The sequence below is a fragment of the Pseudomonas sp. SDO5215_S409 genome (assembly GCF_054071325.1).
Genome location: NZ_JBSVWN010000004.1, coordinates 1 through 57,304, shown reverse-complemented (window position 1 = coordinate 57,304; position 57,304 = coordinate 1). Strand labels below are relative to the sequence as shown.

Here is a 57,304-nt window from a genome sequence, read left to right as displayed (position 1 = left end):
GCCGCCCGCGCTGTTCAAGCTGTGCCTGTGGACATCGCAGTATTACCAGCACAGCCTGGGCGACACCCTGAGCTGGGCGCTGCCGGTGCTGTTGCGCCAGGGCGAGTTGGCCGAGGCGCGCCAGGAGCGTTTCTGGTCGGTGACGCCCGGCGCGCGCCTGGACGACCCGCGTGTGGCCCGCGCGCCGCGCCAGCGCGATGCCTTGGCGACGCTGGCCCAACACCCTCACGGCGTTGCCCACCCGCTGTTGAGCAAGCTGATGCTGAGCAAGGACAGCCTGGATTTGCTGCTGGCCAAAGACCTCGTGCAGGTCGAAGTGCGCCGTCACAAACCCGTCCAACGCCATGAACACTGGCTGGCCCAGCCCGAGCTGCCGCTCAACAGCGAACAACGCGCCGCCTTCGAGGCCATCCGCGCAGGCTTCGATGCCTTCCATGCGTTCCTGCTGGCGGGCGTCACCGGCAGCGGCAAGACCGAAGTCTATTTACAGCTGATCCGCGAAACCCTCGAAGCCGGCAAACAGGCGCTGGTGCTGATCCCCGAAATCAACCTGGGCCCGCAGACCCTGGCGCGCTTCGAACAGCGCTTCAATGCCCGTATCGCCCTGGTGCATTCGGCGGTCAACGACCGCGAGCGCCTGGAGTCCTGGCTGGCCGCCCGGGACGGCGAGGCCGACATTATTATCGGCACCCGCTCGGCCCTGTTCACGCCGATGAAAAACCCCGGCCTGATCATCATCGACGAAGAACACGACGGCTCTTATAAACAGCAGGAAGGCCTGCGCTACCACGCCCGCGACCTGGCGCTGGTGCGCGCTCGCCAGGAAAACATCCCGATTGTGCTGGGCTCGGCCACGCCCTCCCTGGAAAGCCTGCACAACGCCTACACCGGGCGCTACGGCCTCCTACGCTTGAATGAGCGCGCAGGCGGCGCCAAACAGCCGCGTTTCCTGCGCCTGGATGTCAAAAGCCGTCCGCTGGACAGCGGCATTTCCGGCCCCATGCAACAAGCCATCGGCCAGACCCTGGCAGCCGGCCAGCAAGTGCTGGTGTTCCTCAACCGCCGGGGTTTTGCGCCCACCCTGCTGTGCCACGATTGCGGCTGGATGTCGGAGTGCGAGCGCTGCGACGCACGCATGACCGTGCACCAGCGCTACGGCGAGCTGCGGTGCCATCACTGCGGCCATGTGGAGCGGGTGCCGCGCCATTGCCCGCAATGCGGCAAGGTCGACCTGCGCCCCGTCGGCGCTGGCACCGAACGGGCTGAAGAGCGCCTGGGCATCCTGTTTCCGGACTACCCGGTGCTGCGGGTCGACCGCGACAGCACCTCGCGCAAAGACGCCATGAACCAGTTGTTCGCCACCATCCACAAAGGCCACCCGTGCATCCTGGTGGGCACGCAAATGCTCGCCAAGGGGCACCACTTTCCGCGGGTGACGCTGGTGTCGATCCTGGACGCCGACGGCGGGCTGTTTTCCGGGGATTTTCGCGCCAGTGAGCGCATGGCGCAGTTGATCGTGCAGGTGGCAGGCCGCGCCGGGCGCGCCGAAGAGCCGGGCAAAGTGATCATCCAGACGCACCTGGCCGACCACCCGCTGCTCATCCAGCTCACCGAGCAAGGCTACTTTGCGTTTGCCGAACAAGCCCTGAGCGAACGCCGCGCCGCGGGCTTGCCGCCGTTTGCGCACCTGGCCCTGTTGCGCGCCGAAGCCCACAAACCCGGGCAAGCCGAGGGTTTTCTGGACGAGGCCTGCAGCGAGGCCGAACGTTTGCTGGCCGAGTCGGGCCTGACCGGCATCGAATTGCTCGGCCCGGTGCCCGCCCCCATGGAGCGCCGCGCCGGGCGTTATCGGGCTCAGCTACTCTTGCAGGCAACGGCGCGTGCGCCATTGCATCGTCTATTAAGCAGCTGGTTGCTTGCCCTGGAACACATGCCCAGCGGACGACAAGTGCGCTGGTCGCTGGATGTGGACCCGGTCGATCTGTACTGATGAGCCCGCCCGCCGCCACATGGAAATCTCTTCACAAATCAAAAATACGGGAGCGGGCCTGCCCGCGATGAGGCCCGCAGGTCCGTCAACCGGTCTGAACGGTTGGCAAGCCTGCCCTCGCCACGGATAATGCCCAGTTTTTCCACCCGCGCATCCGCGCCGCCGCTTGCGGTCGAAAGAGAACAGCATGAAAGACACCATTCGCCAGTTGATCCAACAAGCCCTCACCCAACTCGTCAACGAAGGTGTGTTGCCTGAAGGCCTGACGCCGGCGATCCAGGTGGAAAACACCCGCGACAAGACACACGGCGACTTCGCCAGCAACATCGCCATGATGCTGGCCAAGCCTGCGGGCATGAAGCCGCGCGACCTGGCCGAAAAAATCATCGCCGCCCTGCCGGCCGACCCGCAGGTGAGCAAAGCCGATATTGCAGGCCCAGGTTTTATCAACTTCTTCCAGAACACCCAGGCCCTGGCGCAGCGCCTGGACGCTGCCCTGGCCGACGCACACATTGGCGTGCGCAAGGCAGGCGCCGCCGAGCGCGTGGCCATCGACCTGTCGGCCCCCAACCTGGCCAAGGAAATGCACGTAGGCCACTTGCGCTCCACCATCATCGGTGACGGCGTGGCGCGGGTGCTGGAGTTTCTCGGCGACACCGTGATCCGCCAGAACCACGTGGGCGACTGGGGCACCCAGTTCGGCATGTTGATGGCGTACCTGCAGGAAAACCCGATCACCAGCAACGAGCTCTCGGACCTGGAAAACTTCTACCGCGCCGCCAAGAAGCGCTTCGACGAGTCCGAAGCCTTCGCCGACCGCGCCCGGGGCCTGGTGGTCAAGTTGCAAGCGGGCGACCCGGAATGCCTGGAACTGTGGACGCGTTTTCGTGACATTTCGCTGTCCCACTGCCAGGAAATCTACGACCTGCTCAACGTCAAGCTGACCCCGGCCGACGTCATGGGCGAAAGCGCCTACAACGATGACCTGATCAACGTGGTCAATGACCTGCGGGCCAAGGGCCTGCTGGTAGAGAGCAACGGCGCCCAGTGCGTGTTCCTCGAAGAGTTCAAGACCGCCGATGGCGAGCCGTTGCCGGTGATCATCGTCAAGGCCGACGGCGGCTACCTGTACGCCACCACTGACCTTGCCGCCGTGCGTTACCGCAGTGGCGTGCTCAAGGCCGACCGTGCGCTGTACTTCGTCGACCAGCGCCAGGCGCTGCACTTTCAGCAAGTGTTTGAAGTGGCGCGCCGTGCCGGTTTTATCACGCACCCCATGCACATGGAACACATGGGCTTTGGCACCATGAACGGCGCCGATGGCCGCCCGTTCAAGACGCGGGACGGTGGCACCGTCAAACTGATCGACCTGCTGACCGAAGCCCAGGAACGCGCCTACGCCCTGGTGAAGGAAAAGAACCCGGAACTGGCCGAGGCCGACCTGCGCAACATCGCCCGCGTGGTGGGCATTGGCGCGGTGAAATACGCCGACCTGTCCAAGCACCGCACCAGCGACTACAGCTTCAACTTTGAACTGATGCTGAACTTTGAAGGCAACACCGCACCCTACCTGCTTTACGCCTACACTCGGGCGGCCGGTGTGTTTCGCAAGCTGGGCAAGGACTTCAGCGAAATCGACGGCCAGATCGACCTTCAAGCACCGCACGAGCAAGACCTGGCGGCCAAACTCGCGCAGTTCGGCGAAGTGCTCAACAGCGTGGGCGAGAAGGGCACGCCGCACATTTTGTGCACCTACCTGTACGAAGTCGCGGGCTTGTTCTCCAGCTTCTACGAGAACTGCCCGATCCTGAGCGCGCAAGACGAAGCGCAAAAGCAAAGTCGCCTGCGCCTTGCCGCGCTGGCTGGACGGACCCTCAAGCAAGGCCTGGAACTGTTGGGCCTGGAAACTCTGGAGCGTATGTAAGTTGGCCGCGAAGAAAAAACCTGCACCCAAGCGCGGCGCCAGCCGCTACCAGGCCCCGGCGAAAAAACCGATCCCGGGCTGGTTGTGGCTGGCCATCGGGCTGAGCGTCGGCGCCTTTGTGGTGTTCCTGATGGGGCTCAACCCGGGCAAGGGTGATGACATCAAGCGGGTCAAGCAGGAACAGGCCAAGGCCACCAAGATCGCCGAGGCGAACAAGACCCCGCCCAGCCCGACCCAGCCTGTGAAGCCCAAATATGACTTCTACACGTTGCTGCCCGAGTCAGAAGTGATCGTGCCGCCGGACGCCGTGCCCGAGAAGACCTTGCCGACGCCGCAGGTGCCGACCACGCCGGTAACGCCAGCAGAAGCGGCCAAGATCGACACGGCCCGGGCCCAGGCGGCGCTGGCCGGGATTACCCCGCCGCCACCGCCGCCAGTGGCGGCGACCAAAGCCGCGCCGGTGACCAAGTTCTTCCTGCAGGCCGGTTCGTTCCCCAAACAGGCTGACGCGGACCGGGTACGTGCGCAGATCATCCTGCTGGGGCAGGCGGTGAACGTGGAGTCGGGCACCGTCAAGGACGCCACCTGGTATCGCGTGCTGGTGGGGCCGTTCAGCAACCGTGAGCAACTCACCGCGGCGCAAAAACAGCTGGCAGCGGCGGGCTTTAGCAACCTGTTGTTACAACAACGCCAAAGTCGCTAAAGCCGCGTTCACCCCAGCCAGCGCACTTGCTGGGGTGAACGGGCTCGCCCGGCGCCGTGGGGGCTGCACAGCAGCCTCCCTCCCCACCGCCACCTTCCTACAGTTGAAAATCCCCTCACCACCCCCATATGAGTTTCCATCAGGGCATTTTCGCCCCGCAGCGTGGAGACTCTCCCCTTGACCACCATCGTTTCAGTTCGCCGCCACGGCAAAGTCGTCATGGGCGGCGACGGCCAGGTTTCCCTCGGCAATACCGTGATGAAAGGCAACGCAAAAAAAGTGCGCCGCCTGTACCACGGCCAGGTCCTGGCCGGCTTCGCGGGTGCCACCGCTGACGCCTTTACCCTTTTTGAACGCTTTGAAGGCCAACTTGAAAAACACCAGGGCCACCTGGTGCGCGCCGCTGTGGAACTTGCCAAAGAATGGCGCACCGACCGCACCCTGAGCCGCCTGGAAGCCATGTTAGCAGTGGCCAACAAAGACGCCTCCCTGATCATTACCGGCAACGGCGACGTGGTTGAACCCGAGCACGGCCTGATCGCCATGGGTTCGGGCGGCAATTTCGCCCAGGCCGCCGCCAGTGCCCTGCTGAAGAAAACCGACCTGTCGGCGCGGGAAATCGTCGAAACCGCCCTGGGTATCGCCGCCGACATCTGCGTGATGACCAACCACAACTTCACCATTGAGGAGCAGGACCTCGCCGAATAAGCCCCCGGGCCTATTCTCGCTTGAGGACCGCCAAACACTATGTCCATGACTCCCCGCGAAATCGTCCACGAACTCGATCGCCATATCATCGGCCAGGACGATGCCAAGCGCGCCGTTGCCATCGCGCTGCGTAACCGCTGGCGCCGGATGCAACTGCCCGAAGAACTGCGCGTTGAAGTGACGCCCAAAAACATCCTGATGATCGGCCCGACCGGCGTCGGCAAAACCGAGATCGCCCGGCGCCTGGCCAAATTGGCCAATGCTCCGTTCATCAAGGTGGAAGCCACCAAGTTCACCGAAGTCGGCTACGTGGGCCGCGACGTCGAATCGATCATTCGCGACCTGGCCGACGCCGCCCTGAAGCTGCTGCGCGAACAGGAAATGACCAAGGTCAGCCACCGCGCCGAAGACGCCGCCGAAGACCGCATCCTCGATGCCTTGCTGCCACCGGCGCGCACGTTTGGCGAAGAGGCCGCCCCGGCGTCCGATACCAACACCCGCCAGTTGTTCCGCAAGCGCCTGCGTGAAGGCCAGCTGGACGACAAGGAAATCGAGATCGAAGTGGCCGAAGTGGCTGGCGTCGACATTTCCGCCCCGCCGGGCATGGAAGAAATGACCAGCCAGTTGCAGAACCTGTTTGCCAACATGGGCAAGGGCAAGAAGAAAAGCCGCAAGCTCAAGGTCAAGGACGCGCTCAAACTGGTGCGCGACGAAGAGGCCGGGCGCCTGGTCAACGAGGAAGAACTCAAGGCCAAGGCCCTGGTGGCGGTCGAGCAGCACGGTATCGTGTTTATCGACGAAATCGACAAGGTGGCCAAGCGCGGTAACGCAGGCGGCGTGGACGTGTCCCGCGAAGGCGTCCAGCGCGACCTGCTGCCGCTGATCGAAGGCTGCACCGTGAACACCAAGCTGGGCATGGTCAAGACCGACCACATCCTGTTCATCGCCTCCGGCGCATTCCACCTGAGCAAGCCAAGCGACCTGGTGCCGGAGCTGCAAGGCCGCCTGCCGATTCGCGTGGAACTCAAGGCGCTGACCCCGGGCGACTTCGAGCGCATCCTCAGCGAGCCACACGCCTCGCTGACCGAGCAATACCGCGAGCTGCTGAAAACCGAAGGCCTGGGCATAGAGTTCCAGGCGGACGGTATCAAGCGCCTGGCCGAGATTGCCTGGCAGGTCAACGAGAAGACCGAAAACATCGGCGCCCGTCGCCTGCATACCTTGCTGGAGCGCTTGCTGGAGGAAGTGTCCTTCAGTGCGGGTGACATGGCTGGCGCGCAGAATGGCGAGTCGATCAAGATCGACGCGGCCTACGTCAACAGCCACCTGGGCGAGCTGGCGCAGAACGAAGATCTGTCGAGATACATTTTGTAAGCTTTGAGCGGCACGCTATAAGCTGCAAGTTGATTGTGTTCAACTTGCGGCTTATAGCTTGAAGCTTGCCGCCCGAGGCGCCCCCCATGACCAAACTTCCCACCGCCATTAACCTGCACAAAGCCTCCAAGACCCTCGGCCTTACCTACGGGCCTGACGAGTCCTACCAGTTGCCTGCCGAATTTCTGCGGGTGCACTCACCTTCCGCTGAAGTCCAGGGCCACGGCAAACCGATCCTGCAATTTGGCAAGCTCAATGTGGGTTTGAGCAAGATCGAACCTGCGGGCCAGTACGCGTTGAAACTGACCTTTGACGACGGCCATGACAGCGGCCTGTTCACGTGGGACTACCTCTACCAACTGGCCGTACGTCAGGACGCGCTGTGGGCCGATTACCTGGACGAACTCAAGGCCGCCGGCAAAACCCGCGACCCGGCCGAATCGGTCGTGCGCTTGATGCTCTAAGTCAGGCCTCTTGCTCATTAGTGGGCATTTTCTAATTCCATCTGCTTGAATGCCTCCTCCTGTGGCCAATGATTGGCCGGCTTGCGAAAAATTTTAAACTCGGGTAACCAATGGGGCTGGCAAGTTCCCTGCATTTGACGATGCGGTATCAACGGTCACCCGAGTCGCAGTACCTGGTGTGCACGGTGTAGCGAGAACATGGACACTGCGTCAGCCGGTACTCGTCTTCCGGACAATGGAGCGTCGTAGATGAGTAACAAGACCACCGATGAGTTGAAACGCCAGGCCTCGGAAAACACCCTGGGGCTGAACCCGATCATCGCGTTACGCAAAAAGGATTTACTGGCTTCTGCGCGGATGGTGCTCACCCAGGCCATCAAGCAACCGTTGCACAGCGTCAAACACGTGGCCCACTTTGGCGTGGAACTCAAGAATGTGGTGCTGGGCAAATCCCGGCTCACGCCCGAACAGGACGACCGCCGCTTCTGCGACCCGGCGTGGAGCCAGAACCCGCTCTACCGGCGCTATCTGCAAACGTACCTGGCGTGGCGCAAGGAACTGCACGACTGGATCGGCGACAGCAACCTGTCGGAACAGGACATCAGCCGTGGCCATTTCGTGATCAACCTGATGACCGAAGCCATGGCCCCCACCAACACCGCGGCCAACCCGGCGGCGGTCAAGCGCTTCTTTGAAACCGGCGGCAAAAGCCTGCTCGACGGCCTGTCGCACCTGGCCAAAGACCTGGTGCACAACGGCGGCATGCCAAGCCAGGTCAACATGGGCGCCTTTGAAGTGGGCAAGACCCTGGGCACCAGCGAAGGCGCCGTGGTGTTTCGCAACGACGTGCTGGAGCTGATCCAGTACAAACCCACCACTGAACAGGTGCACGAACGCCCGCTGCTGGTGGTGCCGCCGCAGATCAACAAGTTCTACGTGTTCGACCTGAGCCCGGAAAAAAGCCTGGCGCGCTTCTGCCTGCGCAATAACCAGCAGACCTTTATCGTGAGTTGGCGCAACCCCACCAAGGCCCAGCGCGAGTGGGGGCTGTCGACCTACATCGAGGCGCTCAAAGAGGCCGTGGACGTGGTCACCGCGATCACCGGCAGCAAAGACGTGAACATGCTGGGTGCCTGCTCCGGCGGCATCACCTGCACCGCCCTGCTGGGCCATTACGCGGCGCTGGGCGAGAAAAAAGTCAACGCCCTGACCCTGCTGGTGAGCGTGCTCGACACTACGCTGGACACCCAGGTGGCGCTGTTCGTCGATGAACAGACCCTGGAGACGGCCAAGCGCCACTCCTACCAGGCCGGTGTACTGGAAGGCCGCGACATGGCCAAAGTGTTCGCCTGGATGCGCCCCAACGACCTGATCTGGAACTACTGGGTCAACAACTACCTGCTGGGCAACGAGCCGCCGGTGTTCGACATCCTGTTCTGGAACAACGACACCACCCGCCTGCCCGCGGCGTTTCACGGCGACCTGATCGAGTTGTTCAAGAACAACCCGCTGGTACGCCCCAACGCGCTGGAAGTGTGCGGTACGCCGATCGACCTCAAGCAAGTGACCGCCGACATCTACTGCCTGGCTGGCACCAACGACCACATCACCCCGTGGCAGTCCTGCTACAAATCGGCGCAGCTGTTTGGTGGCAAGGTGGAGTTCGTGCTGTCCAGCAGCGGGCATATCCAGAGCATCCTCAACCCGCCGGGCAACCCCAAGGCGCGCTACCAGACCAGCGAGTCGATGACCGAAAACGCGCTGAACTGGCAGGAAAACGCGACCAAGCACACCGATTCCTGGTGGCTGCACTGGCAGGCCTGGCAGGCAGAACGGGCGGGCAAGTTGAAGAAAGCACCCGCGAACCTGGGGAACAAAACCTACGTGGCAGGGGAAGCGGCGCCCGGGACTTATGTGCATGAGAGGTAGTGGTGAGCGTCACGCCACACGCGGCAAGCCGATCGGGTTCCACTGATGGCTCGCCGCCTGGCACGTGAAGCTTAAAACGTGAAGCTTGAAGCTGCTCCCCTTCCCCAAAGGTAGGCCAATGCCACATCCGTTCATCTTTCGTACTATCGACCTGGATGGCCAGACTATCCGCACGGCGGTGCGCCCGGGCAAGCCGAACATGACGCCGTTGCTGATCTTCAACGGCATCGGCGCCAACCTGGAGTTGGTGTTTCCGTTTGTCCAGGCGCTGGACCCGGACCTGGAAGTGATCGCCTTTGACGTGCCAGGCGTAGGCGGCTCGTCGACGCCGGGCCGTCCCTACCGCTTTCCCGGCCTGGCCAAACTCACCGCGCGCATGCTCGATTACCTCGACTATGGCCAGGTCAACGCCGTAGGGGTGTCGTGGGGGGGCGCGCTGGCGCAGCAGTTCGCCTATGACTACCCGGAGCGCTGCAAAAAACTCATCCTGGCGGCCACGGCGGCGGGCGCGTTCATGGTGCCGGGCAAACCCAAGGTGTTGTGGTTGATGGCCAGCCCCCGGCGCTATATCCAGCCGTCTCACGTGGTGCGCATCGCACCGATGATCTACGGCGGCTCGTTTCGCCGCGACCTGAACCTGGCCGCCGACCACGCCAGCAAAGTGCGCTCGGCCGGCAAGCTGGGCTACTACTGGCAGCTGTTTGCCGGGCTTGGCTGGACCAGCATTCACTGGCTGCACAAGATCCGCCAGCCCACCCTGGTGCTGGCGGGTGACGACGACCCGCTGATCCCTTTGATCAACATGCGCATGCTGGCCTGGCGCATTCCCAATGCGCAGTTGCACATCATCGATGACGGTCACCTGTTTCTGATCACGCGGGCCGAGGCGGTGGCGCCGATCATCATGAAGTTTTTGCAAGAGGAACGTCAGCGCGCCGTGATCCACCCGCGCCCCGCGGTTTAGAGACGTCCAGGAGAGGACACCCCCACCGGGCAAGTTGGGCAAAACCGTCTATGGTTCTCACTTGGCGTGCCTGCCGGTGGTTTGACGAAGGAGTGTTGGCTCATGCGCGAAAGACCCGCTACAGACCCGGCGCCCACCCCCGCCGCGTTTATCAATGCGCACAGCGCGATCACCGGCCTGCGCGGTCGCGATTTGTTGTCGACCCTGCGCAGCGTGGCGGCCCACGGGTTGCGCAACCCGCTGCACAGCGCCCGGCACGCCTTGGCCCTGGGCGGGCAATTGGGCCGGGTGTTGCTCGGTGAAACCGTGCATGTGCCCAACCCCCATGACAGCCGCTTTCGCGACCCCACGTGGGCGCTGAACCCGCTGTACCGGCGCAGCCTGCAAGCCTACTTGAGTTGGCAAAAACAGACGCAGCAGTGGATCAACGACAGCCACCTGAGTGCCGACGACCGTGCGCGGGCGCATTTCGCGTTTTCCCTGCTCAATGATGCGGTGGCGCCGTCCAACACCCTGCTCAACCCGCTGGCGATCAAGGAGCTGCTCAACTCCGGCGGCCACAGCCTGGTGCGCGGCGTCAGCAACCTGTTGGACGACGTGCTGCACAACAACGGCCTGCCGCGCCAAGTGACCAAACAGGCATTCGAGGTGGGCAAGACGGTGGCCACCACGCCAGGCTCGGTGGTGTTTCGCAACGAGCTGCTGGAGCTGATCCAGTACCGGCCCATGAGCGAAAAACAGTACGCCAAGCCGCTGCTGGTGGTGCCGCCACAAATCAACAAGTACTACATTTTTGACCTGAGCCCGGCCAACAGCTTTGTGCAGTACGCGCTGAAAAACAGCCTGCAGGTGTTTATGGTCAGCTGGCGCAACCCGGACGTGCGGCACCGCGAGTGGGGCCTGTCCACTTACGTCGCCGCCCTGGAAGAAGCGCTGAACGTGTGCCGGGCCATCACCGGCGCCCGCGACGTGAACCTGGTCGGCGCCTGCGCGGGCGGGCTCACCAGCGCCGCCCTGCAAGGCCACCTGCACGCCAAGCGCCAGCTGCGGCGCGTGTCCAGCGCCACCTACCTGGTGAGCCTGCTCGACAGCGAACTGGACAGCCCCGCCACGCTGTTTGCCGACGAGCAAACCCTTGAGGCGGCCAAGCGCCGCTCCTATCAACAGGGCGTGCTCGACGGGCGCGACATGGCCCGCGTGTTCGCCTGGATGCGCCCCAACGACCTGATCTGGAATTACTGGGTCAACAACTACCTGTTGGGCAAAGAGCCGCCGGCCTTCGACATCCTGTACTGGAACAACGACAACACCCGCCTGCCCGCCGCCCTGCACGGCGACCTGCTGGACTTTTTCAAGCACAACCCGCTGAGCCGCCCCGGTGCCCTGGAGGTGTGCGGCACGCCCATCGACCTGCAAAAGGTCACGGTGGACAGCTTCAGCGTGGCCGGGATCAACGACCACATCACGCCGTGGGATGCGGTGTACCGGTCCTCGTTGCGGCTGGGCGGCGACAAGCGCTTTGTGCTGTCCAACAGCGGGCACGTGCAAAGCATCCTCAACCCGCCGGGCAACCCCAAGGCCAACTTCGTCGAAAACACCCGCATGAGCAGCGACCCGCGCGCCTGGTACTACGACGCCAACCACGTCGAAGGCAGTTGGTGGCCGCAATGGCTGACGTGGGTGCAGCAACGCTCCGGCAGCCAGCGAGACACCCTCACCGCCCTGGGCAACCAGAATTACCCACCGCAGGAAGCAGCGCCCGGCACCTATGTGCGGGTGCGCTGAGCTCGACGCCCACGTTAAGAAGACTGCATGAAGACCCGCGACCGTATCCTTGAATGTGCCCTGCAGTTGTTCAACGAAAAGGGCGAACCGAACGTATCGACCATGGAGGTGGCCAATGAAATGGGGATCAGCCCGGGCAACCTCTACTACCACTTTCATGGCAAGGAGCCCCTGGTGCTCGGCCTGTTCGAGCGCTTCCAGAGCGAGCTGACCCCGCTGCTCGACCCACCGGAAGACGCCCAACTGGCCGCCGAGGATTACTGGCTGTTCCTGCACCTGATCGTGGAGCGCATGGCCCATTACCGCTTTCTGTTCCAGGACCTGTCGAACCTGGCCGGACGCTTGCCAAAGCTGGCCAAGGGCATTCGCAGCCTGCTGACGGCGCTCAAGCGCACGCTGGCCTCATTGCTGGCGCGACTCATGGCCCAAGGGCATGTGGTGAGCGACACGCAGGCACTGGGGCAACTGGTGGAGCAGATCACCCTGACCCTGCTGTTTTCACTCGATTACCAACGGATCCTGGACCGTGACGGCCAAGTGCGGGTGGTGGTGTACCAGATCATGATGCTGGTGGCGCCGCACCTGGTGATACCGGTCAGGTCTGCCACCGAGCGGTTTGCGCTGCGTTACCTGGACGACACCGATTAACCCGTCAAAAGCTTTTTAACCGCCCACAAAAACGCCCGACCTTCGCAGGCCGGGCGTTTTTGGGTGCCCTGAAAAAATCAGGACTGACTGGAGGCCGGGGTCGCCGGAGTTGCAGTCGGGGTGGTTGCGGCGGGCGTCGGTGCGGACACCGAGTTGGTCGCAGGTGCCGGGGTGGCAGGCTTGGCTGCGGCGGCGGGCTTGGGTGCAGCAGGCTTTTTCGCGCCAGCCGGTTTTTTCACCGCCGCAGGTTTGGCAGCGGGTTTTGCTGCTGCCTTGGCAACCGGCTTGGCGGCGGGTTTCGCAGCGGCAGGTTTAGCAGCGGCGGGTTTGGCAGCAGGCTTGGCGGCGGCCGTTTTAGCCGCAGGCTTGGCAGCCGGTTTTGCCGCGGGCTTGGCCGCAGGTTTGGCAGCCGCTTTTTTAGCCGCGACCGGTTTAGCAGCAGGCTTGGCAGCCGGTTTCGCCGCAGCGGTTTTAGCCGCGGGTTTAGCGGCAGGTTTAGCTGCTGCTTTGGCCGCAGGCCTGGCGGCAGCCTTGACCAATGGCTTGGCGGCCGTTTTTGCCGCCGGTTTGGCCGCTGCCGTTTTAGCCGCAGGCTTGGCAGCCGGTTTTGCCGCCGCAGCCTTTGGCGCCACTTTGGCACCGGTGAGTTTTTCGATTTGCTTGGTCAGGCTGTCGACCTTGCTGTGCAGCGCCTTCACTTCGGTTCGGCTGGGCACGCCCAGTCGTGAAATGGCGCTGTTGAGGCGCTTGTCAAAAGCCCCTTCCAGGTCGTTCCAGGTTTCGCTGATACGCGACTTTGCAGAACCGGCGGTGGCTTTTGCAGCCGTGAGTTGTTTGCCAACTGTGCTCTTGGTCAACTTCTCGGCTTTCTCGCCGTCTTTAACCAATGTCTCGAAGTATTTGCCGCCGTCACCGCTCACCTTCGAGTACACGCCTAAACCGGCCAGCCAGATCTTGCGGGAATATTTTTCAACTTCCCCGATCCACGAGCTGCCTTCTTTATCAGTAGTTTTTTTACCAGCCATCCCGTTGTCTCCTTAGTGTTTACGCGCGACACGTTCGAGCAATGCCGTTAGCTCATCGAGCTTAGCAGAGAGTGTCTCCACGTCATGTTTAGACGCAATGCCGATCCGATTCAAGGCACTTCCAACACGACGGTCAAACGCGCTTTCAACTTTATCCAGTTGCACTTCAACGTACCCTTTCACGCCGAAGACTTCGCGCTTGACTTGTTCAATCTGACTGTTGGCAGCATCGAGTTGTTCAATCACAACTTTTTTGCCTTTGCTTTCAACATGTTGACCGGTCTTAACAAGCTCCCTGAAGTACTCGGAGCCCTCACTGCCGACCTTGGAATACGCCCCCAGACCGGCCAGCCAGATCTTGCGCGCATAGGATTTAACGTCGCTCAGGCTGTGAGTACCGTTCGCGATTTTTTTCTTCAAAATAACTTTGGCCATGGTGCACCTCACACATAAAAGGGGGAGCCATTGCCCGCAGAAGTTGAGGGCCTGGGCACAAAGTAGGTAGAAAAATTAGAATCGGCACCCTAAGAAGCCCGCCCTCAGGCCAAGGCTTTATCCAGCGCTTTTTCGATTTCGGACTTGAGCGTGCCACTCATGGCCGACATTAACAGGCCCAAGTGCACCTCGATACGCAACGCGTCTTCAGTGACATTTACCGTGCCGTTTACCCCCGAGCGTTTCAGGCTCAAGGTATCGCCCGACCATGAAGATTCCAGGCCATAGTGCTCCTTGAGTTTATTGGCCAACTTGTCGGCCTTCTCCCGGGCAACGGCCTTGCCCAATGTATGTGTGCGTTCAACGATAATGCGGGCCATGGCAATGGCTCCTCTTTTAATAACGACGGGACACCCTTGCGTGCGGCAAAAGGTCTGGAGGGTCGCCCATCTTACCTTCACCCTTGCCAAGACAAAGCATGCCTTGGGGATTAGAATGCCCCCATTCTATTTTGGTGAGCGATATGACTGATCAGCGCAAAGGCAGCGATGCCGAACCCACCACTCACTTCGGCTACAAGAACGTCCCGGAAAGCCAGAAAGCGGAAAAAGTCGCCGAGGTGTTCCACTCCGTAGCCGCCAAATATGACCTGATGAACGACGTGCTCTCCGGCGGCATGCACCGCCTGTGGAAGCGTTTCACCATCGAACTGTCGGGTGTGCGCGTCGGCAACCGCGTGCTGGACATCGCCGGCGGCACGGGCGACCTGGCGGCCAAGTTCTCCAAACTCGTGGGCCCCACCGGCCAAGTGGTGCTGGCCGACATCAACGGCTCCATGCTCAAGGTCGGTCGCGACCGCCTGCTGGACAAAGGCGTGGCGGGAAATATCGAGTTCGTGCAGGCCGACGCCGAAAAGCTGCCGTTCCCCGATAACCACTTCGACTGCGTCACCATCGCCTTTGGCCTGCGCAACGTCACCCACAAAGAAGACGCGATCCGCTCCATGCTGCGCGTCCTCAAGCCGGGCGGGCGCCTGTTGGTGCTGGAGTTCTCCAAGCCCACCAACGCCTTGATGTCCAAGGTCTACGACACCTACTCGTTCGCCTTCATGCCGTTGATGGGCAAGCTGATCACCAATGACGCCGAGAGCTACCGCTACCTGGCCGAATCGATCCGCATGCACCCCGACCAGGAAACCCTCAAGTCGATGATGGTCGAGGCCGGTTTCGACCGCGTGACCTACCACAACATGACCTCCGGCATCGTCGCCCTGCACCGCGGCATCAAGCCCTGATGGTGCTCCAGGGCCTGCTCGCCAGCGTCGAACACGGCCTCAACCGTGTACTGCGCCTGGACAGCACCGCACTGGCGCGGCTCGCGCACTTGAACGGCAAAGTGATTGCCGTCGATTGCACCCGCCCCGCCCTGCAGCTGTTCATCCTGCCCAGCGATGAAGGCCTGACGCTCGCGGCTAACTGGGCCGCCGACGCTGACTGCACCTTGCGGGCACCGGGTGCAAGCCTGCTGCGCCTGGCCTTGAGCCGTGACAAGACCGCCATCCTCCACGGCCCCGACGTGGCGCTTGAAGGCGACAGCGGCGTACTCATGGACCTGGCCGCCGTGCTGCAAGACCTGGAGCTGGACTGGGAGTTCGAGCTGTCGCGCTGGATCGGCCCCGTGGCCACGCAACTGATCAGCGGTCACCTGCGCAGCCGCACCCGTTGGTATCAGCAGGGATTTGCCAGCCTTAACCAGAACCTGGCCGAATACCTGAGCGAAGAATCGCGCACCCTGGTAGGACAACGCGAAGCCGAAGCGCGCTTTCGTGAAATCGACCAGGCCAAACTCGACCTGGAACGCCTCGAGGCCCGCCTTGAGCGCCTCAAGCGTTCCCTTGATTCAAGCGATAACGCATGAAGCTGCTCGCCGTCCGCCGTCTGTTCCGTATCCAGCGCGTCGTCATTCGCTACCGCCTCGATGACCTGCTGTTCGCCCTGCCCCTGCCATGGTTCCTGCTGGCGGTGCGCTACGTGCTGCCGTGGCGCTGGTTCCCGCGCAAACAGCTGGAACTGAGCCGTGGCGCACGCCTGCGCCTGGCCTTGCAGGACCTGGGCCCGATCTTCATCAAGTTCGGCCAGATCCTCTCGACCCGCCGCGACCTGCTGCCCGAAGACATCGCCGACGAGCTGATGCTGCTGCAAGACCGCGTGCCGCCGTTCGACTCCAAACAATCGGTGAAGCTGATCGAAGAACAGTTGGGCAAGACCGTCGGCGAGGTGTTTCGCCGCTTCGACGTCGAGCCCCTGGCCTCCGCCTCCGTCGCGCAGGTGCACGCCGCGCAGCTCAAGAGCGGCGAAGAAGTGGTGGTCAAGGTGATCCGCCCCGGCCTCAAGCCGATCATCGGCCAGGACCTGGCGTGGCTGTTCATCCTGGCCCGCGCCGCCGAGCGCTTCTCTGCGGACGCGCGCCTGTTGCACCCGGTGGACGTGGTGGCCGACTACGAAAAAACCATCTACGACGAACTCGACCTGCTGCGCGAAGCCGCCAACGCCAGCCAGCTCAAGCGCAACTTCGAAGGCTCGCCGCTGCTGTACGTGCCCCAAGTGTATTGGGACCTGTGCCGCCCCAAAGTGCTGGTGATGGAGCGCATCTACGGCGTGCAGGTCACCGACCTCGCCACCCTGGCCGACCAGCGCACCGACATGAAAATGCTCGCCGAGCGCGGCGTCGAGATCTTCTTCACCCAGGTGTTTCGCGACAGCTTCTTCCACGCCGACATGCACCCCGGCAACATCTTTGTCAGCACGGTCAGCCCCTGGAGCCCGCAATACATCGCGATCGACTGCGGTATCGTCGGCAGCCTGACCCCCGAAGACCAGGACTACCTGGCCCGCAACCTGTTCGCCTTTTTCAAGCGTGACTACCGTCGCGTGGCGCAGTTGCACATCGACTCGGGCTGGGTGCCGGCCGAAACCAAACTCAACGAATTCGAAGCGGCCATCCGCACCGTCTGCGAGCCGATCTTTGAAAAACCGTTAAAGGATATTTCCTTCGGCCAGGTGCTGATGCGCCTGTTCCAGACCGCCCGACGCTTCAACATGGAAGTGCAGCCGCAACTGGTGCTGTTGCAAAAAACCCTGTTGAACATCGAAGGCCTGGGCCGCCAGCTTTACCCGGACCTGGACCTGTGGAACACCGCCCAGCCGTTCCTGGAACGTTGGATGCGCGAGCGCGTGAGCCCCAAAACCTTGCTGGGCAACCTGCACAGCCAGGTCGAGCAACTGCCGCACCTGGCCAACATGACCCGCGATCTGCTGGAACGCATGTCCCAGCCCCACGCCAACGACCCGCCGCCGCCCTGGCAGCGGCGCAAGGACGACTGGTTCCTGCGCCTGCTGGGCGCCGCGCACCTGTGCGGCGGCGTGATTCTGGCGACCGGCGGTCCGTTGCCCGGGCTGGCTTACTGGCCAGCTGGCATCATGGTGGCCGTGGGTGTTTATCTGATCGTGCGTCGATAACCCATCCGGTTATACACTGTCACACATTGCCGTGGCTGACCGGGCCCGGTTGTCGGAGTCGAACATGAAAGACTGGCTGGACGAAATCAAATGGGACAGTGACGGCCTCGTGCCGGCCATTGCCCAGGACTACAAGACCGGGCGCGTGCTGATGATGGCCTGGATGAATCGCGAGGCGCTGAGCCTGACTGCGGCCGAGAACCGCGCCATTTACTGGTCGCGCTCGCGGGCCAAGCTGTGGCGCAAGGGTGAAGAGTCCGGCCACGTACAAACGCTGCACGAGATGCGCATCGACTGCGACGCCGATGTGGTCATCCTCAAGGTCGAGCAGATCGGCGACATCGCCTGCCACACTGGCCGCCACAGCTGCTTTTACCGCGTGTTCGAGAACGGCGCGTGGAAAACCGTGGAGCCGGTGCTCAAAGACCCGCACGCCATCTATTCGCCAGGACACTGACATGAGCGATACCCTCAACCGCGTGGCCCAGGTGCTGGAAGACCGCAAAGGTGCGGATGCCGACACCTCCTACGTCGCCAGCCTGTATCACAAAGGGCTGAACAAAATTCTGGAGAAACTGGGCGAGGAGTCGGTGGAAACCATCATCGCCGCCAAGGATGCGCAACTCAGCGGGGATTACAGCGATGTAATCTATGAAACCGCCGACTTGTGGTTCCATAGCCTGGTCATGCTGGCCCAACTGGGGCAGCATCCACAGGCCGTGCTGGATGAACTGGACCGTCGCTTCGGCTTGTCCGGGCATGCCGAAAAGGCCTCGCGCCCGTCCGCCTGAATAACTTTTACAGAGGAATTGCAGCATGGGCATTTTTGACTGGAAACACTGGATCGTCATTCTGGTGGTGGTTGTCCTGGTGTTCGGCACCAAGAAACTCAAAAACCTGGGCACCGACGTGGGCGAGTCGATCAAAGGCTTTCGCAAGGCCATGAACGACGACGAAAAACCCGCCGACCCTGCCGCCAACCCGGTGCCACCGGCTCAGCCCGTGCACCCTCAGGCCGCTCAGCCGATCACCGAGCGTCGCACCTTCGACGTGCAGGCCGAGCACGTCAAAGAGCAGAACCACAAAGACTCGTGAGTACTGACTAATGTTTGGTATCAGTTTTTCTGAACTGCTGCTCGTAGGCCTCGTGGCCCTGCTGGTACTGGGGCCGGAGCGCCTGCCCGGCGCCGCGCGCACGGCGGGCCTGTGGATCGGGCGCCTCAAACGCAGCTTCAATGCCATCAAACAGGAAGTTGAACGGGAAATTGGCGCCGACGAGATCCGTCGGCAACTGCACAACGAGCACATTCTGTCGCTGGAGCAAGAGACGCGCAAACTGCTCACGCCCAACGAGCCGGTCACGCCTGCGCAGCCAGTAGCGGAGCAGTCCATCGCGCCGCCTGCCGCCGCGGAGCCTGCGCCCCAGGCCCCGACAGAACCCGCGCCGACGCCCGCTGCGGCGCCTGCTCCCCACGACCCTACATTGCCGCCGCGAGCCCCATGAGCGCTGATAAACCGGAAAACGACCAGCACATGCCGCTGGTTTCGCACCTCACCGAGCTGCGCACCCGCCTGCTGCGTTGTGTCGCGGCCATTTTCATCATCTTTGCCGGGTTGTTCGCCTTTACCCAGCAGATCTACACGTTTGTCTCCACGCCGCTGCGCCAGTACCTGCCAGCGGGCGCGACGATGATCGCCACCGACGTGTCGTCGCCGTTCCTCACCCCGCTCAAGCTCACCATGATGGTGTCGCTGTTCCTGGCGATCCCGGTGATCCTGCACCAGATCTGGGGCTTTATCGCACCGGGCCTGTACAAGCACGAAAAGCGCATCGCCGTGCCGCTGCTGGTGTCGAGCATCCTGCTGTTCTACACCGGCATGGCGTTCGCGTACTTCCTGGTGTTCCCGCTGATCTTCAAGTTCTTCGCCGCCGCCACCCCGGCCGGGGTGGAGATGATGACCGACATCACCAGCTACCTCGATTTTGTGATGACGCTGTTCTTCGCCTTTGGCGTGGCCTTCGAGATCCCCGTGGCCGTGGTGCTGCTGGTGTGGATCGGCGTGGTCGACGTCAAATACCTGAAGAAAATCCGCCCGTACGTGATCATCGGCTGCTTTGTGGTCGGCATGATCCTGACCCCGCCGGACATCTTCTCCCAGACCCTGCTGGCCGTGCCGATGTGGCTGTTGTTCGAGATCGGCATCCTGTTCGGTAGCCTGGTGAGCAAACGCGGCGAGCACCCCGACGACCGGCCTGCCGACGACGACCAGCCACCAGCGACCCAGCCGTGAACCTGCTGCTGCTAGAAGAGGCCGACTTTATCGCGGCCGACCGGGTGGTGCTGCGTGATCGGCGCCTGGTGCACATGCAGCAGGTGCACCAGTGCGAGGTGGGCGACCGCCTGCGCGTTGGCCGCATCAATGGGTTGATGGGCAGCGCCCAACTGCTGCGCCTGGAAGCCCGCGAAGCCGAGCTGCACGTGACGCTGGACCAGCCGCCACCGGCCAAACTGCCGCTGACCCTGCTGCTGGCCCTGCCCCGTCCGAAAATGTTGCGCCGGGTGCTGCAAACCGTGGCCGCCATGGGCGTACCCAAGGTGATACTGCTCAACAGCTATCGGGTCGAAAAAAGCTTCTGGCAAACCCCGTTCCTGCAACCCGGGGCGATTCGCGAGCAACTGATCCTCGGCCTGGAACAGGCCCGCGACACGGTGCTGCCCGAGATCATCATCGAAAAACGCTTCAAACCGTTCGTCGAAGACCGCCTGCCCGCCCTGGCCCACGGCACCCTCGGCCTGATCGGCCATCCCGGCGACTACCCGGCCTGCCCGCGCGGGCTGGACGAGCCGGTGACCCTGGCCATCGGCCCGGAGGGTGGCTGGATTCCGTATGAAGTGGACCTGCTGACCAACGCAGGCTTGCAGCCTGTGCAACTGGGCGTGCGCATCCTGCGCGTGGAAACCGCCGTCACCGCCCTGCTCGCCCGCCTTTTTTAAAGCGCAACGGGCGCGCCTCTGGCCTACAGAAGCGCGCCCGCCTGCCGATACCCTCCGTATAAGTCCAAGCCTTGGTCCAGGGGAGTTCGCAGCATGCATGGTTGGTTAGCCGAAAAACTGGGAAATGTCAGCGTCAATCGCAAGCTGGGCACCGGTTTCAGCCTGGTGTTGATCCTGACGCTGCTGATCACCTTTACCGGCTGGACCGGCTTGAGCGAAGTGATCAACCGGGGCGATAAGCTGGGCTACCTCTCCAGCCTCAACGCACTGACCAAAGACCTGCGCCTGGCCCGCCTGGACTTTGAAATGCGCCGTGGCGAGCAAGGCACAGGCGCGGTCGACGCGCTGATCGAACAACTGAGCAGCGGCCTCAAAACCGCCGAAACCCTGATCGAACAGCCCGCCGACAACGCCCTGGTCGAGCAACAACTGGAGGCCCTGAACCTGTACAAGCGGGCCTTTGCCGCCATGGTCCAGTCCGGCCTCAAGCGTGAAGGCGCGCGCAGCAAACTGGGCGACACCGCCGACAACGCGGTGGACAAAATCAACGAGATCGAAAAATCCCTGCTGCAAGGCGACAGCGTGACCCGGTTCAACAGCGTGGTCGAGCTGAGCAAGCTGGTCCAGCAAGCGCGCTTCCAGGTGCGCGGCTACACCTACAGCGCCAAGGTCGAGGCCGAGCAGCCCGCGCTGGACGCCATCGACAACGCCCTGAAGAAAATCACCGAACTCACAGGCCAGTTGCCCGAGCAGTATCAAGCCAACCTGCAACAGGCCGGCACCTCGTTGCAGGCCTACCGCGCCGCTGTCAGCCAGTACCGCGACTCCCAGACCGCTGCCGCCGCCGCCCTGAAAACCATGGCCGCCCAAGGCGATGTGCTGCTCGAACACAGCAACCAGCTCACCGTCTCACAAACCGCCGTGCGCGACGCCGACGCCGCGCAGGCGCGCTACCAACTGCTGCTGGCCACCGGCCTTGCACTGCTCTTTGGCGTGATCGCGGCCTGGGCCATCACCCGTCAGATCGTCATCCCGCTGAACCAGACCCTCAAGGTCGCCGAACGCGTGGCGGGCGGCGACTTGAGCCACAACCTCAACTCCACCCGCCGGGACGAACTCGGCCAACTGCAACGCGCCATGCAAAGCATGACCGTGGGCCTGCGCGAGTTGATCGGCGGCATCAGTGACGGCGTCACCCAGATCGCCAGCGCCGCCGAGCAGTTGTCCGCCGTGACCGAACAGACCAGCGCCGGGGTCAACAGCCAGAAAGTGGAAACCGACCAGGTGGCCACCGCCATGAACGAAATGGCGGCCACCGTGCAGGAAGTGGCGCGCAATGCCGAGGAAGCCTCCGAAGCCGCCGTGGCCGCCGACCAGCAAGCGCGCGAAGGCGACAAAGTGGTCAGCGAAGCCATCGCGCAGATCGAACGCCTGGCCAGCGAAGTGGGGCACTCCACCGAGGCCATGGGCCACCTGCAACGCGAAAGCGACAAGATCGGCAGCGTGCTCGACGTGATCAAGTCCGTGGCCCAGCAAACCAACCTGCTGGCCCTCAACGCCGCCATCGAGGCGGCCCGTGCCGGGGAAGCCGGGCGCGGGTTTGCGGTGGTCGCCGATGAAGTCCGCAGCCTGGCCCAACGCACCCAGAAGTCCACCGAAGAGATCGAAGCGCTGATCGCCAGCCTGCAAAGCGGCACCCAGCAAGTGGCGGGCATCATGGACAACAGCCGCACCCTCACCGGCAGCAGCGTCGAACTGACCCGCCGCGCTGGCAGCGCCCTGGAAAACATCAACCGCACGGTGTCGGCGATCCAAGCGATGAACCTGCAAATCGCCACGGCGGCCGAGCAGCAGACTGCGGTGGCCGAAGAAATCAACCGCAGCGTGTTGAATGTGCGGGATGTGTCTGAACAGACCTCGGCCGCCAGCGAGGAAACCGCCGCGTCCAGCGCCGAACTGGCGCGATTGGGGGTGTACCTGCAATCGTTGGTCGGACGTTTCCGTATTTGACCTTCCCCCGGGTGGCGGCCAATTACAGCCGTCGCCCTGCGCAACTTGTGAAATCTCCTACACGTTTTTCAGGCCCCCACAGCCCCCGCCGCGCGCCGAATCGTTTTAGCGTGCCAGCTGTCTTCGACCTGCTGGAGGTTCACTATGTTTCGTCGGCTCACCCATGCGCTGGGTAACGCCAGTGTCCGGCTCAAGCTTGCCCTGGGTTTTGGCCAGGTCCTGGTCCTCAGCCTGGTGATTGCACTGACCGGCTGGCAATCCTTGAACGCCGTGCTGTACCGCTCGGAAACCCTGAGCACCCTGTCGCAACTGGCCGTGACCGGCGAAGAACTGCGCGCCGACCACCTGCTGTACCAGGCCCTGGGCGACCCCAAGCGCCTGGACAACATCAGCCTGCACACCGAAAAACTCGACCTGCACCTGGCCACCCTTTCCACCCGCCTCAAAGACCCCGACGACCTCAAGCACGTGCAGGAGGCCAGCCGCCTGACCGCTGGTTTCAAGGCCGCCTCGGGCAGTGAGCTCCAGGCCGGGCTGGAGCAGTTGCTGGCGCACAGCGACCAGCTGAGCCAGGGCCAGACCCGCAAGCGCAACCAGGAAGCCAGTCAGACGCGCACCCTACTGCTGGCCGTGACCAGCATCGCTTTGTTGCTGGGAACGCTGGCAGCCTGGGTGATCGCCCGGCAAATTGCCCTGCCGCTGCGCGAAGCCCTGGCCACGGCCAACCGCATTGCCGAGGGCGACTTGAGCCAGCGCCCGCAGGCCAGGCGCCAGGATGAGCTGGGCCAGTTGCAACGGAGCATGGCGCAGATGAGCGCCAACCTGCGCGAGTTGATCAGCGGGATTGGCGACAACGCCCGGGAGATCGCCAGCGCCGCCGAACAGCTGTCGGCCGTGACCGAACAGACCCGCACCGGAGTGAAAAACCAACAAGAGGAAACCGACCTGGTCGCGACTGCCATGGACCAAATGCTCGTCAACGCCCTGGAGGTGGCGCGCCACGCCGAGGCCGCCGCAGTGGCCGCGACCGAAGCCGACCAGCAGACCCACCTCGGTGACCGGGTGGTGGCGCAGGCCATTACCCAGGTCGAACAACTCGCCCGGGAAATGGCGCGCTCAAGCCAGGCGATGCAACAGTTTCACCAGGACGGCCAGAGGATCGGCGGCGTGCTGGAGGTGATCAAGTCGGTGTCGCAACAAACCAACTTGCTGGCCCTCAACGCCGCCATCGAGGCCGCCCGTGCAGGCCCAGCAGGCCAGGGGTTTGCCGTGGTCGCCGACGAAGTGCGCAGCCTGGCCCTGCGCACCCAGGCCTCGGCCGAGGAAATCGAAACGCTGATTGCCGGGCTGCACAGCGGCACCCGGCACGTGGTCGACATCATGGACAGCAGCAGCGCCCTGACCGACAACAGCGTGACCCTGAGCTGCGACGTCGGCGCCGCGCTCGCAGCCATCGCGCGCACCGTGGCGGTGATTCAGGACATGAACCCGCAGATCGCCGCGGCCGCCCAGCAACAAAGCGCGGTGGCCGAAGAGATCAACCGCAGCGTGCTGAACGTGCGCGACGTGGCACAACAGACGGCCGCCGCCACCGAGCAGACGGCGGCGGCGAGCCTTCAACTGGCGCGACTGGGCGTGAGCCTGCAGGCGTGGGTCGGCAAGTTCAGGCTGTGATCACAACACCTGGCGCAGGAACGCCTGGGCGCGGGGGTCTTGGGGCGCGTCGAAGAACGCGGCGGGGGCGGCATCTTCCAGCAGCTTGCCATGGTCGAAGAACAGCACCCGGTCGGCCACCTCACGGGCAAAACCCATCTCGTGGGTGACGCAGACCATGGTCATGCCTTCCAGCGCCAGGGTCTTCATCACGTCCAGCACTTCGCCGACCATCTCGGGGTCGAGCGCCGACGTGGGTTCGTCAAACAGCATCACCTTGGGCTCCATCGCCAGCGCCCGGGCGATGGCGACGCGCTGCTGCTGGCCGCCGGACAGCCGCGACGGGAATTCGTGGGCCTTCTGGGCGATACCGACCTTTTCCAGCAAGGCCAGCGCCTTGGCTTCGCGCTCTTTCTTGCCGCGCTTGCGCACCACCTTTTGGGCCAGGCAGAGGTTTTCCAGCACGGTCATGTGCGGGAACAGATTGAAGTGCTGGAACACCATGCCGACTTCGCGGCGGTAGGCGTTCACGTCGGTCCTGGGGTCGGCCAGTTGCAGGCCGTCGATGCTCACCGAGCCCGAATCGAATGCTTCAAGGCCGTTGAGGCAACGCAAAAAGGTGGACTTGCCCGAGCCCGACGGGCCGATCACCACCAGCACTTCACCCCTGGCCACCTGGGTGCTCACGTTGTCCACCGCGCGCACCACCTGCCCACGGGTGTCGAAGACTTTTACCAGATCGCGGACTTCAATCACTTTGCGCGAGCCTCCGCTCAAGCCGGCTGGCGATTTTCGACAGCGGCAGGTTGATCAACAGGTACAGGCCTGCGACGCAGAACAGGATTTCAAATGGCGAAAACGACGTGGTGATTACCTCGCGACCGCTCTTGAGCAGTTCGGTAATGGCGATCACCGACACCAGGGACGTGTCCTTGACCAGGCTGATAAATTGCCCGGCCAGCGGCGGCAGCACGCGCTTGAGCGCCTGCGGCAACACCACATGGCGCATCGACTGGCCCGCGCTCAAGCCCAGCGAGCGGGCGGCTTCGTTCTGGCCACGGGCGATGGACTGCACGCCCGCGCGGATGATTTCCGCCACGTAGGCGCCGGTGAACAGCGACAGCGCGGCGATACCGGCAATTTCCCGCGACAGGTTGAGCACGGTGCCGATAAAGAAATAGAAAATGAAGATCTGCACCAACAGCGGCGTACCACGCACCAGTTCGACGTAGATCGTCGACAAATCGCGCAAGGTCGGGTTGTTGGACAGCCGACACAACCCCGTCGCCAGGCCGATCAACAGCCCCAGCACGCCAGACACCAGCGACAGCCACAAGGTGGTCCACAAGCCAAACACCAGCGGCCCTGCCGCCCAGTGACGGGTCACGCCCACCACGTCGCCCTCGGCCAGGTCATCGCCGCGGGCAACCTGCACGCTGTTGTCTGCCACGCTCAAATGCTGCTCGGCGCCCGCCTCGTTGCGCAGGGTGACTTCAGCGGTATCGCCATTGCGCACCAGTTCCACCACGGTGGAGATATCCGCCGCCCGCTGGGAGGTTTCCGCCTGGTAGGCGAAGTATTGCGGCACACGGTTCCAGCGCCATTCATAAGACATCAGCGACGTGGCGTAATACAACGCGCCAGCCACGCCGATCAGCACCAGCACGGTGAGCACGTGCCAGGGCCATTGGGCTTTTTTCTGTTTCATTTAAGGTTCCGCAAGGGGTGTCGCCTGTCAGGCCGCCACCGCAGGCAAGCCCGCGCTCACAGAGGAGCCGGGCTTGATGCGATGAGGCCGACGCGGTGTGCGCTGTTATTCCATGTCCTTGAGCCACTCGGAGCTCTTGAACCACTTGTCATGGATGCGATCGTAGGTGCCGTCGTTGCGGATCTGGTGCAGGAAGTTGTTGATGAAGTTGATGCTGTCGTAGTCGCCCTTTTTCAGGCCAAACGCCAGGGGCTCGTAGGTGAAGGGTTCGTCCAGGAACACCAGCTTGCCGTTGCCGACTTTTTTCTCGGCGACCACGTTGTACGGGGCGTCATACACAAATGCGTCGGCCTTGCCGTTGACCACGTCGAGCACGCCTTCCTGCTCGTTGTCGTAGCCGTGATACTTGGCCTTGGAGATCAGCTTTTTGGCCACCATCTCGCCGGTAGTGCCCAGCTTGGAGGTAAGGCGGTATTGCTCGTCGTTCAGGTCTTTGTAGGACTTGATGGTGCCTTCCAGGTCCTTGCGAATCAGCAGGGTCTGGCCCACCACGATAAAGGGTTCGCTGAAGTTCAGGCGCAGGTTGCGTTCCTGGGTGAGGGTCATGCCGCTGCCGATCATGTCGAACTTGCCGGTGAGGAACGCCGGGATGATCCCGTCGTAACCGGTGGACACCAGTTCCAGCTTGACGCCCATGGACTTGGCCATGGCCTTGAGCAGGTCGACTTCAAACCCGATGATTTCGCCGCGTTTGTTGGTCATCTCGAACGGCATGTAGGTCGGGTCCATGCCGACTTTCAGCGTTCCGCGCTTGACCGCATCATCGATGGCGCCAGCCTGCGCCGTATTGGCTGCCACCAGTGCGGTGACGCCCAACAGCAGCATCGACAGATACTTTTTCATCATCAAGTCCCCTGAACTCATTTTGGTGTGAGGCTGGCGCGCAACGGGCTGCACCATTTCGGGGTGCGATGCTAACCCACTCACCGCCCGGGACAAAGGTTTCGCCCCTAATTGTTGCCAGGAGATGACAGAAAAGCCCCACGACGGTGCAACGAACCCTTCTGGTAGACAGCAACGCCGTCAATCCACTGAAATGTAAGAAGTTATGACTCAGGTGCCATTTCGGCCCACCACGCCGTGTCCCGAAACCACTTGTCGTGCAGCCGGTCGTAGGTGCCGTCCTGGGCGATCTGATTGAGGAAATGGTTGATCCAGTTGAGGCTGTCGTAGTCACCCTTCCTCAGGCCGAACGCCAGGGGCTCATAGGTGAAGGGTTGTTCCAGAAACAGCAGCTTTTCGTGCTCCGGCCGGGCCATGGCGAGCAGGTTGTACGGCGCATCGTGGATAAACGCATCGGCCTTGCCCAGCAGCACCTCACGCACGCCCTCTTCGGGGGTGGGGAAACTGCGCAACTGCGCGGCGCCCAGAAAACGCTCGGCAGCCGCTTCGCCGGTGGTGCCTTCGGTGGCAACGATGCGGTAGCCGGATTCGTTGAGGTCTTCGATGCTGCTCACCTGGCCCACCAGGCGCGGGTGCAGGATGGCGGTCTGGCCGACGATGATGAACGCGTCGCTGAAATTGAGCTTGAGGTTGCGCTGCGCGGTGACGGTCATGCCGCTGCCGATCAGGTCGAAGCGGTCGGCCGCAAGGCTTGGGATCAGTTCGGTGTAGGGCACGCTCACCAGTTCCAGGCGTACGCCCAATGCGCGGCTCATTTCCCGCAGCAGGTCAATTTCAAAGCCGACGATACGCCCGCGTTTGTCGGTCATTTCAAACGGCACATAACTGGGGTGGGTGCCCACTTTGAGCGTGCCGCGCCGCACCGCCTCGTCGATGGCCCCCGCGCTGGCAGCCTGCCCGTGCAAAAACACGACGATGCCCCACAGCAGCATCGACCCATATCGCTTGATCATGAAAAACCCCAATGTCGTGACTGCGCCCGAGGGTATCCAGGCGAATTGGGGCGCGATCCTAGCGCACTCGCGAGCACGCCAATACGCCGCGAAGGCGGGTCTTTTGTATCCAAATAACTGGCTGGGGAAGACCGATAAAACGCCGTAGGACCGGCGTTTCAAACGCCCCCGGGCAGGTCGCTCGGGGGCGTCGGAATCAGGCGGGTTGCGCCTGGGACATCAGCGGTTGCAAGGGCAGCAACGGCGCGTGCGGGTCGGCTTTGATCGAGTCACGCCAGGCACTCAGCCACTCGCCGTGGGACTCGCTCCACACCAGCTCATGCAGGCGGGCCAGGGCCACCGGGTCGCTGAGCAGGGCCAGACGCTCGCCGTTATTGAGGCCGGCCGGGCCGACTTTCAATGCGTGGCGAACCCGCTCGGTACGCAGCCACTCGATCGGCTCGGCCTGACCGTGACGCGATGTTGCCAAGGCGCACGCCAGGGCGTTTTGCTGCGGGTCGACCACCGACCGCACAAAACCGTCATTGAGCGCATGCCAACGGTTTTCGTGGGTGTACTGCTCGGTCGACAGCAACGCCTGGGGCGGGTTGTATTCCTCGGGGATCAAAAACAGGCTCTCATCGCGAGACTTGAGGCCCAGCTTGACCCGGCTCGAGATCACCGACACCGGAATAGACAGCATCAGCGAACCCACGATCGGCACCAGCCACCACAGGAAGCTTGGGTTCAACCACACCACCAGCAGCGCCCACAGAAAGCCCAGCACGGTTTGCGGGCCGTGGCGCTTGGCCGCTTCGCTCCAGGGGGTGGAGTCGTCGTCACGCTGGGGCGAGTTCCAGGTGGCCGCCCACCCCAGGAACGCCGCCAGCACGAAGCGGGTGTGGAAGATCATGCGCACCGGCGCCAGCAGCATGGAGAACAGCATCTCCAGCAGCATCGACACCGTTACCTTGAACTTGCCGCCGAACTCTTTGGCGCCCTTGGCCCAGATCAGGATGATGCTGAGCAATTTAGGCAGGAACAGCAGCACGATGGTAGTGGAGAACAGCGCCACTGCCTTGTCCGGATGCCACTGCGGCCACAGCGGGTACAACTGGCGCGGCGCCATGAAGTACTGGGGCTCCATCAAGGTGTTCACCGCCAGCAACGCGGTGGACAACACCAGGAACAGGAACCACAACGGCGCCGACAGGTACGACATCACGCCGGTGAGGAACACCGCACGGTGCACCGGGTGCATGCCCTTGACCAGGAACAGGCGGAAGTTCATCAGGTTGCCGTGGCACCAGCGGCGGTCACGCTTGAGTTCGTCCAAAAGGTTAGGCGGCAACTCTTCGTAGCTGCCCGGCAGGTCGTAGGCAATCCACACGCCCCAACCGGCGCGGCGCATCAGCGCGGCTTCAACGAAGTCGTGGGACAGGATCGAACCTGCAAACGCGCCTTTGCCCGGCAACGGCGCCAGGGCGCAGTGCTCGATGAACGGCTTCATGCGGATGATCGCGTTGTGGCCCCAGTAGTGGGATTCGCCCAACTGCCAGAAGTGCAGACCGGCGGTGAACAACGGGCCGTACACCCGGGTGGCGAACTGCTGCATGCGCGCATACAGCGTGTCCATGCCCGAGGCACGCGGCGCGGTCTGGATGATCCCGGCGTCTGGCGTGGCTTCCATCAGGCGCACCAGGCTGGTCAGGCATTCGCCGCTCATGACGCTGTCAGCGTCGAGGACCACCATGTATTTGTATTCGCCGCCCCAGCGACGGCAGAAGTCGTCGAGGTTGCCGCTCTTGCGCTTGACGCGGCGACGGCGGCGGCGATAGAAAATCTTGCCGAAGCCCCCGGCTTCACGGCACACATCGAGCCAGGCCTGCTGTTCGGCGATGCAGATGTCGGCGTCGTTACTGTCGCTGAGCACAAAAAAGTCGAAGCGGTCCAGGTCGCCCGTGGCGGCCACCGACTCGAAGGTGGCGCGCAAACCGGCAAACACCCGTGGCACGTCTTCGTTGCAGATCGGCATCACCAGGGCGGTGCGCGCGTCTTTTGGAATGGGCTCGTTACCGGCACTTTTACCGGAGATGCGGTATTTATCGTGACCGGTCAGCAGTTCCAGAAAGCCCATCAGCGCGGTCCAGAAACCGGCGGACACCCAGCAGAACAAAATCCCGAACATGATCAGGATGCTGGTTTGCAAGGCGTAAGGCAGTACCTGAGTGGCGGTTTGCAGCAAGGTCTGGTTGCGGATCTCGTCAAAGGAAACGAGCGACCAGCCCTGATACGGCATGATGCCTTTCATGTACCAGCCCGCCACGATGGTCTGGCCGAGCATCAATACCAGCAGGATATAGCGACGGATCGAACCCACGGTGCGCCAGCGCGCGGCCGGCAGGACGCGTTCGTCCTTGGGCGGGGCCGGCGGGTTGGTGCGGCCGGTCAGGCGGCGCCAGCCACGCACCAGGATATTGGTGCGCCACGGCTCCGGCACCACCCGAGTGCGGTGGATCGGCGGGGTGGCCTTGAGGCACACCCGACCGCTGGCGTCGAGCGCCAGCATTTCGGCATCTTGCAGTTCCTGGGCCGTGTTGAGCGTCAACCGGCGGCCCACCGACGCCTGGGCGGCGTCGGCAGGCGCATCGAACGTGCTGGAAGACAGCCGCTCGTGCAGTTCGCTGAAAGACTGGCAGCCCGCCAATTCGGCGCGCTGCTCGGCGGTCATCGGCAGGTGGGCCAGGTACTCGGCCAGCGTCTCTGGCTGAACGTGTGAATTACTCATCGGCAGGCAACTGATAGCTCCAGGTTTCGGTCAGGACCTGCTCGGTCTTGTCCGGCTCCGGTGTGGCAGGGGCAGCGGCTTCAGGCTGCTTGGCGTCCTTGTCCTTGGCTTCCTTGGCGTCTTTCTTGGCCTGTTTCTCGTGCTGCTTGGCCAAGAGCTTGTCTGCCTTGAGTACCTGGGTAGAGACTTTTTCGGGCTCGGTCTTGACGATGTCCTGGACCAGGGCGGCGCGCATTTCGGTGGGTTTGCCCGCGTCCTTCATCTTCAGGCGCAGGGTCAGGCGCCAGCCTTGGGTGTGCGGGTTGTAGCGCACGCTGTTCTCGACGACTTCGGCGTTGTCGCCGACGCTGACCTGGCTGCGCACGGGCGCATCGGTCGGCAGGGCCTTGAGGGACGGGCCCTCGAAGTCCACCAGATACGCCACGCTGCCATCGGGCTGGCGGATCAGGTTCGACTGCTTCACGTCGCCAGTCGAACGCAGGGTCTGCATGACCCAGGCGCTGTCCTTGCCGTGCAGGGAAGCCTCGTCCATGGTCCAGTGCAAGCGGTAGCTGACATCCAGGGGTTCACCGGGCTTGGGCAGTTGGGCCGGGCTCCAGAACGCCACGATGTTGTCGTTGGTTTCGTCAGCCGTCGGGATCTCTACGAGGTCCACCGACCCTTTGCCCCAGTCGCCGTCCGGCTCGATCCAGGCGCTTGGGCGCTTGTCGTAGTTGTCGTCCAGGTCTTCGTAGTGGCTGAAGTCGCGGCCACGTTGCAGCAGGCCGAAACCACGCGGGTTTTCCACCGAGAAGTTGCTGACCGACAGGTGTTTGGGGTTGTTCAGCGGGCGCCAGATCCACTCGTCGTTGCCGGCATGAATCGACAAACCACTGGAGTCATGCAGTTCACGACGGTAGTTGAGGACCTTGGACGGCTGGTTGGCGCCGAACAGGTACATGCTGGTCAGCGGGGCCACGCCCAGTTTGCTGACCTTGTCGCGCAGGAACATCTGGGACTTGACGTCCACGACGGTGTCGGTGCCCGGGCGCAGAATCAGGCGATAAGCGCCGGTGGCACGCGGCGAGTCCAGCAGGGCAAAAATCACGAGGTGCTTGTCACCCGGTTTTGGACGCTCGATCCAGAACTCGGTGAAACGCGGGAATTCTTCGCCAGACGGCAGCGCGGTGTCGATGGCCATGCCGCGGGCGGACAGGCCGTAGACCTGGTCCTTGCCGATCACGCGGAAATAGCTCGCGCCCAGCATGGTCATGATTTCGTCTTGCTTGTCTTCCTTGTTGATCGGATACAAGACGCGGAAACCGGCGTAACCGAGCTGCTCGGTGGCCTTGGGGTCGAACTTGACGTCGCCGAAATCGAAACGACTCGGGTCGTACTTGATTTCCTGCACGCTGTCGGCGGTGACTTCGTTGATCTTCACCGGCGTGTCGAAATGCATGCCCTGGTGATAGAAGGACAGCTTGAACGGGGTTTTCTGATCGGCCCACTCGGCTTTTTCGTTACGGAAACGAATTTTCTGGTAGTCGGCGAATTTCATTTCGCGAAATTCGTTCGGCAGATTGCTGCGCGGAGCTTCGTATTTCTGCCCGGCCAGCTCTTTTGCCTTGGCCGACACATCATCCAGACTGAATGCCCACAACTGACCCGCGCCGAACAAGCAAAACAGGGCGGAGCCCGTTACCAGTGCGTTTCGCAACCGTTTGGCAGACAATTTTGGTGCATTAATGGGACTAACAATCACGAGCAACCCTCGCCGAAAACAGATCATAAAACCAACGGCCAGCTATCTATATGCCAGGTTGGCGAGCATTGTTCCGACTGCCACAGGGCTAAATGATTCCCCAAAAGCTGTCGGACAAGTCTCTACCTAAGTCAAAAACGGACCAAACTACGCTGATCTCTGTAGCGCGCGATTATCTAGCAGCCCGCGAGACAACGCATCAGGGGCAACCAAGTATTTGTAGCGAAATCCGGTGTTTTTAGGCATTGGAAGTCGTTTTTAATACATTCAGGTCTGCAACAGGAGTGTCACAGGGCCATCATTGACCAAATGGACCTGCATGTCCGCCCCAAAACGCCCCGCCGCTACCTTGTCATGCAATTGTTGCGCTTGTAACAACAGGTAATGGAAAAGCGCCTCACCCAAGGCTGGCGGTGCCGCCTTGGAGAAGCTGGGACGCAAGCCACTGCGCGTATCCGCCGCCAGCGTAAACTGCGACACCAGCAGCAAACCGCCGCCAATGTCCTTCAAGGACAGGTTCATCTTGCCCTCATCATCGCTGAACACCCGATAGTTAAGCAGCTTATGCAGCAGCTTGTCGGCGCTCGCCTGTGTGTCACCCGGCTCGACCGCTACCAGCACCAGCAAACCCTGCTCGATGGCCCCGACCTGTTCGCCCGCGACTTCGACCCGGGCGCCACGCACCCGCTGCAAAAGCCCTTTCATGCTTCTTCAGGCGGCAAATCAAGCAGGCGCCGTGCCAGTTGGCTCGCCGCGCGCACCAGGGCGTCGGTAATACCGGGTTCAGAGGCCGCATGCCCGGCCTCGCGGATGATCTGCAGCTCACTGTTGGGCCATGCCTGGTGCAGCGCCCAGGCGTTGTCCAGCGGGCAGATCATATCGTAGCGGCCATGCACGATTACGCCAGGCAAGTGGGCGATCTTGTGCATGTCGCGAATCAGCTGGTCGGGCTCAAGGAATGCATTGTTGGTGAAGTAGTGGCACTCGATACGCGCAATCGACAACGCCCGCTGTGGCTCGCTGAAGCGGTCCACCACCAACGGGTTGGGGCGCAGGGTGGCGGTGCGGCCTTCCCAGATCGACCAGGCCTTGGCCGCATGCATCTGGGCAATCTGGTCGGTGCCGGTCAGGCGTTTGTGAAAGGCGCCCAACAGGTCGTGGCGCTCGTCCTGCGGGATCGGCGCGATGTAGTCCTGCCAGTAATCCGGGAACAGGCGGCTGGCGCCCGCCTGGTAGAACCATTCGATTTCCTGCGGGCGCGCCAGGAAGATGCCGCGCACGATCAGGCCATGGACGCGCTCGGGGTGGGTTTGTGCGTAGGCCAGCGCCAGGGTCGAGCCCCAGGAGCCGCCGAACACCACCCATTTGTCGATGCCCAGGTGCTGGCGAATGCGTTCGAGGTCGGCGACCAGGTCCCAGGTGGTGTTGTTTTCAAGGCTGGCATGCGGGGTGGAGCGCCCGCACCCGCGCTGATCGAACGTCACGATGCGGTACAGGCTTGGATCAAAGTAGCGACGGCTCTGGGCATCGCACCCGGCACCCGGGCCGCCGTGAATGAACACCACGGGCAAGCCTTCCGGGGAACCGCTTTCGTCGACATACAGGACGTGGGTGTCATCGACGGCCAGATCGTGCCGGGCGTAGGGTTTGATCTGCGGGTACAAAGTCTGCATTGCGCGCTCCGTAAGGGTTCGAGTCCATCCCTGGGGGGACGTCGGTAATTATGCCGTCAGGCATCATAAACCCGAATTGTGCAATGAGTATGCCCCCCGCGATTCAGCCCCCGGTCAACAGAACTTCACTCAGGTAGCCCAGCAGGTAGTCGTACAAATGATCGACCTCCACCGCCTGCCCGCGTGCCCGCAGGCAGCCGTGCACCAGCCCTTTGCCGGGGTACAGCGTGGCGGGCACACCGGCGGCGTTCAGGCGTTCGGCGTACAGCAGGCCGTCGTCGCGCAGCGGGTCGAACTGGGCGACGGCGATCAGCGCGGGCGCCAGGCCGCTGAAGTCGCCTGCCAGCAGCGGCATGGCATACGGCGACGGGGCGCCCGGCCCGCGCAGGTACAGCGCCCGGTAGCACTCGGTGTCAGCGGTACTGAGCAGCGGCGCATCCGCGCAGTCGCGGCGCGAGGGCAAGTCGTGCGGGCCGCCGAGGCCGGGGTAAATCAGCACCTGGGCGCGGGGCTGGGTGTGGCCGTCGTCCCTCAGGCCCAGGCACAGGGCGGCGGCCAGGTTGCCGCCCGCGCTGTCGCCTGCCACCACCACGCGCTCAAGGTTGATCGGCAGCGGCGCATCGCCCGCCTGGATGGCCTGCCACACGGCGCGGCAATCCTGATAAGCCGCCGGGAAGGGGTGCTCGGGCGCCAGCCGGTAGTCGATGGCGATCACCAGTACGCTCAGGGCAGCGGCCAGTTCAAAGCACATGAAATCGTGAGAATCCAGCCCGCCCACCACCCAACCGCCGCCGTGCATATAAAGGATGCACGGCCAGCCGCCCTGGGGGGCTGGCCCGGCCGGTTGGTAGCTGCGTACGCCTACGCCTGCCAGCGCAACATCCGACACCTGTACGCCTTGGGGCGTTGGCGGGGTGAACGCGCGGCACATGCGGTTGTAGTTTTCACGCAGCCCGGCCAGCGAGCTGTCGCCGCTGGTGAAGGATTCGGTGTGCTCGACAAAGGCCGCCAGGGGCCGCGAGATCGGATAGTGCGACATACACAAAGGGCCCCGACGGTTAAAAACGCTTACTTGAGGCTGGCCTGCACGGCCGCTACGCCGTCCTTGCCATCAAAGGTGGTGACGCCCGCCAGCCAGCGCTGCAGGTCGGCGGGGTTGTCGCGCAGCCATTGCCGGGCGACGTCCTGGGGCGTCTTGCGCTCGATGATCGGCACCATCAACTGGCTTTCCTGCGCCGCGCTGAACCTCAGGTTTTCCAGCAGGCGTTTCACGTTCGGGCAGCGCTCGGCGTAATCCGGCGCGGTGACGGTGGACACGGTCGCCCGGCCCTCGTCCGGCCCGAACACGTCTTCGCTGCCGGTCAGGTAGGCCATCTTCATGTTGATGTTCATGGGGTGTGGGGTCCACCCGACAAACACCACGAACTCCTTGCGGTTCACTGCCCGCTGCACCGCCGCGAGCATGCCCGCCTCGCCCGACGCCACCAGCTTGAAGCCGCCGAGGCCAAAGCGGTTGGTGTCGATCATGTTCTGGATATCGGTGTTGGCGCCACTGCCGGGCTCGATGCCGTAGAGCTTGCCGCCTAGCTGGTCCTTGAAGCGGGCAATGTCGGCAAAGGTCTTGAGGCCCGCGTCGGCCACGTATTGCGGCACGGCCAGGGTGGCCTGGGCGTCGGAAAGGCTGGGGGTGTCGAAGACTTTGACCTGCTTGGCCGCCAGGAACGGTGCGATGTTGTTGTCCATCGCAGGCTTCCAGTAGCCCAGGAAGATGTCCAGGCGCTTGTCGCGGATGCCGGCAAAGATGATTTGCTGCACGGCGCTGGTCTGCTTGCTGTCATAGCCAAGCCCGGTGAGTAACACATCGGCCATGCCCGAGGTGGCCACCACGTCGGTCCAACTGACCACGCCCATGCGCACCGCCTTGCAGGAAGCGGGGTCGGCGGCCAGGGCGTTGGCGCTCAACAGCGCAGCGCAGGTGAGGGTTAACAGTCTTTTCATCGAAGGGATCTCACTCGGCAGTTGTTATTGTCGGCGTGGTGTCTGACGCACCGTACCCACAACCTTACCCAGCGAGCCCCCGATAAACACGAACTGTGGCGACAGGCTTTTGCACAGCGGCGACTGTAGAGTCGCCGTGCACTCAGGCGTGGTGCCGCGCGCCCCAGCCTATAAACGCCTCCAGCAATTGCTTCAACACCTCCCGCGTCGGCTCGGCCAGGTCCGGGCGATAGCGGAACGGCTCGAACTCTTCCATATAGGTGCACTGCCCCAGCTCCAGTTGCACCGCGTGGATGTTCTGCGCCGGGTTGCCGTAATGCCGGGTGATGTGGCCACCCTTGAACCGCCCGTTCAGCACATGGGTGTACTGCGGGTGCTGTGCACAGATGGCTTCCAGTTGGCTGGCCAGTTGCGGGTCGCAGGCGGCGCCGTTAAAGGTGCCGAGGTTGAAGTCCGGCAGCTTGCCGTCGAACAGGTGCGGGATCACCGAGCGAATCGAGTGCGCATCAAACAGCAACGCGTAACCGAATTGGGCCTTGAGCCGTGCCAGTTCGTTTTGCAGGGTCTGGTGATACGGCATCCACACCTGTTCCAGGTACGTCGCACGCTCGGCCTTCGACGGCTCCAGCCCTTCGCGAAACAGCGGCACGCCGTCGAATAACGTGGCCGGGTACAGGCCGGTGGTCGCGCCCACATACAGCGGTTTGTCGTCGGACGGGCGGTTCAGGTCGATCACAAAGCGCGAGTACTCGGCCGCCAGCGTGCTGGCGCCCAGCGCCTCGGCAAAGTCATACAGGGTGGGGATATGCCAGTCGGTGTCTGGCAGGCCCTGGGCCTCGGGGATCAAGCCCGCCTGCACCGCAGGCGTCAGCCGCAGGCCCGCGTGGGGCATGCTGATCAGCAGTGGCACGCGGCCTTGTTTGAATGTCAGAACCTTATCCACAACGCTACTCCTCACACAGTGACATCGGCGCCATGGCGCACGACGCGTTTATCCAGCTCGCCACCCAGCCAGTAGGCCAGGTCGGCGGGGCGATCGATCTGCCAGGCGACAAAGTCCGCCACCTTGCCCACTTCCAGCGAACCGTGGCTGTCGCCCAGGCCCAATGCCGTGGCGGCGTGTTGAGTGGCGCCGGCCAGGGCTTCTTCCGGGGTCATGCGAAACAGCGTGCAGGCCATGTTCAGCATCAGCCGCACCGAGAGCGCTGGCGACGTACCGGGGTTGAGGTCGCTGGCAATGGCGATTTTCACGCCGTGCTTGCGCAGCGCTTCCATCGGCGGCAACTGGGTTTCGCGCAAAAAGTAGAACGCGCCCGGCAGCAAGACCGCGACGGTGCCGGAAGCGGCCATGGCGATGGCGTCTTCTTCGGTCATGAACTCCAGGTGGTCCGCCGACAACGCCTGGTAGCGCGCCGCCAGGCTAGAGCCATGCAGCGATGACAGCTGCTCGGCGTGCAGCTTCACCGGCAAACCAAGCTGCTGCGCGGCGACGAACACCCGCTCCACCTGCGCCGGCGAAAACGCCAGGTATTCGCAAAAGGCGTCCACCGCGTCCACCAGCCCTTCTTGCGCCAGGGCGGGCAGCATCTGGGTGCAGATGTGGTCGATGTAGGCGTCGGCCTGGTCCGCGTATTCCGGCGGCAAGGCGTGCGCGGCCAGGCAGGTGCTGCGCACGCTTACCGGCAACTCGGCGCCGAGGCGGCGGATCACCCGCAGGATCTTGCGCTCGCTGGCCAAGTCCAGGCCGTAGCCGGACTTGATCTCCACGGTGGTCACGCCGTCACGCAGCAAACTGCGCAGGCGTTTGTGGGCGCTGGCGAACAGCTCGTCTTCGCTGGCCGCACGCGTGGCGCGCACGGTGCTGGCGATCCCGCCGCCCTTGGCCGCGATCTCGGCGTAGCTCACGCCTTCCAGGCGCTGCTCGAACTCGCCGCTGCGGTTGCCACCGAACACCGTGTGGGTGTGGCAGTCGATCAGGCCCGGGGTGACCCACGCGCCTTGCAGGTCGTGGGTGGCCGCGTAGTCCGCCTGCGGCAGCTCGGCGCGGGGGCCGATCCACTCGATCAGCGTGCCGGCCGTGACGAGGGCGGCGTCCTCGATGATCGAGTATTTGCCCTGGGCCATGGTTGCGACGTGGCAGTGTTGCCAAAGCGTTTTCATCAACGCCTCCGTTGGGTTATCGATGAGACAAAGCCGGGTCGTGATGCACCTTGGCTGCTTGCCCGGCGGCGGGTTTGACCCACAGCAGGTAGGCGATGATCAGCAGCACGATCCACACGGCACCGACCACAAGGGCGGCCTGGGTGTCGGGGAAATACCCCAGCACGCCAAATACAAACAACATGAACACGATGGCGGCCGCCGGGGCATAGGGCCAGAACGGCACCGGGAATTTCAGCTCGGCCACCTGCTCACGGGTCATCGAGCGGCGCATCGCAACCTGCGTGATCAGGATCATCAGCCACACCCACACGGTGGCGAAGGTGGCAATGGAGGCGATCAGCAAAAACACGTTTTCCGGGATCAGGTAATTGAGCACCACCCCGCCCAGCAACGCGGCGCCCATCACCACCACCGTCATCCAGGGCACGCCGTGCCGGGACAACTGCGCAAACCCCTTGGGCGCCTGCCCTTGCTGGGCCAGGCCGTACATCATGCGGCCCGCGCCGAAGATGTCGCTGTTGATCGCCGAGACAGCGGCCGAGATCACCACGATGTTCAGCACGGTGGCCGCCGAGCCGATGCCCAGGTTGTTGAAAATCTGCACGAACGGGCTGCCCTGGCTGCCGATCTGCGGCCACGGGTAGAGGGCCATCAGCACAAACAGGGTCAGCACGTAAAACAGCAGGATGCGCAGCGGCACCGCGTTGATCGCTTTGGGGATTACCCGGTGCGGGTCCTTGGCTTCACCGGCGGTGATGCCGATGATTTCGATGCCGCCAAACGCAAACATCACCACCGCAAGCGAAGCGATCAGCCCCCCCACGCCATTGGGCATGAAGCCGCCATGGGCCCACAGGTTGCTGAGGCTGGAGGCCGGTGCGTCGCCCGCCGAATGAATGCCGAACAGCAAAATGCCCAGCCCGCCGAGGATCATCGCAACGATGGCGCCGACCTTGAGCAACGACAGCCAGAACTCCATCTCGCCAAACACTTTGACGTTGCACAGGTTCAGCCCGCCGATCAGCAGCACGATGCCCAGCACCCATACCCAACGTGCCACTTCGGGAAACCAGAAGCCCATGTAAATGCCAAAGGCGGTGACGTCGGCCAGGCAGACGATGATCATTTCAAATGCGTAGGTCCAGCCCAGGATAAAACCGGCCAAGGGGCCCAGGTAGGTGCTGGCGTAGTGGCCAAAGGAGCCGGACACCGGGTTGTGCACGGCCATTTCACCCAGGGCGCGCATCACCATGAACACCGCGGCGCCACCGATCAGGTACGCCAGCAGCACAGCCGGCCCGGCCATCTGAATGGCCGAGGCAGAACCATAAAACAGCCCGGTGCCGATCGCCGACCCCAGTGCCATGAAGCGAATATGGCGGGCGGTGAGCCCGCGTTTCAAACCTTGTTCTTCCTGATGCATGTCTCGTCCCTAATTATTGTTATGAGGAAGATGCGTTCCCGCGCCGGGCGCGGGAACGCCCATGGCTCAGAGGCTCGGCAGCAGTTGCGCGGGCAACAGCGCGTTCAGGCAACGGCTGGCGAGCAGGTCGCTGGCGGCGTTGATGTCGGGGGCAAAGAAGCGGTCCTTCTCATAAAACGCCACTTTGCTGCGCAGCAGGCTGCGGGCTTGTTCCAGCTTGGGCGAGGTCTTCAGGCCGTCGCGCAGGTCCAGGCCCTGGCACGCGGCCAGCCACTCGACCGCGAGAATCCCACGGGTGTTCTCGGCCATTTCCCACAGGCGCTTGCCCGCCGCCGGTGCCATCGACACGTGGTCTTCCTGGTTGGCCGAGGTCGGCAGGCTGTCCACGCTATGGGGATGGGCCAGTGCCTTGTTCTCGCTGGCCAGGGCTGCCGCCGTCACCTGGGCGATCATGAAGCCGGAGTTCACGCCGCCATTGCCCACCAGAAACGGCGGCAATTGCGACATGTGCTTGTCCATCATCAACGAGATGCGGCGTTCGCTCAGGGAACCGATTTCGGCAATGCCCAGCGCGATGTTGTCGGCGGCCATGGCCACCGGTTCTGCGTGGAAGTTGCCGCCGGAAATCACGTCGCCTTGCGCGGCGAATACCAGCGGGTTGTCCGACACGGCGTTGGCTTCGATCACCAGCACCTCGGCGGCCTGGCGGAACTGGGTCAGGCAGGCGCCCATGACTTGCGGCTGGCAGCGCAGGGAGTACGGATCCTGGACCTTGTCGCAGTTCTGGTGCGACTGCGACACCTGGCTGCTGTCGCCCAGCAAATCGCGGTACGCGGCGGCGGCGTCGATCTGGCCACGCTGGCCACGGGCGGCGTGAATACGGGCGTCGAAAGGCGAGCGCGACCCCAGCACGGCTTCCACCGTCAGGCCGCCACAGGCCAGGGCACCGGCGAACAAATCTTCGGCTTCAAACAAGCCACGCAAGGCAAATGCGGTGGACACCTGCGTGCCGTTGAGCAGCGCCAGGCCTTCTTTGGCGGCCAGGGTCAGCGGCGTCAGCCCGGCGATTTTCAGCGCCTCGGTGGCCTCCAGCCATTCACCCTTGTAGCGCGCCTTGCCTTCGCCCAGCAGCACCAGCGACATGTGCGCCAAAGGGGCCAGGTCACCCGAGGCGCCTACCGAACCCTTGAGCGGAATGTGCGGGTACACCTGGGCGTTGATCAGGGCGATCAGCGCGTCGATCACCTGCCGACGGATCCCGGAGAACCCACGGCTCAGGCTGTTGACCTTGAGCACCATGACCAGCCGCACCAGCTCGTCGCTGATCGGCACGCCCACGCCTGCGGCATGGGACAACACCAGCGAACGCTGGAGGTTTTCCAGGTCTTCGCTGGCGATGCGGGTGGAAGCCAGCAGGCCAAAACCGGTGTTGATGCCGTAGGCGGTGCGGTTCTCGGCGAGAATCTGCTCCACACAGGCCACACTGGCTTCGATCTGCGCCGAGGCGCTGTCATCCAGGCTGAGGGTTACCGGCTGCTGGTAGATGGCTCGCAGTTGGGCAAGGCTCAGTTGGCCCGGGATCAGGTTTAGCGCAGTCACATTCATGCTCCTTTTGAGAGTGTTGTTAACTACCAGTCGCTCCGGATGCTTCCGTTATCCGCCGCTGGCCCCTTTTAAGGGCGCAGACGGCTTGGCACGCTGGTTATCGTTGGGAAAATTTCAGTGCAAATCCGGCAGCACGCGGCTCAGCAACGCCGTGTCTTTGAGCAATGCTGCGGTGGTGGCGATGTCGGGCGCCAGCCAGCGGTCCTGGTCGTACGCCGTGACGTGTTCACGCAGCAGGCGCCAGGCGGCGTCGGTGCCGGTGCCAAAGCGCTGCGCCTTGAGGAACTCGAAGGCCTGGGCCGCCAGCAGGTACTCGATGGCGAGGATCTGCGTGACGTTGTCCAGCACCTGGTACAGCTTGAGCGCGGCATTGGTGCCCATGCTCAGGTGGTCTTCCTGCAGGCCCGAGGTGACAAAATTGTCGAGCACCGCCGGTTGTGCCAACTGGCGGTTTTGCCCGCACAGCGACGCGGCGACGTACTGCACGATCATCATTCCCGAGTTGACGCCCGGGTTGCTCACCAAAAATGCGGGCAGGCCACTGACGTGCGGGTTGATCAAGCGGTCCAGGCGGCGCTCGGCCACCGAGCCGATTTCGGCCATGGCAATGGCCAACACATCGGCCGCCATCGCCACCGACTGCCCGTGCGGGTTGGCCTGGGACACCACGCGGTAGCTCTCTGGCGTGCCCAGCAGCAGCGGGTTGTCGGTGGCGCCGTTCAGTTCGGTTTCGATCTGGCGCGTGGCGTGTTCCAGCTGGTCACGGGCGGCGCCGTGGATCTGCGGGATCGAGCGGATGCTCAGCGCGTCCTGGGTGCGGATGCCCTTGCTGCTGGCGATTACTTCGCTGCCGTCGAGCAACGCACGCAGGTTGATGCCCACGTGTTGCATGCCCGGGTGCGACTTGAGGGCGATGATCTGGGCATCGAACGCGTCGATCTGACCGCGCTGGGCCTCAAAGCTCATGGCACCGATCACGTCGGCCCATTGCAGCAGGCGGTGCGCATCGTCCAGGGCCAGGCTGCTCAGGCCGGTCATGCACGGCGTGCCGTTGACCAGGCACAGGCCGTCCTTGGCGCCGAGCACCACCGGCGGCAAGCCTTCGGCGGCGAGGGCCTGGTGGGCCGGGACGATTTGCCCGCGATAACTCACGTTGCCCACGCCCAGCAAGGTCACGCCGATATGGGCCATGTGGGTCAGGTAACCCACCGATCCCTGGGACGGCACTTGCGGCGTAATGCCGTGGTTGAGCAGGCCCAGGAGCGAATGCACCACCTGGGGGTGCAGGCCGGATTTGCCGTGGCTGTAATTGATGATGGCCGCGCAGATGATGGCGCGGGTCTGTTCGTCACGCAGCACCGGGCCCACGCCGCACGCATGGCTGAGCAGGGTATTGCGCGACAGCTGGCTCAGTTGCTCACCCGCCAGCGAGACGTTGCACAGCGCGCCCAGGCCGGTGTTGACCCCATAGGCGCGTTCGCCGCTGGTGACAATGCGCTGCACGATCGCCTGGGCATTGTCGATACGCGCCCAGGCCTGGCCCGACAGTTCGAGCACCGCGCCGTGACGGGCCACGGCGACCACGTCCTGCCAACGCATCGGGGCGTCGGCGATGATGATTTTTTCAGCCTGGGACATCTCAACAAACCTCTTCATACGCACGAAAATTCTTGGGTGGCCTTACGGGCCTCATCGCGGGCGAACCCGCGAGAGGGCGCCCTGCCCGTTTACGTTTTGGGGGTCAAACCACCACCGCCCGCCGCTGGACAAAGCGGTCCACGTACTCATCCGCCGGCGAATGCAGGATCTCCTTGGGCGTGCCCACCTGGATCAACTGCCCGTCCTTCAAGATCGCAATGCGGTTGCCGATACGCACCGCCTCATCGAGGTCGTGGGTGATAAAGACGATGGTCTTGTGCAAAGTCTTTTGCAGCTCCAGCAACTGGTCCTGCATCTCGGCGCGGATCAGCGGGTCGAGCGCGCTGAAGGCTTCGTCCATCAGGATGATGTCGGTGTCGGCCGCCAGCGCCCGGGCCAGCCCCACGCGCTGGCGCATGCCGCCGGAGAGCTGGTGCGGGTATTTGTTTTCGTAGCCTTTGAGGCCCACGGTTTCGATCCAGTGCCGTGCACGTTCGCTGCACACCTGCCTGGTTTCGCCGCGCACCTTCAGGCCGTAGGCGACGTTGTCCAGCACGCTCTTGTGCGGCAGCAGGCCGAAGCTCTGGAACACCATGCTGATCTTGTGCCTACGGAACTGGCGCAGGGCGTCCATATCCAGTTGCAGGATGTCTTCGCCGTCTACCAGGATGGCGCCGCTGGTGGGGTCGATCAGGCGGTTGAAGTGGCGCACCAGGGTGGATTTGCCCGAGCCCGACAGGCCCATGATCACGAAGATCTCGCCGGTGTCCACGCTCAGGGACAGGTCATTGACGCCCACCACACAACCGGTTTGGGCGAGCACCTCATCCTTGGTCTTGCCCTGGCGGATCAGGGCCAGCGCGTCCTTGGAACGGTTGCCGAAAATCTTGAATACGTTTTTGACTTCAATCTTGCTGACGTTGCTCATTTGCTGGCCTCATGACGTGGACGACCATAGGCCTGGGTGATGCGGTCGATGACCACGGCAAGAATCACAATCGCCAGGCCCGCTTCCAGGCCACGGCCGACGTTGAGGGTCTGGATGCCCACCAACACGTCTTCCCCCAGGCCACGGGCACCGATCATCGAGGCGATCACCACCATCGACAGGGCCATCATGGTGGTCTGGTTGATCCCGGCCATGATGCTCGGCAGGGCCAGCGGCAGTTGCACGCCGAACAGCTGCTGCCAGCGGTTGGCGCCAAAGGCGTTGATGGCTTCCATGACTTCGCCGTCGACCTGGCGAATGCCAAGGTCGGTGAGACGGATCAGCGGCGGCGCGGCGTAGATCACCGTGGCGAAAATCGCCGGGACCTTGCCCAGGCCGAACAGCATCAGCACGGGAATCAGGTACACGAAGCTGGGCATGGTCTGCATGATGTCCAGCAGCGGCATGAGCACCGAACGCAGGCGGTTGCTGCGGGCCGACAGAATCCCCAGGGGAATGCCGATCAGCACCGAAATCACCGTGGCCACCATCATCAGCGCCAGGGTTTGCATCAGTTTGTCCCACAGCCCCACCGCGCCCACCAGGAACAGCAGGCCGACGATCACCGCAGTGGTCACCACTTTGCGGGTGGCATGCCAGGCCACACCGCCGACAATCGCCAACATCAGCCACCAGGGTGCCAGGCGCAGCAGGCCTTCCAGGTTGACGATGGCCCATAGCAGTGTGTCGGAGATGTGCCGAAACACATCGCCGTAGTTGGTCACCAGTGCGTCCACCCAACCGTTGACCCAGTCGGCGATGGAAAACGTAAAACTCTCAGGAAACATAATGTGCTCTCGATCCAGTGAAATGCAGCTGAACGCCCGGCGGCCGGTACTGGCCGCCGAAACATGCAACCTACAAGGCCGCGTCGATTTTCTTGGCTGCGTCGTCGCTCACCCAGGCGTGCCAGACTTCAGGATGTTCTTTGAGGAAAATTTTCGCCAGCTTTCGTGACTCGATTCGCTCTTTGGCCATGCGCCCCAGGTTCTGGTTGAGCAGGTCGATCGGCAGGTTGACCTTCTCCAGCACCGCGACCAGTTCCGGCGCCTGCTCGTGGAACGCCTTGGACAAGCCGACCTTGATACTCACGCTTTTGTCCACGCCGGGCTCTTCTGCCAGCTTCACCACATCGACCTGGCCGATCAGCGGGGTCGGCGACCAGTAGTAGAACAGGATCGGCTCACCCCGCTTGTAGCTCGACAGCACAGCGGCATCCAGTGCCGGACCGGTGCCAGGGCGGAAGTTGGTGTAGGACTTGTCCAGACCGTAGTGCTTGAGCATTTCGCTGTTGTCCAGCTCGCAGGTCCAGCCGGCCGGGCAGTTATAGAAACGCCCCTTGGAAGGCTCTTCGGCATCTTTGAACACGCCCGGGTAGTTGGCCAGGTCCGCAATGGTCTTGAGGTTCGGGGCCTTGGCTTCGAGCTTGCGCTTGGCGTCGCCCTCGATCACATAACGTGGCACATACCAGCCCTCCACAGCGCCTACCACGGGTGCGCCGACGCCGATGACCTTGCCCGCCTTCTCGGCCTTGTTCCAGACCTCGCTGCGGCCTACCCACTCCTCGGCAAACACCTGGATGTCGTTGGTGCTCAGGGCGTTTTCCATTGTGATGGAGTTGCCCGGCAGGCTGTCGGTCTTGCAGTCGTAACCGGACTCCAGAACGATCTGCATCATGTCGGTGAGCAACATGGCGCTTTCCCAGTTCAGACCGGCGAACTTCACCGGCTTGCCCGATTCGCACCATCCCGCCGCCTGAGCGGCGCCGGTGCAGGCAAGGCCCGCGCTAAACAACGTGGTCAGCAAAGTTTTGTTGATTTTCATCGTGTGGCCATCCCGTAAGTTGTTGGGGCATCGTCCTGCTCCAAAGGCAGGATCAGACTCTGTGGCACTGCGCTGTGCCATTTTTTCGCAGCCCAGTAATACAGCGCTGCGGGGACCACCAGGCCGATGATCCAGGAGATGTCCGTATCCCCAAGGCTCGCCACTAGCGGGCCCGTGTAGAAATGGGTGGAAATGAACGGCATCTGAATCAGCACGCCAAACACGTAAATGCCAATACCCATCAGGTTCCAGCGGCCGTAACGGCCGGTAGGGTCGGACAGCGCCGGAATGTCGTAGCGCTCTTTGGTGATGCAGTAGAAGTCCACCAGGTTGATCGCGCTCCACGGCGTAAAAAAGGCGAGCAGGAACAGGATGAACGCAGAAAAGTCCTTCAGAAACGAGTCCTTGCCCAACAGCGCCAGTGCGGCGGCAATCGACACCATCAGGAAGATGTACAACAGGCGCACGGCGCCAGAGATATGCCGACTGCCACGAAAGCCGCTGATGATGGTGGCGATGGACATGAAACTGCCGTAGGCATTGAGTGTGGTCACCGTGACCTTGCCAAACGCGATGCTGAAATACAGCAGCGCCGCGACCACACCGGTGCCGCCCAGGCTCACGATGAACGACACCTCGTGGTGGGCAAATTGCCCACCGGCCAGCGCCGCCGCGAACACGCCGAACACCATCGAGGCCTGTGCGCCGATCACCGAACCCAGGCCCACGGCCCAGAAGGTCTTGGAGGCCGAGGTACTGCGCGGCAGGTAGCGCGAGTAGTCCGCCACATACGGCCCGAAGGCGATTTGCCAGGAGGCCGAAAGGGAAATCGCCAGCAGGAAACTGGCGAGCGAGAAATGCTTGTTGCCCAGTAGCGCACCGATGTCGTTACCGGCCAAGAGTTTGTAGAACAGGTACACAAACGCGATCACACCCAGCACGCTGGCCACCCGGCCAATGCCGTGGATCACGCGGTAGCCGAAAATGGTAAACACCAGGATGAGCCCGGCGAACAGCACGATGCCCACCCAATCTTCGACGTGCAGCAACTGCGCCACCGCTTGCCCCGCCAGCAACGAGCCGCTGGCCGAAAAACCGATGTACATCAGGCACACCAGCACCAGCGGGATCACCGCGCCATACACGCCAAACTGCACGCGGCTGGAGATCATTTGCGGCAAGCCCAACTGCGGCCCCTGCGCCGCGTGCAGCGCCATCACCCCGCCGCCCAGCAGTTGGCCGACCAGCAAGCCGATCAACGACCAGAACACATCCCCGCCCAGCACCACGGCCAGGGCCCCGGTGACGATGGCGGTGATTTGCAGGTTGGCACCCAGCCACAGGGTGAACTGGCTCAAGAGACGTCCGTGTCGTTCCGCTTGCGGGATGTAGTCGATCGAACGCTTTTCGATCAACGGGGTGCTGCTCTCACGTACGTCGCTTGCTGCCATGGGTGTTCAACCTCTGATGGATTGTTCGCTGGGTGTTGCACCGCCCCCGGACAGGCGCTGGCAGGCCAGCGCCCTCAGGGTGTTACTTGATCATCGGCAAGTTCAGGCCCTGCTCTTTGGCGCAGTCGATGGCGATCTGGTAACCGGCATCGGCATGGCGCATCACGCCGGTGGCCGGGTCGTTGTGCAGCACGCGGGCGATGCGTTCGGCGGCTTCGTCAGTGCCGTCGCACACGATGACCATGCCCGAGTGTTGCGAGAAGCCCATGCCCACGCCGCCGCCGTGGTGCAGCGACACCCAGGTCGCGCCGCTGGCGGTGTTGAGCAAGGCGTTGAGCAGTGGCCAGTCGGACACGGCGTCGGAGCCGTCTTGCATGGCTTCGGTTTCACGGTTGGGGCTGGACACGGAGCCGGAGTCCAGGTGGTCGCGGCCGATCACCACCGGCGCCGACAGCTCGCCGCTGCGCACCATTTCGTTGAACGCCAGGCCCAGCTTGGCGCGTTGGCCCAGGCCGACCCAGCAGATACGCGCCGGCAAGCCCTGGAAGCTGATGCGCTCGCGGGCCATGTCCAGCCAGTTGTGCAGGTGGGCGTCATCCGGGATCAGTTCCTTGACCTTGGCGTCGGTCTTGTAGATGTCTTGCGCATCGCCCGACAGCGCGGCCCAGCGGAACGGGCCGATGCCACGGCAGAACAGCGGGCGGATGTAGGCCGGGACGAAACCTGGGAAATCAAAGGCGTTTTCCACGCCGACTTCCTTGGCCATCTGGCGGATGTTGTTGCCGTAGTCGAAGGTCGGGATGCCTTGCTTCTGGAAGTCCAGCATGGCTTGCACGTGCACGGCCATCGAGGCTTTGGCGGCCTTGATCACTTCGCCAGGTTCGGTCTTGGCGCGGGCGCGGTACTCGTCCCAGGTCCAGCCAGCGGGCAGGTAGCCGTTGAGCGGGTCGTGGGCGCTGGTCTGGTCGGTGACCATGTCGGGGCGCACGCCGCGCTTGATCAGCTCCGGCAGGATCTCGGCGGCGTTGCCCAGCAGCGCGATGGAAATCGCCTGGCCGGCGGCGGTGTATTTGGCGATGCGGGCCAGGGCGTCGTCCAGGTCGGTGGCTTGTTCGTCGACGTAGCGGCTGGCCAGGCGGAAATCGATGCTCACCTGCTGGCATTCGATGTTCAGCGAGCACGCACCGGCCAGGGTCGCGGCCAAAGGTTGCGCGCCGCCCATGCCGCCCAACCCGGCGGTGAGGACCCAGCGGCCCTTGAGGTTGCTGTCGTAATGCTGGCGACCGGCTTCGACGAAGGTTTCATAAGTGCCCTGCACGATGCCCTGGCTGCCGATGTAGATCCAGCTGCCTGCGGTCATCTGGCCATACATGGCCAGGCCCTTGGCGTCGAGTTCGTTGAAGTGTTCCCAACTGGCCCAGTGCGGCACCAGGTTGGAGTTGGCGATCAGCACGCGCGGGGCGTTGGCGTGGGTCTTGAACACGCCGACGGGCTTGCCCGATTGCACTAGCAGGGTTTCGTCGTCGTTGAGGTGGGTGAGGCTTTCGACGATCTGGTCGTAGCATTCCCAGTTGCGCGCAGCGCGGCCGATGCCGCCGTACACCACCAGCTCTTTGGGATTTTCGGCCACTTGCGGGTCGAGATTGTTCATCAGCATGCGCAGCGGCGCTTCAGTCAGCCAGCTTTTGGCGGTGAGCTTGTTACCGCGGGCAGCGCGGACTTCGACGTCACGAAACTTTGTAGGCTTGGTCACAACACGACTCCTTAACGATCAATCGAACAGGACGGGCGCAGAGGGTATTGGGCAGCTCTTACGCACACATCTTTACTTGTACATACAAGCATATGCAATCAGGTTGCCAACTTGAGGAATGTGTCCGGTGAATTTTCTGAAGAACCGCTAAAAGCCTTGTTGAACAAGGCTTGGCGCCGGATGAAAAATTATCGAGAGGGGGGATTGGAATCGCGGGGAAAAGGCGTACAAGGCAAGGCGTTGCGCCATGCTGGGGCATTCGGTAACAATTTGGTGCGAAAAGTGGGAACCAGCGACAAGCACCTGCGGGAGCCGCCTGAACGGCTCCCCTTTTTACCCGCGGGCGGTCAGTTCGATGACGCAGCAGCGGCCTGTGACGGCGATGTCCAAAAGGCCCGTATTGCCGTCCAGTTGCAGGCAATCGTGATGGCCCAGTACTTCGCCGAGCACCTTTACCTCATCCGCCACGCTAAACACCAGCAGGGTCTGCGCGTCGCTGAAAAACCGCTGCACCCCGTCCATCCACTGCACCCTGGCTTGATACCGCGCAGGCGAGTAGATCAGGTTGAAATCGCGAATCGGCCCGCCGATCAGGCGGCACGACACCTGGCTGTCGCCCTTGAACGGGAACGGTTGCAGGGGCAGCAAACCGCGCTGCTCCTCGCCGTCCACCGTCAGCACCATGCCCGACCCTTGCAGCACCGTGATCACCCGCTGGTAACCGGCAAAGGTCGAAAAACCACCCGACTCGCCAATGTCGGCAATCGACAGGCGCCAGCCAAAACCGTCGAGGCCTTCACCGGCGTCGCGGGTGATTTCTTCGGTGCTGCCACCGCCGTTCTTCCACGGCATGCGCACGTAATCGGCGGCGCGCCAGACCTTCACGTTGTTCATTTGCTGAAGCGTCCTTCGAGGCTGTGACGGGAACCGGGGTGGATCAGTCGGGCCGCCGTCACCGGCTGGCGGCCCGACCAGGTGCGGCGGCGGATCAACAGGCACGGCTCGCTCGGTTCGATCTGCAACAGCGTGCACTCGTCGGCATCGGCCAGGATCGCCTCGACCACGTGCTCGCCTTCGGTCAGCGGCGCAACCTGGTTCAGGTAGGCATAGGGCGTTTGCTGGGTGAAGTCTTGTTGCAGATAGTTCGGGGCGACCAGCGCGTTGACGAAGCGGTCTTCGATTTGCACCGGAATATCGTTTTCGTAATGCACGATCAGCGAATGAAACACCCGCCCGCCTTCGCGCATTTCCAGGGCCACGGCGCGCTCGGAACCGGCGGCTTCTTCGCCCAGGGTGATGACTTTGCAGGTGTGGCGGTGGCCGCGCGAGGCGATCTCGTCGGCGATGTTGTGCACTTCAAACAGGGCCGACTGGCTCTTGGGCTCGGCCACAAACGTGCCCACGCCCTGCATACGCACCAGCAGGCCTTCGGCGGTCAGTTCACGCAGGGCGCGGTTGATGGTCATGCGGCTGAAACCCAGCTGGCTGACCAGCTCGCTCTCGGACGGCACGCGGTAATGCGGCGGCCAGTTTCCGTTGAGAATCTGCTGGCTGATCATCTGTTTGACGCGGGCATACAAGGGCGCCGGACTTTCGTCCATGTGGGCAGCCAGCGGGGTGTTGGCGGGCGGAGTCGGCACGGGAAATCCTTGTAAGTGAAAAAGGTGCATAGAGTGCCGGAGTTTACCGGGCAGGCAAACGTCTGTATATGTATATACAAACAACACACGACGGGGTGCAAGAACCATGTCCGCTTTCTTTGCCGAACGCGCACTGCTGCCTAATGGATGGGCCAACGATGTACGTCTTGAGGTCGGCACCGATGGCCGACTGACAACAGTTGAGGCCAACGCCAGCGCAGACGGCGCCGAACGGCTCAGAGGCCCGCTGCTGCCGGGCATGCCCAACCTGCATTCCCACGCGTTCCAGCGCGCCATGGCGGGGCTGGCGGAGGTCGTTGGCAACCCCAACGACAGTTTCTGGACCTGGCGCGAGCTGATGTACCGGATGGTCGGCAAGATCAGCCCCGACCAACTGCACGTCATCGCCCGCCAGCTGTACATCGAAATGCTCAAGGCCGGCTACACCTCGGTGGCCGAGTTTCACTACGTGCACCACGACGTCAACGGCCAGCCGTACGCCGACCCCACGGAGCTGTCCCGGCAGATCAGCCAGGCGGCGGCCAGCAGCGGTATCGGCCTGACCTTGCTGCCGGTGCTCTACACCCACTCGGGCTTTGGCGGCCAGGCGCCCAACGACGGCCAGCGGCGTTTTATCAACAGCACCGACAACTACCTCAAACTGCAGGCCCACCTGCAACCGCTGCTGGCCGCCCAACCGGCGCAACAGCTGGGCCTGTGTTTTCACTCGCTGCGGGCCGTCACCCCGCAGCAGATCAACGCCGTGCTGGCCGCCAGCGACAAGGCGTGCCCGGTGCACATCCACATCGCCGAGCAGCAAAAAGAAGTCGACGACTGCTTGAGCTGGAGCGGCAAGCGCCCGTTGCAATGGCTGTATGACAATGTCGACGTGGACCAGCGCTGGTGCCTGGTCCACGCCACCCACGCCGACCCGCAAGAGGTCACGGCCATGGCCCGCAGCCGCGCGATCGCCGGGCTGTGCCTGACCACCGAAGCCAACCTGGGCGACGGGATTTTCCCGGCCGTGGACTTTTTGGCCCAGGGCGGGCGCCTGGGCATTGGGTCCGACAGCCATGTGTCGCTGAGTGTGGTGGAAGAATTGCGCTGGCTGGAATACGGCCAGCGCCTGCGGGACCAGCGGCGCAACCGGCTGTATCGCAGCGACCAGCCGATGGTCGGGCGCACGCTGTTTGACGCCGCGCTGGACGGTGGCACCGAGGCGTTGGGCCAGCCGATTGGTCGCTTGGAAGTGGGCAAGCGTGCCGACTGGCTGGTGCTGGACGGCAATGACCCGTACCTGGCGACAGCGACAGAAGACGCGATCTTGAACCGCTGGCTGTTCGCAGGCGGTGATCGTCAGGTGCGTGATGTGCTGGTCAACGGCCAATGGGTGATCCGCAACGGCCACCATGACGCCGAGGAAGAAAGCGCCCGGGCCTTTACCCAGGTCCTGCGTGATTTGCTGAACTGACCGACACCCCAATATCCGGTGGGAGCGGCATTGCGCGCTCCCACAGGGGTGGCTCGCGGGTTATTGCGAGGTCTTGGCCATTTGCTTGTCGGACGTACGCCAGATCAACCGAGTGGTGTCATACCCCTGCTGACGCGCGCGGCTGAGCAGGTCTTCACGGGTGTCGGCGTTGACCGTCGGCGTGCGGGACAGGATCCACATGTAGCGTCGGCTCGGGCTGCCGACGATGGCGGTCTTGTAGTCATCGCTGACGTACAGCACCCAGTAGTCACCCTTGGCAAAGCCTGGCAACAGGGCGGTAAACCAGTTGTTGAATTCCACCCAGAGCTTGTCGGTCTTGCCCGGCACTTGCGGGGTGGCGGTGCCCTTGGCCTCTTCCCATTTCCACTCAGACGTCAGGCAACGGTTGAACACCGCCATGTTGCCGTCGGGCAGCAGGGTGTAACGGGCTTCGGACTGCGCGCAATTGCGCTGGAAGTACATCGGCAGGCGGGCCAGCTCATACCAGGTGCCCTGGTAACGCTTGAGGTTGACGCTGCTGACCGTCTTGGGTTGCAAATCATCGCCAGAATGGCTGGCGCAGCCGGCCAACAACAGGCTGGCACACAGGCATAAAACAAAACGCATCATGTTCTTCTTCTCCCGCGGGCGATCGCCACGGCTTACTTCAGGCCTTGCCCGGAAAACATCAGAACTTTGTCACCGGCGTACTGCACGCTGATAAAGCTGTTTTTATCGCCCCACGTGCAACTGGACATACCCAGCGCACCGGAGCAATCGGTCGGCTTACCCAGCAGCGACTCTACCTGCGCTTTTTCCATGCCTGCCGAAAGCTTTGCGTAATTTTCCTGGGTGATCTTGCTGCACGCGGCGAGAAACACGCAGAACGTCAGTAGGGCGAGACGGCGTAACGACATGGAAAAACTCCTGAGAGACAGAGCAGCCTGGGGGTCTGCCAGAAGCTTAGAAGGGAAAAGGGGGGTCTGGTTCCCGGCGGACAAAAACAAAAAAAGCCCCGAAACGCGCAGGCGGTTCGGGGCTTTCATTAACGCAACACCTTACGCCTTGTGGTAGGCCGTCACGCGTTCAACTTCTTGCTTCGAACCCAGGAACACCGCCACGCGCTGGTGCAGGCCTTCGGGCTGGATGTCGAGGATGCGCTGGTGGCCGTCGGTGGATGCACCGCCCGCCTGCTCCACCAAAAAGGACATCGGGTTGGCTTCGTACATCAGGCGCAGCTTGCCAGGCTTGGACGGCTCGCGGCTGTCGCGTGGGTACATGAACAGGCCACCGCGGGTCAGGATGCGGTGCACGTCGGCAACCATCGCGGCCACCCAGCGCATGTTGAAGTTCTTTTCCAGCGGGCCTTCTTCGCCTTCCATCAGCTCGTTCACGTAGCGCTTGACCGGCGCTTCCCAGTGACGCTGGTTGGACATGTTGATGGCAAATTCCTGGGTGCTCTCAGGGATGGTCAGGTTTTCGTGGGTGAGCACGAAGCTGCCCATCTCGCGGTCCAGGGTGAAGCCTTTCACGCCGTCGCCCAGGGTCAGGACCAGCATGGTTTGCGGGCCGTAGATCGCGTAGCCCGCGGCGACTTGCTGGGTGCCGGGCTGCAGGAAGGCTTTTTCGTTCAGCGCTTCGTTCTGGCTCAGGTATTCGTTGGGGCAACGCAGCACGGAGAAGATGGTGCCGACGGGGGCGTTGATGTCGATGTTGGACGAACCGTCCAACGGGTCAAAGACCAACAGGTACGCGCCTTTAGGGTATTTGCCGGGGATCTGGTAGGCGTTGTCCATTTCTTCGGACGCCATGCCGGCCAGGTGACCACCCCATTCGTTGGCTTCGAGCAGGATTTCGTTGGAAATCACGTCGAGCTTCTTCTGCACTTCGCCTTGTACGTTTTCGGTGCCCATGCTGCCCAGGACGCCGCCCAATGCGCCTTTGGACACGGCGTGGCTGATTTCCTTGCAAGCACGCGCCACCACTTCGATCAGGAAGCGCAGATCGGCAGGGGTATTGTTGCTGCGGGTCTGCTCAATCAAATAGCGACTCAGGGTAACGCGGGACATGGACGGCTCCGGAGAATAGGGGGCTGAAAACCCGCGCAGTTTAGCGCGAGTCTGGGCGCATTGCCTCTTATCAGAGGATTTAAAGCCGATTGAGTTCAGGACCGGCCCCGCACGGGGCCGGCTGGCGCGCCCGGCGCCGGGTCAGTCCAGGGCTTTCCAGATCTCTGTCGCGTACTCGCGAATGGTCCGGTCCGACGAGAACCAGCCCATGCGCGCCGTGTTGAGCACCGCCGAACGCCACCAGGCCTTGGAGTCGTGCCAATGGGCTTCGACCCGGGCCTGGGCGTCCCAGTAAGAGTCGAAATCGGCGCAGACCAGGAAGCGATCATAGTTGATCAACGAGTCCACCAGCCCCGCATAACGCCCCGGGTCATCGGGCGAGAACACCCCGCCGCGAATCGCTTGCAGCACATCGTTCAAGCGGTGGGACGCGGCAATTTCGGGGCCTGCGTGGAACTCGCCCGCGTGCTTGCGCGCTTCGACCTGCTGGGCGCTGAGGCCAAAGATAAACATGTGCTCAGGCCCCACGCGCTCATGCATCTCGACGTTGGCGCCGTCCATGGTGCCGATGGTCAGCGCGCCGTTGAGGCCGAATTTCATGTTGCTGGTGCCGGACGCTTCAAAGCCTGCGGTCGAGATCTGCTCCGAGAGGTCCGCCGCCGGGATGATGCTTTCTGCCAGGCTCACGTTGTAGTTGGGCAAAAACACCACTTTGAGCAACCCGCGCACGGTGGGGTCGTTGTTCACGGTGCGGGCGATGTCGTTGGTCAGTTTGATGATCAACTTGGCCTGGTGATAACTGGCCGCTGCCTTGCCCGCGAAGATCTTCACGCGCGGCACCCAGTCGGTGCCGGGCTCGGCACGGATGGCCTGGTACAAGGCCACGGTGTGCAACAGGTTGAGCAACTGGCGTTTGTATTCGTGGATTCGTTTGACCTGCACGTCAAACATCGCCGCCGGGTTGATCGAGATGCCCAGGCGTTCGTGAATGATGTCGGCCAGTGCCCTTTTACTGTGCAGGCGCTGCTCGGCGAAGGCTTTGCGAAAGGCCTGCTTTTCGGCGAACGGCTCCAGCTCCACCAGGCGTTGTTCGGGCTTGTCCAGGATATCCGGGCCAAGCGCGTCCACCAGCATGGCTGTGAGCGGGGGGTTGGCCTGGTAGAGCCAGCGGCGAAAGGTGATGCCATTGGTTTTGTTGTTGATGCGCTCGGGGTACAGCTTGTGCAGTTCGGAGAACACCGTGCTGCGCATCAATTGGGTGTGCAGGCCCGACACGCCATTCACGCTGTGGGAACCCAGGAACGCCAGGTTGCCCATGCGCACGCGGCGGCCGTTGTCTTCTTCGATCAGCGACACGGCGCGCAGTACGTCGAAATCATGGATGCCCTTGGCCCGCAGCGAGTCGATGTGCTGGGCATTGATGAGGTAGATGATCTGCATGTGACGCGGCAGCATGCGTTCCATCAGGCCCACCGGCCAGGTTTCCAAGGCTTCGGGCAGCAGGGTGTGGTTGGTGTAGGAGAGCGTTTCAACGGTCACGTCCCACGCGGCTTCCCAAGGGATGTCGTGCAGGTCGACCAGTTGGCGCATCAACTCGGCAACGGCGATGGACGGGTGGGTGTCGTTGAGTTGGATCGAGGCGTGTTCGCCCAGGCTCAACACCGAACCGTGCATGTTCTTGTGGCGGCGCAGCAGGTCTTGCAGGGAGGCGGAGACGAAAAAATATTCCTGGCGCAGGCGCAGTTCCTGCCCCGCTTCGGTGCTGTCGGCCGGGTAAAGCACCCGGGAGATGCTTTCGGCCCGCGCCACTTCGGCCACGGCGCCCAGGTGGTCACCGGCGTTGAAGCGCTCCAGGTGCAGGTCTTCCACCGCCCGGGCCCGCCACAACCGCAGGGTGTTGACGCTGGCACCGCGCCAGCCGACCACCGGGGTGTCATAGGCCACCGCCCGCACGGTTTCGTTGGGTGACCACACCTGGATCGGCTTGCCGGAGGCGTCTTGCACGGTTTCTACGCCGCCGCCAAAGCCGATCGGGTAGATCACCTCGGCGCGCTCGAATTCCCAGGGGTTGCCAAAGTCCAGCCAGCGCTCGGTTTGCTCCTGCTGCCAGCCATCGACGATGGCCTGGCGGAACAGGCCGTGTTCATAACGGATACCGTAGCCGTGGCCCGCGATACCCAGGGTCGACATGCTTTCCATGAAACACGCCGCCAAGCGGCCCAGGCCGCCGTTGCCCAGTGCCGCGTCGGGCTCCAGCTGGCGGATGCGTTCCAGGTCCACGTCCAGCTCGGCCAACGCTTCGCGGGCAACGTCCAGGATGCCCAGGTTGCTCAGGCTGTCGAACAGCAGGCGGCCGATGAGAAATTCCAGGGAGAGGTAATACACCCGCTTCTGCCCCCGGCGGTAGATGTGCCGGGTGTGGTCCATCCAGTGGTCGACCATATGGTCGCGGGCGGCCAGTGCGATGGCTTCAAACCAGTCGTGGTCGAAGGCGTGGTCGGGGTCCTTGCCCACCGCGTAAGTGAGTTTGGTCAAGACGGCATCGCGAAATGCGGCTACCTCTGCTTCTCGTGCAAGCGGTTCCTGAGACATCGGTGCGACCTCGGGCGAGACAGTAGGAGTGGCTAGAGCCTAGTCGGTCTGACAGGCGGTAAACGCTCTGGTTCGGCAGTTTTTCACTCATTTGCGCTTTTCAGGGTTTTGATGCAGGGGCCGTGCCGACCTTCCTTTGGGCTGAAAGCTGCAAAATATTGTTCAAAAATTCATCAATCCCGGTATGATCGCGCGCCCGGATTACACCCCTCTTGGAAACCTGATGAAACCTCAACTGATCGCCGCTGCCGAACTCGACCGTCTCGAGACGTGGCAGAAATACTCCAGCCACATGTGCGGAGGCTGCGTGTCCAGCTGCTGCACGTTGCCGGTCGAGGTGAAAATCAAGGACCTGATCCGCATTGGCATCGTCGACGAGTTCGAACGCGGCGACCCGCCGAAGAACATTGCCAAGCGGTTGCAGAAAGAAGGGATCGTGGAGCGCTTCAACTCCAAGTCCGAGATCTTTACCTTGCAGCGCATGAGCAACAACGATTGCCTCTACCTGGATCGTAAGAGCCGTTTCTGCACTATTTATGACAAGCGCCCGGATACCTGCCGTAACCACCCCAAGATCGGGCCGCGGCCGGGGTATTGCGCGTATAAGCCCAAGGACGTGGTGCGCGAAACCAACACGCGCACGCTTGAGCGTTTCTGACGGACGCTCCCACGCAGAGTGTGGGTAGGACCTGTTTCCCGAGGCATAGAGTAGGAGGCGGATTCACATCCGCCGTCCTCTCACACCACCGTACGTACGG

At 62.9% G+C, this 57,304-nt stretch carries 52 protein-coding genes (1 of these 52 cut by a window edge); 23 read left to right on the top strand and 29 right to left on the bottom strand.

Annotation, left to right across the window (positions count from 1 at the left end; translation table 11 throughout):
• The 10 genes from ACW9H9_RS03120 to ACW9H9_RS03075 form a co-directional block, all read left to right on the top strand.
• Positions 1-1,990: the 3' portion of a primosomal protein N' gene (locus tag ACW9H9_RS03120; protein ID WP_457341553.1), read on the top strand. It extends 230 nt beyond the left edge of the window; the window shows 1,990 of its 2,220 coding nt (coding positions 231-2,220); its start codon lies off the left edge, out of view; the stop codon is at positions 1,988-1,990.
• Positions 1,991-2,177: 187 nt separating this feature from the next.
• Complete coding sequence (gene argS / locus ACW9H9_RS03115) at positions 2,178-3,914, top strand: arginine--tRNA ligase (RefSeq protein WP_457341552.1); 1,737 nt, start codon at positions 2,178-2,180, stop codon at positions 3,912-3,914.
• Position 3,915: 1 nt separating this feature from the next.
• Positions 3,916-4,617 carry an SPOR domain-containing protein gene (locus tag ACW9H9_RS03110; RefSeq protein ID WP_457341551.1) on the top strand — a complete coding sequence of 234 codons (702 nt, stop codon included), beginning with the start codon at positions 3,916-3,918 and terminating at the stop codon, positions 4,615-4,617.
• A gap of 177 nt (positions 4,618-4,794) precedes the next feature.
• Positions 4,795-5,325: an ATP-dependent protease subunit HslV gene (gene hslV / locus ACW9H9_RS03105; protein WP_457341550.1), complete on the top strand. Its 531-nt coding sequence runs from the start codon at positions 4,795-4,797 to the stop codon at positions 5,323-5,325.
• Between the two features lie 39 nt (positions 5,326-5,364).
• Positions 5,365-6,699 carry an ATP-dependent protease ATPase subunit HslU gene (gene hslU / locus ACW9H9_RS03100; RefSeq protein WP_457341549.1) on the top strand — a complete coding sequence of 445 codons (1,335 nt, stop codon included), beginning with the start codon at positions 5,365-5,367 and terminating at the stop codon, positions 6,697-6,699.
• Positions 6,700-6,785: 86 nt separating this feature from the next.
• Positions 6,786-7,163 (top strand): gamma-butyrobetaine hydroxylase-like domain-containing protein, encoded by a 378-nt coding sequence (locus ACW9H9_RS03095; RefSeq protein WP_457341548.1) that lies wholly within the window; start codon positions 6,786-6,788, stop codon positions 7,161-7,163.
• Positions 7,164-7,412: 249 nt separating this feature from the next.
• On the top strand, positions 7,413-9,092 hold the full coding sequence (gene phaC, locus ACW9H9_RS03090) for a class II poly(R)-hydroxyalkanoic acid synthase (RefSeq protein ID WP_457341547.1): 1,680 nt from the start codon (positions 7,413-7,415) through the stop codon (positions 9,090-9,092).
• A 118-nt stretch (positions 9,093-9,210) separates the two neighbouring features.
• Entirely contained in the window at positions 9,211-10,056 is an 846-nt protein-coding gene (phaZ, locus tag ACW9H9_RS03085; RefSeq protein WP_457341546.1) for a poly(3-hydroxyalkanoate) depolymerase, read from the top strand.
• Positions 10,057-10,158: 102 nt separating this feature from the next.
• A complete protein-coding gene (phaC, locus tag ACW9H9_RS03080; RefSeq protein WP_457341545.1) occupies positions 10,159-11,841 on the top strand; it encodes a class II poly(R)-hydroxyalkanoic acid synthase in 1,683 nt (560 codons plus the stop codon).
• A gap of 27 nt (positions 11,842-11,868) precedes the next feature.
• Entirely contained in the window at positions 11,869-12,489 is a 621-nt protein-coding gene (locus tag ACW9H9_RS03075; protein WP_457341544.1) for a TetR/AcrR family transcriptional regulator, read from the top strand.
• Positions 12,490-12,566: 77 nt separating this feature from the next.
• Here the strand turns inward: ACW9H9_RS03075 and ACW9H9_RS03070 are convergent, their stop codons facing one another.
• From ACW9H9_RS03070 to ACW9H9_RS03060, 3 genes are all read right to left on the bottom strand, one after another.
• Positions 12,567-13,514, bottom strand: a complete 948-nt coding sequence (locus tag ACW9H9_RS03070) for a phasin family protein (RefSeq protein ID WP_457341543.1) — start codon at positions 13,512-13,514, stop codon at positions 12,567-12,569.
• 12 nt (positions 13,515-13,526) lie between these two features.
• A complete protein-coding gene (locus ACW9H9_RS03065) occupies positions 13,527-13,949 on the bottom strand; it encodes a phasin family protein (protein ID WP_457341542.1) in 423 nt (140 codons plus the stop codon).
• 104 nt (positions 13,950-14,053) lie between these two features.
• On the bottom strand, positions 14,054-14,329 hold the full coding sequence (locus ACW9H9_RS03060) for a polyhydroxyalkanoic acid system family protein (RefSeq protein WP_457341541.1): 276 nt from the start codon (positions 14,327-14,329) through the stop codon (positions 14,054-14,056).
• A gap of 143 nt (positions 14,330-14,472) precedes the next feature.
• Between ACW9H9_RS03060 and ubiE the strand changes: the two genes are divergently transcribed.
• From ubiE to ACW9H9_RS03005, 11 genes are all read left to right on the top strand, one after another.
• The gene (gene ubiE / locus ACW9H9_RS03055) at positions 14,473-15,243 is read left to right on the top strand and encodes a bifunctional demethylmenaquinone methyltransferase/2-methoxy-6-polyprenyl-1,4-benzoquinol methylase UbiE (protein ID WP_457341540.1); all 771 of its coding nucleotides are present in this window, start codon (positions 14,473-14,475) and stop codon (positions 15,241-15,243) included.
• Complete coding sequence (locus tag ACW9H9_RS03050) at positions 15,243-15,866, top strand: ubiquinone biosynthesis accessory factor UbiJ (protein WP_457341539.1); 624 nt, start codon at positions 15,243-15,245, stop codon at positions 15,864-15,866. Before ubiE ends, ACW9H9_RS03050 begins: the two co-directional genes overlap by 1 nt.
• The gene (gene ubiB, locus ACW9H9_RS03045; protein WP_457341538.1) at positions 15,863-17,467 is read left to right on the top strand and encodes a ubiquinone biosynthesis regulatory protein kinase UbiB; all 1,605 of its coding nucleotides are present in this window, start codon (positions 15,863-15,865) and stop codon (positions 17,465-17,467) included. The genes ACW9H9_RS03050 and ubiB overlap by 4 nt, the downstream gene beginning before the upstream one ends.
• A 64-nt stretch (positions 17,468-17,531) precedes the next feature.
• Positions 17,532-17,924, top strand: a complete 393-nt coding sequence (hisI, locus tag ACW9H9_RS03040) for a phosphoribosyl-AMP cyclohydrolase (protein ID WP_457341537.1) — start codon at positions 17,532-17,534, stop codon at positions 17,922-17,924.
• Between the two features lies 1 nt (position 17,925).
• Positions 17,926-18,258 (top strand): phosphoribosyl-ATP diphosphatase, encoded by a 333-nt coding sequence (locus ACW9H9_RS03035; RefSeq protein ID WP_457341536.1) that lies wholly within the window; start codon positions 17,926-17,928, stop codon positions 18,256-18,258.
• 25 nt (positions 18,259-18,283) lie between these two features.
• A complete protein-coding gene (locus tag ACW9H9_RS03030; protein WP_457341535.1) occupies positions 18,284-18,562 on the top strand; it encodes a twin-arginine translocase TatA/TatE family subunit in 279 nt (92 codons plus the stop codon).
• 10 nt (positions 18,563-18,572) lie between these two features.
• A complete protein-coding gene (tatB, locus tag ACW9H9_RS03025) occupies positions 18,573-18,971 on the top strand; it encodes a Sec-independent protein translocase protein TatB (RefSeq protein WP_457341534.1) in 399 nt (132 codons plus the stop codon).
• Positions 18,968-19,759: a twin-arginine translocase subunit TatC gene (gene tatC, locus ACW9H9_RS03020; RefSeq protein WP_457341533.1), complete on the top strand. Its 792-nt coding sequence runs from the start codon at positions 18,968-18,970 to the stop codon at positions 19,757-19,759. Before tatB ends, tatC begins: the two co-directional genes overlap by 4 nt.
• A complete protein-coding gene (locus tag ACW9H9_RS03015) occupies positions 19,756-20,463 on the top strand; it encodes a 16S rRNA (uracil(1498)-N(3))-methyltransferase (protein ID WP_457341532.1) in 708 nt (235 codons plus the stop codon). The genes tatC and ACW9H9_RS03015 overlap by 4 nt, the downstream gene beginning before the upstream one ends.
• 93 nt (positions 20,464-20,556) lie before the next feature.
• Positions 20,557-22,473 (top strand): methyl-accepting chemotaxis protein, encoded by a 1,917-nt coding sequence (locus tag ACW9H9_RS03010; RefSeq protein ID WP_457341531.1) that lies wholly within the window; start codon positions 20,557-20,559, stop codon positions 22,471-22,473.
• 144 nt (positions 22,474-22,617) lie between these two features.
• Positions 22,618-24,147: a methyl-accepting chemotaxis protein gene (locus tag ACW9H9_RS03005; protein ID WP_457341530.1), complete on the top strand. Its 1,530-nt coding sequence runs from the start codon at positions 22,618-22,620 to the stop codon at positions 24,145-24,147.
• On the opposite strand, the gene ACW9H9_RS03000 is transcribed toward ACW9H9_RS03005, so the two are convergent.
• The 22 genes from ACW9H9_RS03000 to hutC form a co-directional block, all read right to left on the bottom strand.
• Positions 24,148-24,882: an amino acid ABC transporter ATP-binding protein gene (locus tag ACW9H9_RS03000; RefSeq protein ID WP_457341529.1), complete on the bottom strand. Its 735-nt coding sequence runs from the start codon at positions 24,880-24,882 to the stop codon at positions 24,148-24,150.
• Positions 24,875-25,834, bottom strand: a complete 960-nt coding sequence (locus tag ACW9H9_RS02995) for an amino acid ABC transporter permease (RefSeq protein ID WP_457341528.1) — start codon at positions 25,832-25,834, stop codon at positions 24,875-24,877. The genes ACW9H9_RS03000 and ACW9H9_RS02995 overlap by 8 nt, the downstream gene beginning before the upstream one ends.
• 105 nt (positions 25,835-25,939) lie before the next feature.
• Positions 25,940-26,737, bottom strand: coding sequence for a transporter substrate-binding domain-containing protein (locus ACW9H9_RS02990; protein ID WP_457341527.1), 798 nt, complete (start codon positions 26,735-26,737; stop codon positions 25,940-25,942).
• A 203-nt stretch (positions 26,738-26,940) separates the two neighbouring features.
• On the bottom strand, positions 26,941-27,750 hold the full coding sequence (locus ACW9H9_RS02985; protein ID WP_457341526.1) for a transporter substrate-binding domain-containing protein: 810 nt from the start codon (positions 27,748-27,750) through the stop codon (positions 26,941-26,943).
• A gap of 196 nt (positions 27,751-27,946) precedes the next feature.
• Positions 27,947-30,517 (bottom strand): glucans biosynthesis glucosyltransferase MdoH, encoded by a 2,571-nt coding sequence (gene mdoH, locus ACW9H9_RS02980; protein WP_457341525.1) that lies wholly within the window; start codon positions 30,515-30,517, stop codon positions 27,947-27,949.
• The gene (locus tag ACW9H9_RS02975; protein WP_457341524.1) at positions 30,510-32,258 is read right to left on the bottom strand and encodes a glucan biosynthesis protein G; all 1,749 of its coding nucleotides are present in this window, start codon (positions 32,256-32,258) and stop codon (positions 30,510-30,512) included. The genes mdoH and ACW9H9_RS02975 overlap by 8 nt, the downstream gene beginning before the upstream one ends.
• A gap of 267 nt (positions 32,259-32,525) precedes the next feature.
• Positions 32,526-32,963 carry a D-aminoacyl-tRNA deacylase gene (gene dtd / locus ACW9H9_RS02970; RefSeq protein WP_457341523.1) on the bottom strand — a complete coding sequence of 146 codons (438 nt, stop codon included), beginning with the start codon at positions 32,961-32,963 and terminating at the stop codon, positions 32,526-32,528.
• Positions 32,960-33,931 (bottom strand): prolyl aminopeptidase, encoded by a 972-nt coding sequence (gene pip / locus ACW9H9_RS02965; protein ID WP_457341522.1) that lies wholly within the window; start codon positions 33,929-33,931, stop codon positions 32,960-32,962. Before pip ends, dtd begins: the two co-directional genes overlap by 4 nt.
• Before the next feature lie 103 nt (positions 33,932-34,034).
• Positions 34,035-34,970, bottom strand: coding sequence for an alpha/beta hydrolase (locus ACW9H9_RS02960; RefSeq protein ID WP_457341521.1), 936 nt, complete (start codon positions 34,968-34,970; stop codon positions 34,035-34,037).
• 29 nt (positions 34,971-34,999) lie between these two features.
• A complete protein-coding gene (locus ACW9H9_RS02955) occupies positions 35,000-35,929 on the bottom strand; it encodes a choline ABC transporter substrate-binding protein (protein ID WP_457341520.1) in 930 nt (309 codons plus the stop codon).
• A gap of 142 nt (positions 35,930-36,071) precedes the next feature.
• A complete protein-coding gene (gene hutG, locus ACW9H9_RS02950; RefSeq protein WP_457341519.1) occupies positions 36,072-36,872 on the bottom strand; it encodes an N-formylglutamate deformylase in 801 nt (266 codons plus the stop codon).
• Positions 36,873-36,883: 11 nt separating this feature from the next.
• Positions 36,884-38,089: an imidazolonepropionase gene (hutI, locus tag ACW9H9_RS02945; protein WP_457341518.1), complete on the bottom strand. Its 1,206-nt coding sequence runs from the start codon at positions 38,087-38,089 to the stop codon at positions 36,884-36,886.
• Between the two features lie 16 nt (positions 38,090-38,105).
• Positions 38,106-39,515 (bottom strand): amino acid permease, encoded by a 1,410-nt coding sequence (locus ACW9H9_RS02940; RefSeq protein WP_457341517.1) that lies wholly within the window; start codon positions 39,513-39,515, stop codon positions 38,106-38,108.
• Positions 39,516-39,581: 66 nt separating this feature from the next.
• Entirely contained in the window at positions 39,582-41,120 is a 1,539-nt protein-coding gene (gene hutH, locus ACW9H9_RS02935; RefSeq protein WP_457341516.1) for a histidine ammonia-lyase, read from the bottom strand.
• A gap of 114 nt (positions 41,121-41,234) precedes the next feature.
• Complete coding sequence (locus ACW9H9_RS02930; protein WP_457341515.1) at positions 41,235-42,758, bottom strand: HAL/PAL/TAL family ammonia-lyase; 1,524 nt, start codon at positions 42,756-42,758, stop codon at positions 41,235-41,237.
• A gap of 103 nt (positions 42,759-42,861) precedes the next feature.
• Positions 42,862-43,686: a quaternary amine ABC transporter ATP-binding protein gene (locus ACW9H9_RS02925; protein ID WP_457341514.1), complete on the bottom strand. Its 825-nt coding sequence runs from the start codon at positions 43,684-43,686 to the stop codon at positions 42,862-42,864.
• Positions 43,683-44,534: an ABC transporter permease gene (locus ACW9H9_RS02920; protein ID WP_457341513.1), complete on the bottom strand. Its 852-nt coding sequence runs from the start codon at positions 44,532-44,534 to the stop codon at positions 43,683-43,685. Before ACW9H9_RS02920 ends, ACW9H9_RS02925 begins: the two co-directional genes overlap by 4 nt.
• Positions 44,535-44,604: 70 nt before the next feature.
• Positions 44,605-45,570 (bottom strand): ABC transporter substrate-binding protein, encoded by a 966-nt coding sequence (locus ACW9H9_RS02915; protein WP_457341512.1) that lies wholly within the window; start codon positions 45,568-45,570, stop codon positions 44,605-44,607.
• Positions 45,567-47,021, bottom strand: a complete 1,455-nt coding sequence (locus ACW9H9_RS02910) for a purine-cytosine permease family protein (protein WP_457341511.1) — start codon at positions 47,019-47,021, stop codon at positions 45,567-45,569. Before ACW9H9_RS02910 ends, ACW9H9_RS02915 begins: the two co-directional genes overlap by 4 nt.
• An 82-nt stretch (positions 47,022-47,103) precedes the next feature.
• Positions 47,104-48,774 carry a urocanate hydratase gene (hutU, locus tag ACW9H9_RS02905; protein ID WP_457341510.1) on the bottom strand — a complete coding sequence of 557 codons (1,671 nt, stop codon included), beginning with the start codon at positions 48,772-48,774 and terminating at the stop codon, positions 47,104-47,106.
• A 333-nt stretch (positions 48,775-49,107) separates the two neighbouring features.
• Positions 49,108-49,668, bottom strand: a complete 561-nt coding sequence (locus ACW9H9_RS02900; protein ID WP_457341509.1) for a HutD/Ves family protein — start codon at positions 49,666-49,668, stop codon at positions 49,108-49,110.
• Positions 49,665-50,375 carry a histidine utilization repressor gene (hutC, locus tag ACW9H9_RS02895; RefSeq protein ID WP_457341679.1) on the bottom strand — a complete coding sequence of 237 codons (711 nt, stop codon included), beginning with the start codon at positions 50,373-50,375 and terminating at the stop codon, positions 49,665-49,667. The genes ACW9H9_RS02900 and hutC overlap by 4 nt, the downstream gene beginning before the upstream one ends.
• 145 nt (positions 50,376-50,520) lie before the next feature.
• On the opposite strand from hutC, the gene ACW9H9_RS02890 reads away from it, so the two are divergent.
• Entirely contained in the window at positions 50,521-51,885 is a 1,365-nt protein-coding gene (locus ACW9H9_RS02890; RefSeq protein WP_457341508.1) for a formimidoylglutamate deiminase, read from the top strand.
• A gap of 60 nt (positions 51,886-51,945) precedes the next feature.
• Here ACW9H9_RS02890 and ACW9H9_RS02885 read toward each other — a convergent pair whose 3' ends face one another.
• The 4 genes from ACW9H9_RS02885 to ACW9H9_RS02870 all read right to left on the bottom strand — a co-directional run bounded on the left by ACW9H9_RS02885 (position 51,946) and on the right by ACW9H9_RS02870 (position 56,546).
• Positions 51,946-52,515 carry a lipocalin family protein gene (locus ACW9H9_RS02885; RefSeq protein WP_457341507.1) on the bottom strand — a complete coding sequence of 190 codons (570 nt, stop codon included), beginning with the start codon at positions 52,513-52,515 and terminating at the stop codon, positions 51,946-51,948.
• Positions 52,516-52,547: 32 nt separating this feature from the next.
• Complete coding sequence (bamE, locus tag ACW9H9_RS02880; protein WP_457341506.1) at positions 52,548-52,802, bottom strand: outer membrane protein assembly factor BamE domain-containing protein; 255 nt, start codon at positions 52,800-52,802, stop codon at positions 52,548-52,550.
• Between the two features lie 141 nt (positions 52,803-52,943).
• Positions 52,944-53,954 (bottom strand): class 1 fructose-bisphosphatase, encoded by a 1,011-nt coding sequence (locus tag ACW9H9_RS02875; protein WP_457341505.1) that lies wholly within the window; start codon positions 53,952-53,954, stop codon positions 52,944-52,946.
• 141 nt (positions 53,955-54,095) lie between these two features.
• Positions 54,096-56,546 carry a glycogen/starch/alpha-glucan phosphorylase gene (locus ACW9H9_RS02870; protein WP_457341504.1) on the bottom strand — a complete coding sequence of 817 codons (2,451 nt, stop codon included), beginning with the start codon at positions 56,544-56,546 and terminating at the stop codon, positions 54,096-54,098.
• A 223-nt stretch (positions 56,547-56,769) separates the two neighbouring features.
• Between ACW9H9_RS02870 and ACW9H9_RS02865 the strand changes: the two genes are divergently transcribed.
• Positions 56,770-57,204, top strand: coding sequence for a YkgJ family cysteine cluster protein (locus tag ACW9H9_RS02865; RefSeq protein WP_457341503.1), 435 nt, complete (start codon positions 56,770-56,772; stop codon positions 57,202-57,204).
• Positions 57,205-57,304 lie beyond the last annotated feature (100 nt).

What these genes read in the sequence shown, in the direction of transcription:
- hslU (WP_457341549.1), top strand. Translation starts at nt 5,365, where the DNA reads ATGTCCATGACTCCCCGCGAAATCGTCCACGAACTCGATCGCCATATC.
- ACW9H9_RS02995 (WP_457341528.1), bottom strand. Translation starts at nt 25,834, where the DNA reads ATGAAACAGAAAAAAGCCCAATGGCCCTGGCACGTGCTCACCGTGCTG.
- hutI (WP_457341518.1), bottom strand. Translation starts at nt 38,089, where the DNA reads ATGAAAACGCTTTGGCAACACTGCCACGTCGCAACCATGGCCCAGGGC.
- ACW9H9_RS02900 (WP_457341509.1), bottom strand. Translation starts at nt 49,668, where the DNA reads ATGAACAACGTGAAGGTCTGGCGCGCCGCCGATTACGTGCGCATGCCG.
- ACW9H9_RS02875 (WP_457341505.1), bottom strand. Translation starts at nt 53,954, where the DNA reads ATGTCCCGCGTTACCCTGAGTCGCTATTTGATTGAGCAGACCCGCAGC.
- ACW9H9_RS02915 (WP_457341512.1), bottom strand. Translation starts at nt 45,570, where the DNA reads ATGAAAATCAACAAAACTTTGCTGACCACGTTGTTTAGCGCGGGCCTT.
- ACW9H9_RS03050 (WP_457341539.1), top strand. Translation starts at nt 15,243, where the DNA reads ATGGTGCTCCAGGGCCTGCTCGCCAGCGTCGAACACGGCCTCAACCGT.
- hutH (WP_457341516.1), bottom strand. Translation starts at nt 41,120, where the DNA reads ATGAATGTGACTGCGCTAAACCTGATCCCGGGCCAACTGAGCCTTGCC.
- phaC (WP_457341545.1), top strand. Translation starts at nt 10,159, where the DNA reads ATGCGCGAAAGACCCGCTACAGACCCGGCGCCCACCCCCGCCGCGTTT.
- ACW9H9_RS03035 (WP_457341536.1), top strand. Translation starts at nt 17,926, where the DNA reads ATGAGCGATACCCTCAACCGCGTGGCCCAGGTGCTGGAAGACCGCAAA.
- ACW9H9_RS02870 (WP_457341504.1), bottom strand. Translation starts at nt 56,546, where the DNA reads ATGTCTCAGGAACCGCTTGCACGAGAAGCAGAGGTAGCCGCATTTCGC.
- ACW9H9_RS02925 (WP_457341514.1), bottom strand. Translation starts at nt 43,686, where the DNA reads ATGAGCAACGTCAGCAAGATTGAAGTCAAAAACGTATTCAAGATTTTC.
- dtd (WP_457341523.1), bottom strand. Translation starts at nt 32,963, where the DNA reads ATGAAAGGGCTTTTGCAGCGGGTGCGTGGCGCCCGGGTCGAAGTCGCG.
- ACW9H9_RS03070 (WP_457341543.1), bottom strand. Translation starts at nt 13,514, where the DNA reads ATGGCTGGTAAAAAAACTACTGATAAAGAAGGCAGCTCGTGGATCGGG.
- ubiB (WP_457341538.1), top strand. Translation starts at nt 15,863, where the DNA reads ATGAAGCTGCTCGCCGTCCGCCGTCTGTTCCGTATCCAGCGCGTCGTC.
- mdoH (WP_457341525.1), bottom strand. Translation starts at nt 30,517, where the DNA reads ATGAGTAATTCACACGTTCAGCCAGAGACGCTGGCCGAGTACCTGGCC.
- ACW9H9_RS03010 (WP_457341531.1), top strand. Translation starts at nt 20,557, where the DNA reads ATGCATGGTTGGTTAGCCGAAAAACTGGGAAATGTCAGCGTCAATCGC.
- ACW9H9_RS03065 (WP_457341542.1), bottom strand. Translation starts at nt 13,949, where the DNA reads ATGGCCAAAGTTATTTTGAAGAAAAAAATCGCGAACGGTACTCACAGC.
- ACW9H9_RS02920 (WP_457341513.1), bottom strand. Translation starts at nt 44,534, where the DNA reads ATGTTTCCTGAGAGTTTTACGTTTTCCATCGCCGACTGGGTCAACGGT.
- argS (WP_457341552.1), top strand. Translation starts at nt 2,178, where the DNA reads ATGAAAGACACCATTCGCCAGTTGATCCAACAAGCCCTCACCCAACTC.
- ACW9H9_RS02940 (WP_457341517.1), bottom strand. Translation starts at nt 39,515, where the DNA reads ATGCATCAGGAAGAACAAGGTTTGAAACGCGGGCTCACCGCCCGCCAT.
- tatC (WP_457341533.1), top strand. Translation starts at nt 18,968, where the DNA reads ATGAGCGCTGATAAACCGGAAAACGACCAGCACATGCCGCTGGTTTCG.
- pip (WP_457341522.1), bottom strand. Translation starts at nt 33,931, where the DNA reads ATGCAGACTTTGTACCCGCAGATCAAACCCTACGCCCGGCACGATCTG.
- ACW9H9_RS03095 (WP_457341548.1), top strand. Translation starts at nt 6,786, where the DNA reads ATGACCAAACTTCCCACCGCCATTAACCTGCACAAAGCCTCCAAGACC.
- ACW9H9_RS03005 (WP_457341530.1), top strand. Translation starts at nt 22,618, where the DNA reads ATGTTTCGTCGGCTCACCCATGCGCTGGGTAACGCCAGTGTCCGGCTC.
- ACW9H9_RS02930 (WP_457341515.1), bottom strand. Translation starts at nt 42,758, where the DNA reads ATGTCCCAGGCTGAAAAAATCATCATCGCCGACGCCCCGATGCGTTGG.
- phaC (WP_457341547.1), top strand. Translation starts at nt 7,413, where the DNA reads ATGAGTAACAAGACCACCGATGAGTTGAAACGCCAGGCCTCGGAAAAC.
- hutC (WP_457341679.1), bottom strand. Translation starts at nt 50,375, where the DNA reads ATGGACGAAAGTCCGGCGCCCTTGTATGCCCGCGTCAAACAGATGATC.
- ACW9H9_RS02910 (WP_457341511.1), bottom strand. Translation starts at nt 47,021, where the DNA reads ATGGCAGCAAGCGACGTACGTGAGAGCAGCACCCCGTTGATCGAAAAG.
- ACW9H9_RS02985 (WP_457341526.1), bottom strand. Translation starts at nt 27,750, where the DNA reads ATGATCAAGCGATATGGGTCGATGCTGCTGTGGGGCATCGTCGTGTTT.
- ACW9H9_RS02955 (WP_457341520.1), bottom strand. Translation starts at nt 35,929, where the DNA reads ATGAAAAGACTGTTAACCCTCACCTGCGCTGCGCTGTTGAGCGCCAAC.
- ACW9H9_RS02990 (WP_457341527.1), bottom strand. Translation starts at nt 26,737, where the DNA reads ATGAAAAAGTATCTGTCGATGCTGCTGTTGGGCGTCACCGCACTGGTG.
- ACW9H9_RS02890 (WP_457341508.1), top strand. Translation starts at nt 50,521, where the DNA reads ATGTCCGCTTTCTTTGCCGAACGCGCACTGCTGCCTAATGGATGGGCC.
- ACW9H9_RS02885 (WP_457341507.1), bottom strand. Translation starts at nt 52,515, where the DNA reads ATGATGCGTTTTGTTTTATGCCTGTGTGCCAGCCTGTTGTTGGCCGGC.
- tatB (WP_457341534.1), top strand. Translation starts at nt 18,573, where the DNA reads ATGTTTGGTATCAGTTTTTCTGAACTGCTGCTCGTAGGCCTCGTGGCC.
- bamE (WP_457341506.1), bottom strand. Translation starts at nt 52,802, where the DNA reads ATGTCGTTACGCCGTCTCGCCCTACTGACGTTCTGCGTGTTTCTCGCC.
- ACW9H9_RS02960 (WP_457341521.1), bottom strand. Translation starts at nt 34,970, where the DNA reads ATGTCGCACTATCCGATCTCGCGGCCCCTGGCGGCCTTTGTCGAGCAC.
- ACW9H9_RS03075 (WP_457341544.1), top strand. Translation starts at nt 11,869, where the DNA reads ATGAAGACCCGCGACCGTATCCTTGAATGTGCCCTGCAGTTGTTCAAC.
- phaZ (WP_457341546.1), top strand. Translation starts at nt 9,211, where the DNA reads ATGCCACATCCGTTCATCTTTCGTACTATCGACCTGGATGGCCAGACT.
- ACW9H9_RS02865 (WP_457341503.1), top strand. Translation starts at nt 56,770, where the DNA reads ATGAAACCTCAACTGATCGCCGCTGCCGAACTCGACCGTCTCGAGACG.
- ubiE (WP_457341540.1), top strand. Translation starts at nt 14,473, where the DNA reads ATGACTGATCAGCGCAAAGGCAGCGATGCCGAACCCACCACTCACTTC.
- ACW9H9_RS03060 (WP_457341541.1), bottom strand. Translation starts at nt 14,329, where the DNA reads ATGGCCCGCATTATCGTTGAACGCACACATACATTGGGCAAGGCCGTT.
- ACW9H9_RS03030 (WP_457341535.1), top strand. Translation starts at nt 18,284, where the DNA reads ATGGGCATTTTTGACTGGAAACACTGGATCGTCATTCTGGTGGTGGTT.
- hisI (WP_457341537.1), top strand. Translation starts at nt 17,532, where the DNA reads ATGAAAGACTGGCTGGACGAAATCAAATGGGACAGTGACGGCCTCGTG.